The organism is Gelidibacter maritimus (assembly GCF_014062315.1).
Lineage (GTDB): Bacteria > Bacteroidota > Bacteroidia > Flavobacteriales > Flavobacteriaceae > Gelidibacter > Gelidibacter maritimus.
Genome location: NZ_JACGLT010000025.1, coordinates 1 through 45,469 on the forward strand (window position 1 = coordinate 1; position 45,469 = coordinate 45,469).

Genomic DNA, 45,469 nt, shown 5'->3' on the forward strand with positions numbered 1-45,469 from the left:
TAGTGTGCCAAGAATCAACCACGGCAATAAAAGGTTGAATGCTGTAAATAAGATGATGGTAGGTCCATCAGAGTCGTTGTATAGGCGATGGCTCTAAACCACCTAAAGGTGCTGCAATTAACAGTTGTGGTGCTGAGCGTTTAGGAGAATCTAGTCCAAAGAGATTAGCAGGTACGAATAAAGGAGTTGAACGAAAGTGAACCATCGAAGAGGTGTCGAGAAGTTGCTATCCCCAGTCAAAAGCTACGAAGTATGATACGGAGTGAAAAGTAATGTTAGCAATAACATTAATTACAGAGGAAACCTATTTATTTTCTGTAAGGCTGGCGTCATTCAGATGGCAAGAACTTTATTCAGGCTTATTTACGGAACTTGGGAAACTGCATACAAATGGCAAGGGAAATGCACAATAAGAACAACTTAGAGGCAGAATACCGAAGTTGTATGCAGAGACAGATTAACCCGTAGTAGTGATGAAGTTTCTGTAATGGAAATGGAGCAAAGGGGTTAAGTTGTACAGTTGCATTTTACAAATCAACTTACAAAAGTGAGGATGAATTTATGGAATGAAACAAAATCAATACCGATAAGCCGCCAAATGGTTTGGGAGGCCTATCAAAAAGTGCGTTCCAACAAAGGGAGTGCTGGAGTGGATGCGATAGATATGCAAGAATTTGATGCCGATCGCAGAAGACACCTTTACAAACTTTGGAATCGTATGGCATCAGGGAGTTATTTTCCACCACCTGTCAAAGAAGTAGAGATATCCAAGAAAGACGGTTCTATCCGTAAATTAGGCATACCTACCATTAGCGACAGAGTTGGCCAAATGGTGGTCAAAATGTTTGTTGAACCAAGATTAGAGGCAGTATTCAGTCCCAATTCTTTCGGCTATCGACCAAAGAGAAATGCCCATCAGGCATTATCAAAGGTAAGAGAAAACTGTTGGAAACAAAACTGGGTCATTGACTTGGACATCAAAGGTTTCTTCGATAATATTGACCATAACAAACTGATGCTTGCCGTAGAGAAACACGTGCCCGAAAACTGGGTAAAACTCTATATCAAACGATGGCTGGAAGCACCCGTTATTACAATATCTGGAAAACGAATCCAAAAGCAAGGAAAAGGAACGCCACAGGGCGGAGTGATCAGCCCTTTACTGGCAAACCTCTTTCTACATTATGCTTTTGACAAATGGTTGGAACGGACAGATAAAAATGTAGTCTTCACACGTTATGCCGATGACGTGATACTACACTGTAATACAAAAGCCCACGCAGAAAAAGTACTTAATCTAGTGCATCAAAGAATGGCTTCGGTAGGATTGGAATTACATCCACAAAAGACAAAAATTGTCTATTGCCGAGACTACAGAAGAAAAGAAAAATACCCAACAATCAAATTTGATTTCCTGGGATATTCTTTTCAGCCCAGGACTGCCTTCTCTAAGAAAAAGAGGAAGCTGTTTTTAGGGTATGATTGTGCCATAAGTATTGGTTCAAGAAAACGAATCGCTGACAAGCTAGAAGAGCTCGGCGTAAACAAACTTACTTTTAAAAGCATCGTAGGAGTAGCCCAATATCTTAATCCAATAATCAGGGGATGGGTGCGGTACTATGGTAAATTTAAGATGTATGAACTTACAAAAGTCTTTCGGTTACTCAGTAAAAGATTGGTTTGGTGGGCAAGGAAAAGGTATAAGCGATATAAAACCAGTATTTCGAAAGGGTACCAATGGTTAGCAGAGGTTAGGAAACAATATCCAACACTGTTTTATCATTGGAACTTCAATCAAATAAATTGTATTGCTTAGATTTGTACAACAAGAGCCGTGTGAGGGGAGACTTTCAAGCACGGTTCTGTGAGAGGCTTAGGGTGAAACTCCCTTTGCCTACTCGATGCCCTGACCGTTGTGCATTTGAGCAACGAACATAAAAAAAAGGTTACCTATTTAAGATAACCTTTACAAAAATGAATGATATATAAAGTTTACAACCTAATTGATTGTAGTTCTTGACCTAATATATGTAATTCTTTTTCAATCTTTTTTGCTCTTTCTTCTGAAATATAAATATCCTTTTTTGTAGAATATTGTCTTAGCAAACTTGGACTGATTCCAATTCTGTTAGCAAATGCAGATTTATTAATAACTTTAAGTTTATTGAATAACTCTGACAATTCAAGTTGATATTCTAAATTGATACCTTCTGACATCAATTTCAAGATTTTTTTATCATCAATATCTTGAGCTGTTTCAAGATATAATTCTAATGCCTCTTGTAAATTTTCTTTCAATGTGATTAAATCTTTACCATCAGCAGTTACTACACCTGGAATATTTTGAGTTGTACCCCAATAAATCCCATCAGTAGTTCTTTCTACTTTGACCTTGATTCCCATTTCTTCTTTTTTAATTACTGTCAACGTGTTTGTGTACGGTTTGTGTGCATAAGAGCACACATTTTGATTTTCTTTTAGAAAACCTGAAATTATGAATATTTTAAATTCTTTGATACAAGTAGAGCTTACTTTACTTCAGCCCTGCTTGTCTTAAAATTGAACTTATTGTTCCTTTCGGAATATCCTTTTTAGGGTGAGGAACAACTACTATTCCATCTTTTGTTAGATGGGTAAAAACGTGGTGAGAACCTCTTGTTCTATTCAATTCCCAACCATCTTTTTTTAGCATCTTTATCAAAGATTTACTATCCATACTTCATAAATCATTCATTTTTTGTTACTGTAAATATATAACATTTTTGCAATATATAACATTTTTACAATATATAACGTTTTTGCAATGTGTTTTTTAAAATAAAACGAATTTACTTATATTTCTAAACAAAAACTATTGGTAAGCCGTGTATAATTTATTGCTATTACTCTGCCTGCTGGCGTGAGCGTCCCGCTCGTGCTCACAAATACTATCGGACACTATTGCCCATAGAATAGATTAAATATACGTAGTTCTATTTATAGGAAAGTTTAGGGAAAGGTGGTAGATTGGAGATTGCAAATTTATAATGATACAATTATTTAATTATAGCTGGTCCAATTGGCACATTGGGGGCAGATGTGAGCACTATTGGTGCTGTTATTTATAAGTTGTGTAATGCACAAAAAATTCAGCTTCAAATTAAATTGGTTTCCTAATTAGGAAACATTTATCTTTGTATAAAGATTGGATTGGATGAACAAGAAATTTAAGGTTGAGTTACTTGAAGAAGTAAATGAGTTTTTAGACGCACTGAACGAAAAAGCTCGTGATAAAATCATTTATAATCTGCGAAAAGCACAGATTGTTAATGATAATGAACTTTTCAAGAAACTGAACGATAACGTTTGGGAATTCCGAACTCTTCACAATAAAACCAAATATCGACTTTTCGCATTTTGGGACAAAACAGACAAAACCCAAACAGTTGTTATATCGACCCACGGAATTGAAAAGAAAACTGTAAAAGACACCGAAAAAGGAAATTGAGAAGACCGAACGGATAATGAAACAATATTTTGAAGCTAAAAAATAAAATTATGAAAAATAACGGAATGAAAACTTATAGCTTGGACGAAGTGACCGACAAGTACATCGGAAAAGAAGGTACGCCAAAAAGAGATGCGTTTGAGAACGAACTCCGACTTGACCTAATCGGACACGCAATCAAACAAGCAAGAAAGGAAAGGAATTTGACTCAAGCACAACTTGGAGAATTGGTAGGTGTTCAAAAAGCACAGATTTCGAAAATCGAAAACAATTTGACTGACGCCCGATTTGATACAATATTAAAGGTTTTTAAAGCATTAAATGCCAAGATTAATTTCAACGTGGAACTGCTAAATCAAAATATGAACTTGACATAAATCGTAAAAGCACTACACACAACACGAGTATAAACGCAATAGCGGAGTTAGTGTTTATCCAATAGTGGTTTTATAAATTTGAAGTTCATTATAAACCGAAAAGTCAATGCTTAAATCCCGCTACTCCGCTTATACCATACGGTTGGCAATAATACCCAAGCACACGAAAAAAATAAAAATGAAACGAATACACTTTGGAAATTTAAATAAAAAAGGTCGTTTGATTTTATTACCTCTAATTTTAATTGGGTTATTTCTAATAATTAATGGAGCCTTTGATTTTATTGAATTTACAAACCCAAAAATGAATAAATATTTGAACGCAATCGGATATCTATTAGTTTTCGGATTTAGTACGCAAATGTTCTGGTATCAGAATTATGTTCAATGGAATAAAAGAGGAATCTTAATCAGAATAAAATCGTTCTTTGGGAAAAACATAAAATTTAAAGAGATAAAATCAACTGAATTGAATGACAAAAAATTGATAATAACAGAAACGTATGGAAATAAAATTGAGATTGATTTAAGTCATATAATAGAATCTGACATTGAAAAATTAATCAATATAATAAACAAAAATACTATTGCCGTATATAATTAATGGCTGGTTTTGGCTTACTTACAAAAATCCTCGCGGATTTTCTATTCGGTTTTTATTTGCCAAATTAGGTGCTTAAAACACGCCACTAATTATATACAAAAACCTTGTGGTTAATGTTGATCCGTCCTTTCTTGATAACCTTGTTGACTACCAATAATTCTTTCTTCCAGGCACATTAAGATAATGACAATTTTAATTTTACGTGATTTGAAAGAGTGTTTAACCAAGATCAATTGGTAATAATGGCGTTTGAGTCTTGCGTAGGGCGGCACTCATGGGCACGGATCGTAACTATCCTTGTGCTTATATTACCACTAGAGGAACTAAGATTTATAAATGTGTTTAATAGCAAGACAAGGCCTCCTTACAGATTGAATGGTATGCTTAAGCTCAATCTTTGGCGGATACATAATAAGCATGCTCCACACACCAGATGATACCTATCTTTAAAAATCAACCTTGACATGATTTTCCTATGGAAAGGATTGCGTCCCTCGACAATTAAAAATGGCTCACTTTAGAAGGGAACTTTATGTTTTCTCCAATAAAACAATCTTATAAAAACACACTACTAATACTTTCTAAAGAACTATTCCAAACGCCAATAAGGAGGTTTAATATTAAACGGGTGAAGCTCCTATGCGAACCTGCGTTGAATGTCAATATGAAAAAAAATTTGGTCATTTAAAAGAGTATTTAGATATTTGTCTAAATAACTAAATTAAATGAATTCCCTTTTTAAAGCTCTTAATGACGAAACTCGTCGAAAAATTGTCGAGTTATTAAAAAAGAAAGATATGAATGCTGGAGAAATTGCAGAACAATTCAATATTTCCAAACCAAGTATTTCACATCATCTTGATATTTTGAAAAGAGCAGATTTAATAACTAGCGAGAAAAAAGGACAATTTGTAGAATATTCATTAAACACAAGCATATTAGAAGATTTAATAAACTGGATACTCACCTTAAAAAAATAAACCAATGACACTAAAAAAGGAATTACCACTAATTGGAATTGTACTATTACCATTTTTATATTTGGCATATATCTGGAATCAATTACCTGAAAAGGTTCCTATGCATTGGAATATTAAAGGAGAAGTAGATAGATATGGAGAAAAGATTGAATTAATTATCATTCCGATTTTATTACCTCTACTTGTATACATTATTTTTCTAGTGGTTCCAAAAATCGACCCAAAAAACAAATTGAATAACATGGGAAATAAACTTCAAACTATAAAGTTCATACTAACCACTTTTATGTCAATTTTAGCATTATTTATTCTTTACACAGCCAAAAATGAAACATATGCTAATCCGAATTACATCGTATTGCTAGTTGGGGTTTTATACATCATCTTTGGAAATTATTTTAAAACAATTAAAGCAAATTATTTTATCGGTATTAGAACGCCTTGGACTCTGGAAAATGAAACAGTTTGGAAAAAAACTCACCAATTAGGTGGAAAACTATGGTTTGCAGGAGGAATAATTGTGGTAATATCAAGTCTAATTTTAGCGAAGGGAATGAATTTTACTATATTTTTAACAATCACAGGAATAATAATCATAATACCAATAATTTATTCATACCTAATATTCAAAAATGAAAGTAGAACAGCATAGAACAATGTTTAAAAAAAACAGCGCAAGAAAGCACTAAACTCAATGTTGTAGGCGTATTTGCGGGTTCCTTATATCTTTTTATTTGGCCTTTCAGAAATAATATAGAACAAAATGCAAAAGATTTGGCTTTTGGATAATCCGAAAGATCATAACTTATTTAGAGACCTTCTCTGTACTAAACGTTGTAGAGCATTTGAAACAAAAACCATACGATTATGAATATCTATTTAAGCAAAAGTTCGGCGTTTGTCAAAATCGCTACGATTGGCACTTTGATTTTGTTAGCTTTAATTCCTATATCTCTTTTTATAACTGACAGTAATTACGGAGTAATTGGTGGTCTTTTATTGACAATTCTGATTGTTGGAACTGCTATTTATTTTTATGCAAACTCATTGGATAGAATCATTGTTGATAACGATTATTTAATATTAAAAAAGAACTTTGGTCAAATAAAAATTCCAAAAAATGAGATCAATGGAATTGCTAAACTGAACTATTCAAACTTGACAATGACTTATGGAAGCAAAGGAGTTTTTGGATTCGTAGGAAGTACGATGGATAATTCATACAGTTTGGTAAAGGACAGAAAAAATATGGTCAAAATACTGACCGAAAATAAAAAATACATTATAAGTACTGATCAACCTGATAAATTAATATCCGAAATAAAAGAGCTTTACGCTTTGTAAAAATAATTGCTGGTTATCTTCTACTTAAGAGCATCTTTGCGGTTTCGTCTATATTTTACCACCTAATTTTAGTGTTAGGCTCAGATACGTTAGTAACAGTCAGGTTAGATATTCCAACTGCGTCGCTCGAGAAAAACAATCGCTCACTTCAGAAAGAATCTTATATTTCTCCAATAAAACAAACTTATAAAAACCCACTATTCATAGCCCTAAGCATTTCACAAACTCCAATAAAATTGTAAATTTATATCCTAATGGCGTTCTAACACCGATCCACATAGTGTATAACCGCAACAAAAACCCGAACAATTAATGGAAATGGTATTTAAAGAAGAACAAAAATTCACACAATGGTGGTTATGGCTGATTTTAATTGGCATCGGTATTTTACCGATTATTGGTATTTATAATCAATTAATCGTGGGAGATGGTTTTGGAAACGACCCAATGTCTGACTTCATATTTATAGTTTTTTGCTTGCTTATTTTTGGTTTAATAGCAGTGTTTTGGTTTATGCGACTTAAAACAGAAATTGATCAGAACGAAATCCGAATGACTTTCATCCCTTTTCTTAAAAAACGAGTAAATTGGAAAGACATAAAAAATGCTGAAATCGTGAATTATGGATTTGTTGGAGGTTGGGGTATACGACTTGGAACAAAATATGGAACCGTATATAACACGAAAGGAAATAAAGGGTTGGCGATAGAGCTTCTGAATGGAAAAAAGTTTCTAATTGGAACTCAGAAAGAAACTGAACTGAATAAAATATTGGACAAGAAAGCTACTTGGCAACAAACACGTAAATAAGCTCTGACTTAAACTGACCTTATGTATAGATACTATAAGATATTATAAGGCCAACTTTTATTTAGAGAGGTTCTTGCCAAAAAAACCACAGCTTATATACCTAAATGCGATAGTAAACAGTTGATAAACATCAAAAACCAGTACTAAATCAATTCTTTTTTGGATTTTTAGATCAAAAATCAACAAAGTACGATGCGAATTTATAAATATTGTAAATCGTAAAATTCATTGAAAATTAATGGAAGTTGCTTAAAACCTGGAAAAACAGTAAAAAAAAAGGGCTGTCTGAAATACAGAACTGACAAGCAGTTTGGACCTAATAGACTTTTCAGAACACACCTCATCCAGATATCAGATGTCAAAAAATATCAAACAAATACTAAGAATAATTTTTATAATTGCAAGCATTGGGTCTTTATGGTTTGTACCGTGGATTTTAGTAAAAGCTTGGATCTTACCATTGCCAGACACGGTACAAGAGCAAGTAGATGAAGCTTTAAATTATGGGTTTGAAGGCATGATTGTTTATGTGGATGCACCCGATAAGCCGGCAGCGCTTTATTCCGGTGGTTGGAAAGATCGTAAAAACAAAATACCTGCCGACCCGAAATCGTTATTCAAAATTGCAAGTATTAGCAAACTCTATACTGCAGTTGCCATTACTAAATTAGCCAAAGCACATCGTTTGTCGTTAGATGATACACTCGCAGATTACTTTCCAGAACTTATAAACAGAATAGAAAATGCCGAAAATATCACCTTAAAAATGATGGTGCAGCACAGAAGTGGTATTCCAAACTATACAGATAGTCCCGCTTTTTGGGAAGATGAACAAAAAAATGCAAAGCATGCCCTTGACTTTGCCCTAGATTTACCTGCCAGTTTCAAACCGGATAAGGGCTATGGATATTCAAACACGAATTATCTATTGCTTCGCAAGATCATTGATCAAGTGTTAGGCTATAGCCATCATGATTATATCAAGGAGAAAATTTTGATACCACTTGATCTTAACCATACTTATTTTTCACTTTCAGAGGTCAACTTAGACGATGTTATGAGCGGTTACTATGTTGGTGATACAGAAGATTATAAAACTCATGAAAATGGCATGTTGGCAACAGCGGAAGATGTTGGTGTATTCTTGCGTGCCTTAAACGATGGTTCAGTATTTGAAGAAGGGGAGCAGGAGCTTTATCCCTACGAGTATAACCACGGCGGTCTCGTTCCTGGTTATCAGAGTCTCGCAGAATACCATCAGGATATCGACACCGTGGTGGTACAATTTATTAATACAACCGATTTTAATGGCTATGAGTGGAATTTATCGGAAATAATCATTAACCGTATCGTGAAAATTATAAAAAGAAATTCAGATTGACTTACTGGAGCGCATATTGTGCGCGTACTTACCAATACTATCAGTCACCGCAATCCAATAAATAGTAGATCTGCTTATTGGAAAGGTTTGGGAAAGTTGGTAGATTGAAGGGTGAAAATTTATAATGATACAATTATATAATCAAAGCTACTCCAATTGGCAAATTGCGGGAGATATGAGCATTATTGGTGCTGCTATATGTAAAACTGCCCACAACTAAGAAAAAATCCTTAAAAAATTAATATGATTAGAACGAGTTTGACTTTATTATTACTTCTTACAGTAAATTTAATTTTTAGCCAAGAAAAAAATTGTGACTGCATCAGTGAACTTGATGATATGTCCAAACTGATTGAAAACTCCAAAAGTTATAAAACACAAATTAAGAAGAGAGGTAAAGAATCTGATTTAGAAACATGGAAAGAAGACATAAAAAGAGAAATAGAAAATGACGATTTGAGTGACTTTTTTTGTGTGGGCTATTTGCAAAAATTCATTTCATTTGTCAACGACAGACATAATCAAGTTTATGTCGTCCCCGATAAAATATCTTTAAATGTCCCTACCTATCCAAAAGCAATCGATACTACCCTAAAAAGTAAGGATAAAGTTTCAGGTATTTATTATGCTGGAAGCGATAAAATTTTAATACAAAAAGAAAATGACAGTATTTGGTTCGGAATCACCTTAAAATCCGATTCACAGGAATGGACAGAAGGTAAAATAAGAATGAAAATCAAAAAAACAACTAAGGAATTATTTGAGATTTTCGAATATTTCCAAAATGGACTATTGCTTTATCAAAAGAATATTGAAATCTTAGACGGCAGAATTCACTCTACCTTTTGGAATAAAGAAAACAAATACTTTTTCAACAAAAATCATCAAGATAACTTCACATATCGATCAATAAATCCGGAGTTTGATTATGTCGGCATCAAGACCTTAAGTAGAACCAATACCCTGATTGAAGAAGCCAATGAGTTTTACGGAAATACTTTAAACAAACTAACTAAAGAAAACCTTATAATAGATCTACGGAATAATGGTGGCGGTGCAGAAAATCAAGCAAAACCATTAATCAAATCATTAAAAAAGAATAAAGCTATAAAAAGAATTTATGTTTTGATTAATTTTAAAACGGCAAGCGCTGCTGAATTAACTACGTTAGCATTAAAAAAGGATAAAAGAACTATTTTAGTAGGGGAAAACTCAAGTGGAATGCTCGCATACGGGTACGGAAATCGATCTTTTTCTACAAATACAAATTGTTCAAAATATAAGGTAGTTTTATCAACTAAGAAAGATAAGAACGAATACAGCCAGTATGAGTACATCGGAATACCACCAGATATAAAATTGAACAACTCAGCGGACTGGATTGATAAAGTAATACAGATTCAATAAGTAGACTAATAATTGTGAGCAACATCATATAAGCGCAATGCGAGATTTATTTCTGAATTGAACATGGTGTTAAGCATTAAAATTTTGGATAAAATCAAAATAACATCTTCGGAAACCCGCACTTCGCTTATCCTTACAGAGAACACATTGTCATGAAAAACCTCCTATTCATTTTATTCATTGGCTTAACCGCTTTAGGTTGCTCAACGGATGATAATGCATCAAACGCTGTTACTGTTATATACCATCAGACCTATTGTAGTGACCCGTGGGAGGCTGTAGAAGATAACAGTGAATTAGCTGCCATAATAACCAACTTTTTTGCGTCAGAAAATATTGTCATCTCCCATCTGAAGATTGATGCTAAAGGAACAGCACAGGACTGTTTGGGGTGTGGGTGTCTTACTGGCAAGCGTGTTATTTTAAAAGTGCATAAATATGATTTAGATGCTATAAAAGCATTTAGATTTGAAGAATATGATAAACCTTATTAATCAATTGCAACGGTATTGATAATAACATGCCGAACTGAGATGATTATTTGAACATACCACCTCAATATAGGTCGATTTTAAAAATGGAAACTTCTATATTCCAGCAGATGAAGAAATGCCACTTTCCTATAAAATCTCCAGAAACGGTACCGAACAATTTAAAATAGTTGATCCCCAACCATTTATTAGGATGACTTTAATAAAACAGCTCATATATAAATTGAATGGATTGACGTGTGTACTTCTCGGCTTAAATATGATGAAACGAAAATGGAATTGAGCGATATAAAACCACTATAAAGAACACTTAGGCTTTTAAAATGAAATGGCAAAGCTTAAAAAAATTGCTTTTATTCCCACCAGTGCGGTTTAATATCCCGAGGCTTACCTCGATAGAAAAAACAATTCCTTATGCATACCTTGCTGGATAGCCCCATAGGTTTTTGATTTTAAAATAACGTTTAATGTCCGCGATTTGGAGGAAGTGATGACAGGAAAGATGTGTCAAGAACACCCATTATGCAATACGCCTCACTTAAGGACCCTACAAAATGAGTATGCAATAGCATATTTTCAAAGTTTTAAAGCTGATTAAACTAAAATTGTTCGACTCCCTAAAAAACAAAACCCTCATAAAGAGGGTTTGCTTTTACAATATTTAATCAGATTCTCAAGTTCTTAGAACGGTAATGGACGCTCGCCCAATTGCACGGTTACCCATTTTAGTTGGGTCATATCCTCAATGGAGTATTGCCCATTTTCTTTCCCATGACCACTACCTTTAAAACCTCCAAATGGCGCATTAGGGTCGTCATCAAAAGAGTTATCGTTAATATGTACGGAACCAGCTTCAATTCTTAGCGAAAAATCAAATGCCTTCTGCAAATCGTTGGTTATAATTCCAGACGATAATCCGTAATACGTGTCGTTAGATAATTTAACGGCATCTTCGTAATCCTTGGCACGGTAAACAGATACTAATGGCGCAAAAGTTTCATCGTCTGACACCAACATGTCTGTAGTTACATCGGTAAGTACAGATGGGCTCCACATTTGGTTCTCCACATGTCCACCGACGTGCAATTTCGCTCCTTTTTCTACTGCGTCATCAATATGTTTCTCAATCGTTTTTATGGCATTTTTAGAAATAAGTGGTCCTACTGCAGTATCTTTTTCATTAGGATCGCCTACTTTAATGGTTTTGACGTGTTCTATAAACGCTTCAATAAAGTCGTCATAAATAGGCGCTTCCACAATAATTCTTGAGTTGGCCATACATACCTGGCTTTGGTTGAAGAAGATACCAAATGCAGCCGAACGTACAGCATAATCGAGGTCGGCATCTTTAAGAATTACCAATGGGCTTTTTCCTCCAAGCTCTGGAACAAAACGCTTTTGGAATTTACCAGCAAGGGCTTGCAATTTATTACCCACTTTGGCTGATCCGGTAAAGGTGATCAGTTTTGTACGTGGATCTGAAAAAAGCGTATCTCCCAAGTCTTCATCAGCAGTAGGAATCACACTGAGTACCCCTTTAGGCAACCCAGCTTCATGGAATATTTCTGCAAAGAGCAAGGCAATAATAGGGGTGTAAGGGGAAGGTTTTAAAATAAAGCTATTTCCGGCCGCAATAGCAGGTGCCAGTTTTTTACTGTTTAGCAACAGGGGCGCATTAAACGGACCGATACCTACCACGACACCTAAGGGCATTCTGTAGGTAAATGAAATTCGGTTTGGTTCTTCAGCTGGCATGGTTTCTCCACGGATTTGTCGTGTTTGTCCAGCGGCAATTCTAAAAGTACTTATAATATAATCGACTTCATACATGGCTTTTCCGAACACATTTCCGCCTTCGTCAATCAAGGCTTTAGCCAACTCAGTGCGTCGTCTTTCAGCAATATCAGCAGCTTTTAAAAGGATGGCTTCACGCTCTTTAGCAGTTGTTTTGCCCCAATCCTTTTGAGCTTTTTCAGCACTTTCCAATGCGGTTTGTAGGTTTGCAGGACTCGCTAAACGTACCTTAGCTAAAACTTTGTTGTTATAGGGGTTGATGGTGTCAATAACCTTCTGATCGTCCGTTTCTAAAAACTCTCCATTAATATAAGGAGCATAGACTTTTTTGTAGTCGAACTTTAATTCCATTCGTTATAGATTTTTATTGATTATTATAATTTGTTCTGACTTCCTAACATACAAGTTTTTAAGAACGATTGAAAACTATGCTTTATAAGGTTCTGTTAATTAACAACTCGGGCATGATAGTACTAAAGTCTTGTTAAAAACCAAGCGCGAGATTTATGGATGTTTATAGGATTTAAAAGAACATTCGCATCAAAGCCTTAGTCTTTGACTATATGGGTAAATGACAGGATCAAAGCTTCATAAGTGGGGAGTGGAAAAGCTTTACTCATCCTAATTCCTTAGAAAGAAATGATACCTTCATGCATGGTATCGGAAAGCCCTGATAGCATCATGTAATTATAAACTTTTCTATCTTTATGCTTCACTAAACGATTATTTTAAACAAGCACCTTTTTATGTTCTCGACACTTCGCAATTACCTCAACCAAAAATCATCACTTTCAGATAAAGAAATTGCGCATATTCTAAGTCATTTTGTTGAGAAAAATGCCAAGCGTAAAGAGATTCTAATAGACTGTAATGCGGTCAGCAACCATTTTTATTTTATTGTCGAAGGTGCTGTTAGAATATTTTCCATTAATTCTGAAGGGGTAGAGCTGTCACGTTTTTTCGCTTTTGAAAACATCTTTTGTACAGCTTTGCCCAGTTTTATAGATCAGCAACCTACCAACGAATATTTACAAGCCATTGAACCTTCGCGATTATTGGTCATCACCAGAAAAGACTTTTACAAATTGGTTGATGAGTATCACGATTTTGAACGCATTTATAGAAAGATCCTCGAATTCAGCTTTATAAACAATCAATTCAGAATATATAGTTATCAAGGCTATACAGCATTAGAACGGGTCCGGTTACTTATAAAAATGCAACCTCAATTTTTGCTACGTGTATCTAATAAACTGGCTGCGTCTTATCTAGGAATGTCACCCTCAACCTTGAGCAGAACAAAGCTTAAACTTTAAAACGTTGACCTATATCAATGTTTTTTAACAATTGCTATATGATATTTGCACTAATAATAAATAACTAAGAAATATGTCAACTATGAAAACTATTAGTGTTGTATTTTATTTCGCATTATTCAGTCTCGTAAGCGTTTGTGCACAAAAAACTAATAATACATTGGAAATGGAACTTATCAAAGCCGCCAAAAATAATGATACTACTAAACTTCGACACTTAATAAAACAAGGTGTTGCCATTGATGCCAAGGATGCTCATCAACGCACTGCTTTAATGGTGGCAACTTATGAGAATCACGTCCATGCAGCCAAACTGCTAATTAAGGCCGGTGCTGATGTCAATGCACAAGATGATCGTTTGGAAAGTCCATTCCTTCATGCCGGAGCTAGAGGACATTTAGAAATTCTTAAAGCCTGTCTCGCCACTGGTAAGGTTGACCATATGTTATTGAATCGCTATGGTGGTACAGCCTTGATTCCTGCCTGTGAAAGGGGCTATACCGAAGTTGTGAAGGAATTACTGAAAATTGAAGACTATCCTATAGACCATATCAATAATTTGACCTGGACGGCACTAATGGAAGCCATTGTTTTGGGTAACGGTGGTAAAACGCATACACATATTGTTCAACTATTGATGAATGCTGGCTGTGATGTCAACATTCCAGACAAGAATGGAATTAGTCCGCTTCAGCATGCAAAAAAAAGTGGGTATAAGGAGATTGTTGCTATTTTAGAAAAAGCTGGTGCCAAATAAAAATATAAAAACCAATGAAAATACTATATTTAATTATAATAAGTAGTATGCTATTAACAGCCTGCAAAAAGGAAGGAGACTCTCTTAAGTTTGATATCCTTATAAAGGATGTTCATATTGTCAATACTAACACAGGAGCTCTTATTGAAAATCAAAGCATAGGGATCAATGCCGACACCATTGCGAAAATAGCTGCCATGGATCAATCAATAAATTGGACGGCAGGTAAGACGGTTATTGCTAAGGATAAATATGTAATTCCCGGTTTATGGGATATGCACATGCATTTTGGGGCGGACTCCCTAATCAGCGAAAATAAAAATATGTTGCCTCTCTATTTGGCAAATGGTGTGACTACTATAAGAGATTGCGCCGCTGATATTAGTCCCAGTGTCCTGAAATGGCGCCGACAAATCGAAAAAGGAGAACTAATAGGACCAAGCATTTTTACCTCAGGACCGAAAATAGAAGGTAAAAACTCAATCTGGCCGGGTGATATAGAAATTGAAAACGAGGAGGAATTGAGTTCTGCTTTGGATTCCTTAGATGAGCTTCAGGTAGATTTTGTGAAAATAACGGACAATGCCCTGTCGCCTGAACTGTTCCTGAAAAGTGTTCAAAAAGCAACCCAGCGAGGTTATAAAACTTCGGGCCACATCCCTTTTGCATTACCAATTAATGACGTATCAAAGGCTGGTCTGACCACCATAGAGCATATGGGATATATGTTGAAAGCAGGCGCAGCCAATGAATTGGAGATTATTGAAAAACATAAAAATGGGGAGATAGATTATAGAACTGCAAATGCTCTAATGAATCAAAGTTTTGATGAAGCAACGGCTTTAAATAAATATAAGCAATTGGCTGAAAATGGAACAGCCATTGTACCCACTTTAATTGGCAATAGAATAATTTCCTATTGGGATGAAGATGATCATAGTGATGACCCAGAGCTGCAATATATTGGACCAGGTATTATAAAAACGTACCAAGGACGAGTCAATAGAGCGAAAGCGGCATCGGCAGAAGCTATAGAAGCACGGCACGAAAACTACAAAAATCTGGTAACTTTAATCCCAATAATCAATGCATCTGGTATGATGATTATTGCCGGAACCGATGCAGGTTTTTTAAATTCTTATATTTATCCAGGCTTTGCTTTGCACGACGAGCTTGAGATTTATCAAAAAGCTGGTCTAACCCCTTTAGAAGTGCTTCAAACTTCGGTTGTCAATGGACCTAAATACTTTGGACTTACGGATAAATACGGAAGTGTCACCGAAGGAAAAATAGCCGATTTATTGATCCTGAACAGCAATCCTCTGGAAGATATCAAGGCCACAAAAACTATTGACTATCTGATAAAGAAAACAAAGGTTTATGATAGATCGCAATTGGATGCAATGCTATTAGAGGTGAAAAACATCTATAATTGAACACTGGCCTTTCGGTATTTATAAAGCGACGACCAATAAATTTTTAAGGTATAAATTAAATATAAAAATTATGAAATTACTCACATTAACATTAGGACTGATATTAACAAGTGCAGTTGTATTTGGACAATCTCACAGTCAACAGATTAAGCTAACAAATAAAACACAAACTATGATGTCTCAAAACAGTACAAACTCGGATCCCGTATATACAGCAACAGACTTAAAGTTTTTACAACGATGCCTGATGCTCGCAGAGGAAGCTTTGGATGCAGGCGATCAGCCATTCGGATCTATTCTAGTCAATGCCGATAATGAAATTATAGCAGAAGCTAGAAATCGCATCAACGAAAAAAATGTATTGGCGCATCCAGAAATTGAACTTGCCGTATGGGCGATGGAGAATTTAAGTCTTGAAGAACGACGTGAGGCAATTATGTATACCACAGGAGAACATTGTCCGATGTGTGCCGGAGCTCACGGTTGGGCAGAGATTGGTTCTCTCTATTTTTTGCATTCCGCAGAACAATTGGGAACATGGTTAAGTGACATGGGGGTAGGGCCAGCACCTATTGAATTTGTTCCTGCTAAGGACATCATGAAAAATGCGGTTATAAAAGGACCGGGACAAGGCGAAATGCTAAAGAAAATCAAGGAGCTGCACCAACGTTATTATCAAGATTAAACTTGCTAATGACTATTTAATCTTAGTTTGTTCTATAAATAATCTATTAAATAAGTCCCCGAAGGCACGAGCATTCCGCTCGTGCCTTTTTTAATATTTTTCTATCACACTTAGTTTGTGGCAATTACATTCTTATGAGTACATCACAAATGGATCACTTTGACAAATTTTTATAATCGAGGAGATTGTACCAAAATTGTCTCACCTATAATAAAGGAGCTTAAACGGAATTTTAAAGGACTTAGATTATTTTAAAGGATTACTTTTTTTAATTATTTAATTTTGGAAAGCACAATTTACTATATGAAAATACGCGTAGACCCCAAAGACTTATAATCTATAATAAATGCAAACATGAAATATATCATCGTTATAATCGCTCTCTTTATATCATATCACCTTTCTGCCCAAAGTGAAGTATATAACAACACTTTTGTTCGAATTTATAATTTAGAAAGTAAAAAAATAAATAAAGGCAAGTTAGAGTCAGTATCCACAACGCCTATGAAATTGTTTTTAAAGAAGACATGGTGACAATTCTTTTAAATGAAATAGGAAAAATTAAAACTAAACGTTCGGACGGTCATAATATTGGAACAGGGGCTTTAACGGGCTTATTATTTGGAGATGATGACGAAGGCCTCCTTTCTTTTTCAGCTACTGATAAAGCATTGTTCGGTTTAATTAGTGGAGGTGCGCTTGATGCAATAGTTGGTGGAATTACTGCTCTATTCTAAAAATCAGACCTTTTCATCATTGATGCAGATGAAATAAAATTGAAAAATTTTAAAGATAAAATGAACAGAACGAATTAAATAATTCCTAAAAAGGCTTATGTTCAATTGGTAGATGGCATTTTGCCGCCGAGAGTGTCCAATACGCCTGTTACTAAACCAATCAAGAGTTGTAAACTCATGAGACATTTCGATAGCTTCTTTGAACAAATTCTCAACTTTAGAACCGCAGATAACACGTCATGTGAATAAAAAATCTTGTATCTTTAGCGTTCCTAATGAAGCTAAAATCCCATACGATTTATGAAATATTTTATGTCCTGCCTACTTGTCGTTCTATTATTTGGATGCAACGAGGTCAATTCTAAAGACGAAAGAGCGGTGCGTAAATTTGTGGAACAATGGAACGACTCTCATACAGAACTAAAGTCGGCTTACTTAGCGCGTGACTATATGGATGTGGTCAATTACTACGGAAAACAACTCAGCCGAGTCCAAGTTCAGCGCGACAAAAATTTGTTGTTTGAACAATTTCCAGACTACAGACAAAACATTCTAAACGACGAGATTGATATCACAAAAGAGGCGGGTAAATACTTGGTAACCTTCATTAAACACGTTAGTTATGACGGTATTGAGGCAGATTACGAATCGTATCTTACGGTAACCATGAAAAACGGTGTGTTCAGAATCTTACGTGAAGGTGTTGCAGAACATTCCGACAATCTTGATGCGCCTATCTTTCCAAAGGCTCGTGAAAACATACGCATTCTGAGCAATAGAAGACAACTGTTTGGCGATTTTGATGGTGATGGCCTCTCAGACTATGCCACGGTCATCTCTCCTGAAGTGACTTCAACTGTAGATGGAACGGTAGAATGTGCTGATGGATGCCATAGCGTCATTGTTTTTAATAACAAAAACTTGGAAGATATTGTCATCGAAGGGGCGTACCAATCGCAGTTAGAAAATCTTAAAGATCTGAATAGCGACGGTGCCGATGAAATTGGCTTTTGGGACATTAAACCCACATCTAAGACCCTCTATGTTTTTGATGCCACCAATGGTAAAATGCTCACCGAACCTATTGTAATCAACACTACCGTCCATAAAAACCTTAAGCTGATTGACGTTTTCAAAAAATCAGGACGCAATAAAATCACTGTTACGCGCAGTGCTGAGGTTGATGGAAAATGGATTTTAGAAACGGAAGTGGTTGTGTTGGATTAATTGGATACTTAAACCTGATGGATTTGGAACGGCAGGATACGAGCGGAAGCTCGCACCAACAGGGTTCATTTTCACACAGAAACGTGGCAATATAGTTACAATCTTTTCTACAAACCCGATTGTAGCTTAGCAGATGTCACAGACTTTCAATCAATAGAAAGCCCGTACTTACAATACAAAAAACTACCACATTATTAGCTATTAACTTCCCGTTTGAGTCCAATAAATAAGATGGTAGACACCAAGAGCAAGCCGAGATACCAAGAGTTCGCAATCAAATCAAAATAGGAGATCTGGCCCTGTGCAAAACTTAAGATCATTAACACTTGCGCGCCATAAGGTAGCAGTCCCTGTGTGATACAAGCGAAAATATCTAAAATTGAGGCGGTTTGTTTATTCTCCAAACGATACTGGTCGTTAATGTTTCTTGCAATAGATCCTGATATAATGATGGCCACGGTGTTATTGGCAATGGCAACATTGATGCTTGATACCAGCGCGCCAATGCCGAATTGGGCGGTCTTCTTACTTCTAATCAAGGCTTTTATCTTGGTCAAAATATAGTCTATCCCACCATTGTAAGCAACCAACGCAGCCAAACCTCCTGTCAATAAGGAAAGCAGAAAAATCTCGGTCATGTCCGTAAAACCCACATAGATAAGTTGCGTGAACTCAATGAGGGAGAAATCGGCATAGAACAGCCCTAAAACCCCTGCAGAAATGATACCCAGCACCAAGGTGACAAAAACATCAAGTCCGATGACAGATAATATAATAACGATAAGATATGGTGCTATTTTTAGTACGGAATAGCTATAATCGACCGTTTCTTCAACATGGGCGTCTAAACGCAAGCCTTCAAAAACAAGGATGGCACTAGTTATAAGTGCTGCCGGGACGGCTATTTTGATATTGGCTTTAAACTTATCGCTCATTTTAACCCCCATAGTCTGTGTTGCCGCAATGGTCGTATCTGAAATAATGGAAAGGTTATCTCCAAACATAGCACCACTCAATAAGGCGCCACAGAGAATGGCCAGAGAGAAACTGCCCGTATCTGCAAATCCAACCACAATAGGTGCCAAAGCAACTATTGATCCAACGGAGGTACCTGTTGACACCGATAAAAAAGCGGCAATCACAAAGATGCCAACATAAATGTATTGGTTATTGATCAGGTCCATTCCCAAATGCACAATGGCATCCACACTTCCGGTGGCATTCGTGACGGCGGCAAAAGCACCAGCAAGCAAATAAATCAAGCACATAGTGAGAATTTTTGGATCACCACAGCCTTCCAGCAAAGTTTTGATCTTAGTGTTTATAGGTTGTTTAAACAGAAGAAAGGCTACAATAATCCCTGCGATTACGGCAATAGGGGCGGGGAGTGCATAGAAATCCTCTTGAACAATACCAACACCCAGAAAGGTGAGGACAAATACGAAAAAGGGCAATAACGCCTTAAAGCTTGGCTTAATACTGGTCATAAGTCTGTTGTTGCAGAATCGAAATAAGAGAGTAACGGCAAATACTTAGAAAGGATAACGTTTTTTCCAAAGTATTTGGCTTATCGCTTTAGCACCTTGCTCGTTACTGCAGGTTGCTACCTCTTATTTGAGATTCTTGATAATTAAGTGTGCAAAAATAATGGTTTAGGAGAGGTAAACCTAAAGTTTTGAGACACGAATTTTACGGATTCTCACGAATCCATTCGTCTTCTGAAAACGGATTAAATAAGAACAATTCATTTCACGAATGTAGAAGGCTTGCAGTCTGCGTTTTTTAGACACGAATTGCACGGATTATCACAGATTCATGTTAACTAAATAATAACTGTTCATGTCACGAATCAGATTGGTTTATCATGATTTACATTTCAAACAAGCTCAATGTAGAAAGGAACGACTTTATTCGTTCTAACGTGATTCATTAATTCCCCTACTTTTAAAGGAGAAGTGGCTTCTACTTCAGAAAAGAAGCAGAAGACTCTCCTCGCCGTCGGGCAGGCGAGGTGGTTCGCACTTTGTTAAAATATGGTTCAAAAGCTTATAGGCTATTTGCCATTTTACTCCGATTCCCAAATACGTTTTTGAGCCGTTCCGAAAGCGCCCAATTGGTAAACCCCAATCGCTGCAGCCTGAAACTTTGTAGCTTTAAAATTATGTTGTGCCAAACTATCCAACAATGGAACCTTTGCCACGCCCAAGCTGATGTGTGGATTGTAATGCTCATAACTATGATCACTCACAAACTTGGGTACGTATGCCAAAGTAAAATCATCTATGGGTGTCCCATCTGAATTTTGTATATACGATTCTTGGGAACCGTCAGGAGTTATATAAGGTTCTAAAAGTGTGATGGTTTGTTCGTGAAGTGCCATTAGCGCCCGACTTCTTTTAATGCCAATGGACGCAAAACTCTCGTTCTTATCCTTGGCGTATTGCAGTTCATCAGCCCAAAGAATGTCGTTTTCTATGGTTTTATAGAGTCCAGTTAATGCTTGTTCAATTTTGGACAAATCACTTTCCTTAATATAACACTGCAATAAGGTGATGTGCGGAATGTGATGGTCGTCCAAAGTGATATTGTCAGAGTGTTTTTCCAATATCGCTTGGTTTAACTGAACGGACTGGTCGTAAATATCCTCAGGAAGTGTGAGCATCACTCCGATGGCGATTGTTTTTTCTTGCTTTGGAGCACAGGAACTGATTAGCGTGATGACTAGGCATATTATGATTAGGGAATATTTATTCATTTTTGACGGTATCAGTGAGTTTCAAGATTTAAAGGCTGGGAATTTAGTAAAGAATTTTGTGGTATGCTTGATTTGAGATGTGGAAATTTAATTTTTTCAGGGAGGCATGAACTATATTATTGCTGGTACGAGCGGGACGCTCGCGCCAGCCAGGTTTTAAATATGCAAAAAGGTTGTTATTTCCTACCCAAATCAATGCTTACAAATCTATCCTTCCACAACAACAGTTTGCTTCTTAGCCGTTTTATTTACCTTGAATTGCAATAATAACAGCATCGCAATAAAAGCAACTACCGTAATCCCCAATAATATTTTGGTCTCTGATGCGATGGATGCCAAATCACCACCATAAAAAGCAATTCTTCTAAAGCCACTCAAGAATTGGGTCACTGGAATGAATTGCGCCACACCCGTAATCCAACCAGGAATAGCTTCTGTTGGCCAGGTAAATCCGCTCAAAATAAATGCAGGCGTAGAGATAACCATCAGTAATTCGGTGGCTTTTAACTGGTTTGGAATGGCTACGGAAAACAACATCCCGATCATCATCGAGGCTAATGTCAACAATAGGGTCAATACCAACATTGGGAAATTGAAAATATCTGCAGTAATCTTAAAATACGGGAAGTACATAGCAATCACGAACCAAATAAATGGCAACATGATTAAGAATGGCGTTGCCTTTAAGAAAATCAAATATAAAGCCGATTTCTTTTTTGCGACAAGATTGGCAAAATAACCATCTTCAAAATCCCTCGAAAATGCTAAAGCCACCGCTAAAAAAATAATTTGTTGCATAATGGCTGCCAAGATGCCCGGGAGCATGAAGTTGACGTAGTTTCCGGCCGAATTATAGAGTTTGTTGAAGTTGATCTTAAAAGTCTCATAAGATGCTTTGGCCTGATCAGGGTGCATGCCCTGCTTTTTGAGTCCGTCGATTTCCATACCCGCATTTAAAGTCATCAAGACCGTATTGATATTATTGCTGGCCGTATTAGCGTTAAGAATGTTGGCCATATTGAGGTCCACCCGAATTTCAGGATGTCTTTTTTGCAAAACATCGCCTTCAAAACCGACAGGAAGCGTTACGACAGCAGCATATTGCTCAAGTGGCATTTCTTCTAATAAATTGCCTGGGGTTAAACGCACATCCTTGACCAATAGACCTTCGTTATCCACAAAAGCATCAATGATCATGTCGGTGGTAGGACTTTGGTCCTGGTCGACAATAACAATCGGTAAATCGAGGACTTTAGCCTGCTGATATACATAACCGAAAATAATACCGTAGCCTATGGGCGCAGCAAAAAAGATGGCCATCAGGACACCATTTGAGAAAATACGCTTAAATTCTACTTTTAGTAAGTTCGTAAAAGTCTTCATCAGTTATTGTTTTATAAGAATAGTGGCGTTGACATAAAATTGTTGATCGCCCGTGTCTGAAGTTGGTACCACTTTCAGTTCATAAATAGATTCTGATAATTCATATAGAGGTGATGTACTTGTGATATCCGCATATTGCGCCAGTTGTTTGATGGCGACGATTTTAGCGGGTGTTTCATCCTTGGTGTAAGGATTGACCAAAGTTAATTCCTTTCCTACTTTATAATCATAAATCCGCGATTCAGGAATGGTGAATCGGAAGTACATACCGTCGGTTTTGTAGCCGTTAAACAAGGCGTAACCTGGAGTCAGCAATTCGCCCTCCTCCAAACTAATGGTTTCAATTGACATGTCGGCAGGAGCAATAACATATTGCTCTTCAGAAGCAGATAAAACCTCTTCCTTTGCTCCCAAGGCTCTGTCCAATTGACCCTGAGCTTGTTCCAGCTGCTCGGAACGTGCCCCTTTTCTTATTTCGTCGCGTTTGGCTTCTAATGCAGCTACTTGCGCTTTTGCCATTTGGAGTTTCATTTTAACCTCATCAAACTGTTGTTGACTTACCAGCGAATCTTGATACATGTTTTGCAATCGGTTGTAGGATTCCTGAGCAAACTCCATTTGCGCTTTTCCTGAATTTAACTGTCCCTCAATCTGATTGAGCTGCTCAGTGGTAGCACCATTGTAAGCTAAATTAAGTTGACCTTGGGCAGCAGTAATGGCGCCTTCAGCCTGCATTAACTTGGCATTAACTTCAGGGATATTGACCAGGGCAAGGGTATCGCCCTTATTAACCCGATCTCCTTCTTTGACGTATATCTTGTCAATCCGACCCGCAATTTTACCACTTACTGAAATGGTTTCAAATTTCACTTTCCCTCGGTTGGGAGTGATCTGGTCGTTTTTACACGCGTTTAAAGTCAGGATTGCAAGACAGCTAATAAAAATGTGTGTATATGTTTTCATGGTTTGATATTGTGTTGGATTAATAAGTGAGTACGCCTTTGGCATGAAGCATTTCAGCAACAGCACGTCGTTCGTTAAAATAGGATTCCTGTAATTTGAAATTGGCTTTTTCAACATCGTTTAAGGCGTCAAGCACATCATTGATAGATGCTAAATTGTTTCGGTATTGCTTATCGACCATTTCATATGTATCATTGGCCAATTCAATTTCCTTTTCAACTATTTTGGTGTTTTGCAATGCCGACTGATACTTCAGTTCGGCTTTGGTGATACTCAATGCAATCATTTCTTCTACATCTTCAATTTGGTCTCTATAGCGTTCACTTTCTAAGCTCGCTTTTTTACTCTTTAAACGAGATTGGTTGCCATCAAAGACATTCCATTTAATGCCGGCACCAATAAACCATTTCGGATCCAATAACGATAAGTCGTCCTCAATAAATTCGTAATGTCCTTTTACCGCAACTTTCGGAATAAAATTGCTTTTTGCCATTTTAGCTTGGTAACGGGTTGCTTTTTCAGCTTCTTCCAAGGCTTTTACCTCGTTCCGTTTTTCTGTACTGGCTGCATCGGTATTAGCAAAGGCCTGTAATTCTGGTTCCAAAAGTTTTAAGTTGGCTTTGGATTCTCCCGTGAGTTGATGGAGCAATTCAATCAACATGATGTTATTATGATCAAATTCCAGTTGTTTGGCTGCCAATTGCTGTTGGGCAAGCTCTAATTTCTTTCGGCTGAGTGGCGTCGTCAAACCATTTTCAATGGCTTTATGAACATAAAAAATCTGCTCGTTTAAATACTTTTCAGAAGTAATCAATACCTTTTTTGATGCTTGAACAAGGGCCAATTTATCATAAGCCTCTATGATTTGTAGGGCGACTTTATCTCTTTCTGCAAGTCCGACATACTTTAAGGAGCTTTCTTTATGTTTACTCGCCTTAAGGGCATTACTGGCTTCAAATCCGCTAAACAACACCCAATCCAAATCCACGGACGATTTTAGAATGTTCTTGTTTTGAAGGTTTGGAACATCTTCTAGTGGGATATTATCGGGAAATGGCGAGTTGAACGGCAAACCAAAAGCATCTTTAATGACCAATTTTTGAGTGGCGATCAATAAGGTTTGGGTGTCATCATCAAAAGTAATGTCATCGTCCAATCGGACAAAGCTCCCATTAAAAGTGATTTTAGGTAAGAAAACAGATTTTGCCAATTGCTGATCTATCTGTGCTTGTTCGGCATCAATTCGGTTGGATTGTATTTGATGATTCTTGTTGAGCCCTTTATGGATCAAGTCCTGTAATACAGGGTCCAGTTGCTGTGCTGCGATGACCAACGGCAGTGCCAGTGTGAAGACCGTCAGAAACATCTTTAAGACGATTGTATTTTGGTTCATTGTTGATTGTTTTTATAAATATAAGGCAAAGTTGAGTGAATTTTAAGAAAATTCCTTTGACATAGGTCAAATAATGGGGGAGGGTTGAGGGGGGACTTGCCCGAACGTTCCTTTCCTTCCACGAATGAATACTGGAGAGGTACGGGCGGGTTAGGGATTAGTTGTTACACAGAGTTTCACGGAGACGACGCGGAGTTGCACAGAGTTATGAGGAGCATGTTATTATTTGATTGAAGTAGCGTTCTGCGTATATCTGCGTCATCTGTGGGAGATTAACAGTTCTTACACAGAGTTTCACGGAGACGACGCAGAGTTGCACAGAGTTATGAGGAGCGTGTTATTATTTGATTGAAGTAGCGTTCTGCGTATATCTACGTCATCTGCGGGAGATTAACAGTTCTTACACAGAGTTTCACGGAGACGACGCAGAGTTGCACAGAGTTATGAGGAGCGTGTTATTATTTGATTGAAGTAGCGTTCTGCGTATATCTGTGTCATCTGCGGGAGATTAACAGTTCTTACACAGAGTTTCACGGAGACGACGCGGAGTTGCACAGAGTTATAAAGCGCATGTTATTATTTGATTGAAGTAGCGTTCTGCGTATATCTGCGTCATCTGCGGGAGACTAACAGTTCTTACACAGAGTTTCACGGAGACAACGCGGAGTTGCACAGAGTTATAAAGCGCGTGTTATTATTTGATTGAAGTAGCGTTCTGCGTATATCTGCGTCATCTGCGGGAGATTAATAGTTGTTACACAGAGTTTCACGGAGTCAACGCGGAGTTGCACAGAGTTATGAGGAGCGTGTTATTATTTGATTAAAGTAGCGTTCTGCGTATATCTGCGTCATCTGCGGGAGATTAACAGTTCTTACACAGAGTTTCACGGAGTCAACGCGGAGTTGCACAGAGCTATGAAGCGCGTGTTATTATTTGATTGAAGTAGCGTTCTGCGTATATCTGCGTCATCTGCGGGAGATCAACAGTTGTTGCACAGAGATTCACGGAGACGACGCGGAGCTGCACAGAGTTATAAGGAGCGTGTTATTCTTTGATTGAAGTAGCGTTCTGCGTATATCTGCGTCATCTGCGGGAGATTACAGTTCTTACACAGAGTTTCATGGAGACAACGCGGAGTTGCACAGAGTTATGAATGGCGTGTTATAATTTGATTGAAGTAGCGTTCTGCGTATATCTGCGTTATCTGCGGGAGATTAACAGTTGTTACACAGAGTTTCACGGAGGCTACACGGAGGCGCACGGAGTTTTAAATGAAAGACACTTAATAATTAATTGAAACCGGTTTCCACATATATCTGCGCGACCTACCCGTCCGGCAGGTGGGTCTGTGGGAGATTAAAAAAATAATTCATCCTTTTCTAATCCTGCTCAATGTTTCTTGGGTCATCCCCAAATAAGAAGCGATATGTCCCAAGGGCACTTGATAGGCGATATCTGGAAATTCTGCCAGCATATAATCGTAGCGTTCTCTGGCGGTCTGGAATTGGATGGCGTTGAGCTTGTTGACCATCTTGGTGAGCATTTCGGTGGCAACCAGTCGGCCCATGGTTTCCATTTTGTGATATTTGGCAAACAACTGATCAATATCAGATTTAGAAATAGAGTAGAGCTCAGTGTCTTCCAAAACCTCTAAGTAATATAAACTTGGCGTTTGCTGAAAAAAGCTGTCCACACTGGACATGAATTTTCCAATTCCAAAAAACCATTGGGTAATTTCCTTGCCGCTTTCATTAAGGTAATAACTACGGCCCATACCTTTTTCAACAAAATATAAGGTTTTACAAATCTCACCTTGACGGACGAGCGTTTGATTTTTTAAAACTGTTTCTTTCTTGAAATGTGAAACGATATCTTTCAATTCCCCGTCTGTAAAGGGAACTATGCTACTTAAAAAGTCGGTAAAGTTCATATATGTAAAGGTAGGTCTGCTAAATATGTTACAAATTAAGTAAAATACGAAATAGAATAAGCAATCTAAATGATGAAATATCTGCGCACTCCGATGTCTCGTTAAATCAGATTTGAAATCCAGGTGCTTTAATAGCGACAGAATTATACTCTTCAGACTCAATTCCATAATAAAACCCTCGGATTCCGTCCGAACGGTACGGGCAGGCAAGCTCACGAAGTATAAAGAAGGAATTGTCTTATTGATGGAGACAAGCCTTGGGTTGTTAAAACCCACTGCTGGGAATAAACAATGCAATCCATCGCTTCTTCTAAAAACAAAAGCCTAATTTTGCTGTCTTTTTAATAGGAATATGCTTTAAGGATAAATGGGTGTTGAATTAAGAAAAGGCATTGGATTCTAAGATGAGTTGTAATCTTTTGCTGAGCAAATATTTATGGACACACAGGATAAAAATGGCTTAAATAAAACATCACGAACACTATTGCTCGTGGGCATTTTGTTCGTATCAATCAATTTAAGACCGGCGCTTTCAAGTATTGGTCCATTAATCGACATGATTCGTCAAGATGTTGGTCTTTCAGATTCGTTGCTGGGCTTGCTTACCACATTGCCTTTAATTGCATTTGGTTTTGTATCAACAATTACACCGCTGTTCACTAAGCGTTTCGGCATTGGAAAGACCATCTTAGGGGCTTTAGTTTTACTAACAGCTGGCATTACCATTCGTTCCATAGGCGGTATATTCGAATTATATTTGGGCACTATTTTATTGGGAATAGCCATTGCATTTGGAAATGTATTGATTCCTGCATTGATAAAAAGAAACTTTCATCACAAAGCTGGATTTGTTACCAGTCTGTATTCCGGTATTATGTCACTTGGCGCTGCCTTTGCAGCCGGATTAAGCGTTCCTTTGGCCGTTGCGCACAACTTAGGTTGGCGGGGCTCCTTGGCCGTATGGGCAGTATTAGCGGTCATGGCAATGATTATTTGGATCCCCAACCTCAAACGTATTAATCGGACACCGCCTCGTAGAAGTTTTAAAGAAGCCATGAAAAAATTAAGTGGTTCGGCGTTGGTCTGGAAAATGGCTCTCTATATGGGCCTGCAATCTTTGGCGTTTTATGTGATTTTAGCTTGGTTGCCCGCAATTCTTATTGACCGAGGTTATGATGATGTTTATGCAGGGTGGATGCTGTCATTATCACAAGCCACTGGAATAATCGGCGCTATTGTAATTCCTGTTTGGGCTGGTTCACGAAAAGATCAACGTTTGGTCATCGTGTCTTTAATTATTGTTGAGGTTATTGCATTGATTGGATTAATGATTCCAGGAATTGGGATGGTTGAGCTTTGGGTCGGTTTGATTGGAATGGTGCTTGGTGGTACATTTGGTTTGGCATTATTGCTAATCGTGTTAAGATCTAAAGATGCCGAAACCGCAGCTGAACTTTCAGGAATTGTTCAATCTATTGGTTATTTTATTGCCGCCACCGGGCCTTTTATTGTAGGGGTGATTTATGATCTTACGGAAATCTGGAACTATGCTTTGGTTTTGTTAGTGGTAATTGCCATCATCAAACTGGTTATGGGCATTGATGTTGGAAAAGACAAGAAGGTTTAGGGGTTAATATGCTATGGCATAAACCTATTTAGAATTATTGTTTTCATTGGATTGAGTACTATTGCACTTAGTTATATTGAGCAACTGATAGTTTAAGTGAATACCTCTAAACGACATGTATCTAATTAGTTACCAGGGGTTCTAAAGTCTCCCAAACTGTATTCGCCAATATCTTATGGCCCTCCACATTGGGATGGATGCCGTCGCTCTGATTTAAGGAAGCAATCCCACCAACATCCTTTAGAATAAATGGTATAAACTCCAAGTTGTTCTGTTCTGCCAAGTCGGCGTAGAGTTGACGAAACTCGGAGGTGTAGTCCTGACCCATATTGGGCGGCAATTCCATGCCTGCAAGAATGATGGTGGTTTGCGGACTTTTATCTTTTACCACATCAATGATGGCTTGCAAATTGGCGCGCGTTTCAGATAGGGCCACCCCACGCAATCCGTCGTTTGCGCCAAGTTCCAGAATGAACAGATCCACATTTTGCTTAATCACCCAATCAATTCGGCTTCTACCGCCTGCCGTAGTTTCGCCACTGACGCCCGAATTGATTACCGTATAATTCAAATCCAAGGAATCAATCTTTTGTTGTAACAGTGCTGGGTAGGCATCATTACTATCGTCCAATCCGTAGCCCGCGGTGATACTGTCACCAAAACACAGAATCGTTTTGTTTTTACTTTCGTTGATCACAAGGTTTTCGGTCTGTTCGGTACTACTTTGGGCCTCCGTTGTTTTTTCCGTTTTACCATCGCCACAGGATAATAGCAGTAATGGCAGAATAAAATAACAAAACTTTATGAGTTTGTGAGCGATTGCGGTTGGTAGAATTGAATGCATTTGTTTATTTTGAGCCTTGGACATAAGTCGCTATTTAAATTAAAATTTATATGCCAAAGATATTAAAGATTACCGGGTTGGAAAAGACATATACCAGTGGTAACAAACAATTAACGGTCTTGCACGACATCTCTTTTGAGGTGGAGAAGGGCCAAACCTTTTCTATTGTTGGTCCCTCCGGAAGTGGGAAGACCACCTTACTCGGCTTATGCGCGGGCTTGGATCAGCCCAATGCAGGGCGTGTGGAACTCTGTGGTCAGGATTTAAATGATTTAAACGAAGACCAACGCGCACAGTTGCGCAACAAGGAAGTCGGTTTTATTTTTCAGAATTTCCAATTGTTGCCAACACTTACGGCCCTCGAAAATGTGAGTGTACCCTTAGAATTGCAGGGCAATAAGGACGCGGTCAAAAAGAGTAAAGTGTTGTTGGAAAAAGTAGGTCTGGGCGATCGGGTGCACCATTATCCGTCGCAACTTTCTGGTGGCGAGCAGCAACGGGTGGCCTTAGCGCGAGCCTTTGCCAATGCACCCTCCATATTATTTGCCGATGAACCTACCGGTAATTTAGATGACGACACTGGTGAAAAGGTGATCAAGTTGCTATTCGATCTCAATAAAGAAAATGGCACCACCTTGGTTATCATTACCCACGATCTGGAATTAGCGAATCGCACCCAACAAATCTTACGTCTTAAAGGCGGAAAAATAGTAACCAATCAATTGACTCCCGTACTGTGAACGACTCTCCATTAAAAACCAACCTACAGACCTTTTGGCTTTTTAAAATGGCCTGGCGTGATGCCAAAGCCAGCAAAGTGCGTTTGTTCCTATTTATGGCGTCTATTATCCTGGGGATTGCAGCCGTGGTATCCATTCAATTGTTCAGTACGAATCTGAAAGACAATATACAAAGTCAATCCAAAGTCTTGATGGGTGCCGATTTTATTATCGATTCCAGACAGGAGCCCACAGCGCGTGCCCAAGCGATTATCGACTCGTTAAATCCTAAGGCTTCCGAAGTCAAGTTTGTATCCATGATTGCCTTTCCCAAGAATGGTGGCACCAAGTTGGTGCAGGTACGTGGCATGGAAGGCGGCTTTCCTTTTTACGGAAAAATAGAAACACAACCTGCCTCTGCTGCAGATACTTATCAAGAATCAGATGGTGCTTTGGTTGATGCTACATTGATGCTGCAATTTGATGTGCAGCCTGGCGATTCCATCAAAGTAGGCGAACTCACATTGCCTATTGCAGGTGCCTTAAATTCAATTCCGGGGAGCTCAGCCATTTCCACCTCCGTAGCCCCACCGGTCATCATTCCGTACCGTTTTGTTGAAGCCACCCAACTGTTGCAGTTTGGGAGCCGGAAGGAATACCAGTATTTCTACAAAACTTCAGATACTTTAGATTTAGTCCAACTCAAAGACCAATTGGAACCAAAACTCGAAGAGGAAAATGCCGACTTAAGCACCCATATCAGCAGCACTAAACGCTTGGGCCGACGTTATGACAATGTGGGCAAGTTCTTGAACTTGGCCGCGTTTATCGCTTTGTTATTGGGTTGTATTGGAATTGCGAGTTCCGTGCATATTTATATCAAAGAAAAGCTAAGGGCCATTGCGGTTCTTAAATGTATGGGTGCGTCCCGACTCCAAAGCTTCGTGATCTTCCTCATTCAAATTGCAGGGATTGGGATTGTTGGCGGCCTTATCGGATCGCTCATTGGCGTTGGGTTACAAGGTCTATTTCCGTATCTTTTAAAAGATTTTTTACCGTTTGCGTTGGACATTAGTATTTCGGCCCAACCAATTGTCATCGGCGTGTTTTTAGGTCTGTTTATGTCGGTGCTATTTGCGCTCTTACCTTTGTTGCGCACCTGGTACGTGTCGCCCTTGGAAGTGTTGCGCGTAGATGAGGAAGCCGTTCAAGAACCCATGAAAGTACGGGTGATTGTATTTATGGCCATTATGGTGTTTCTATTTTTGTTCTCGCTTTGGCTTATCCAAAATTGGCTCTATGCTTTGGCGTTTGTAGGCGCGACGCTCATCACCTTTGCGGTTTTGGCGGGAATTGCGGCGCTCTTTATCAAAACCATTAAACGGTTTTTCCCAAAGCGTTGGGGCTTTACGGCACGCCAAAGCTTGCTCAATCTATTCCGACCAAACAACCAAACCGTTGTCTTGGTAGTGGCTATAGGTTTGGGGACTTTTTTAATCAGCACGCTGTATTTTACCAAAGACATTTTACTAGCGAAAACAGAAGTAGGGCAGACCTCTGAAAACGCCAATATCATCATCCTGGATGTGCAAACAGAACAGCGTGAGGCCGTAGCCCAAAGCATTGTCACCAAAGATTTGCCCGTGGTCAATAATATTCCGATGGTCACCATGCGAATGCACAGTATTAAAGGCCGATTGGTGAACGATATCCGTCAGGACACCACAAACCAAGTTCGTAACTGGATTTTGAATCACGAATTTAGAACCACCTATCGCGATACGCTGACCGCTTCTGAAGAATTGCAGGAAGGCAATTGGATACCGAGATTACAACCAGATGAACCGGTGGTCATCTCCATTTCAGATAACCTCTCGGAAGATGCAAAGGTTACTGTAGGCGATACGATTGTATTCAATGTGCAAGGCGTGCTTATGGAAACCACCGTAGGTAGTATCCGTAAAGTGGATTGGGCGCAAATGCAGCTCAATTTTACCATTGTGTTTCCGGCAGGCGTGCTCGAGGATGCGCCACAATTCAACGTGTTGACTACCACGGTCAAGGACGAATCGAGTTCAGCAGCATTACAGCGCGATCTGGTGTCTAAATTCCCCAATTTGTCCATTATCGATTTACGACAAGTATTTACACTTGTAGAAGATATCTTGGATAAAGTCTCTTGGGTCATCAATTTTATGGCATTTTTCAGTATCCTTACTGGTATTATTGTCTTGATTGGCTCAGTAAGGACCAGTAAATATCAGCGAATCAAGGAAAGTGTCTTACTACGGACATTAGGGGCCAAAAACTCACAGATCTTACAAATCTCAGCCTTTGAATATGTGTTTTTGGGATTGTTGGGAAGTCTGGTCGGGATTTTATTGGCCTTGGTGAGCAGTTTGTGCTTGGCTTTCTTTGTATTTAAAGAACCTTTTGCGCCCTCGTTGATTCCTTTTGTGGTATTCCTTCCGGGGATCACATTGCTGGTTTTGGCCATTGGCTTGAGCAATATTCGTACCGTACTAAAAAGTTCGCCGTTGGAAGTGTTGCGAAGAGAGGTTTAGCCATTAAATAGGTATAGCATTCTTTCGGAAAATGAACAAAATTTATGAATCTATGTTTAATGGAAATGGAATGCTATTCTGTCAATGATCGTTTTCTATTTTGGGAGGTTAGATGTCGTTCCAATGGAACCCTATCCCATGTTTTCACCTATTTCTACAAAGATGAAGATTCTCTGGAGCTGGAAATAATCCCGTAGGGATGTTATCTTTGTAATAAAAAATCGCACAAATTAACAAGCCCCATAGGGGCGACATCAAAAGACAATCTATTAGGCTACCGTTTGAAAGGTTTGACCTGAACAGCATTCAGTTTTTAGATTCTATTATTGAAGGCGCTTCGCTATTAATTTCGTAAATTAGTAACTCATCATTTATAATAAAACAATGTTAAACATACTTTATCCATTATTGATCCAAATTCCATCAAGTACCCCAAATCCGGGCGATTCGAGTACTCTCGATTTCTCAAGTCCTTTTGAGGTCATTGTCTATATAATTGCCCCCATTTTATTGATCATCTTTTACTTTGCCTATAGAAAACAACAAAGGAAGGACAAGGACAATGAATAAAAATCCCAACCCAGTATATTTATAGGTCATCCAATAGCTCAGTAGATATCAAGAACCTATGCGCAGAGCAGGGTAGTGGGAGGTTAAGTCGTAATATACCTTGTTTAAAATCCGATCTATATTTCTTGAAATTTCACACTTGCTACAATCCTTAGCAAGGACTTGCTACATATATGAGTAGCTTTGTCTCATGAACTTTACAGAATACTATTCCCGGATTTTAGAGATCAATGGGCAACATCCCAATCTCAGTTTTGAACAGCATAAGAAAATGTTCAACATCATTGCTTTGGAAATGCGCATGGATGAATTGAACCGCATCGAATATGCACTCAAAGATCCCGATCTCCAACGAAAAATTTATCAACGAAGCCAATCGGTGCAATCGCAATTGGCAAAACTTACCGACTTATCGCACGCTGCCCAACTTTTGGAGCAGATGATTGAGGCGTCGCAGCGGGAGTGATATATTCGTTCAGAACAAAGAAAACCATCGACAAACCATTAATTAAGACGGTCCAAAAACAGAGCACTCTTAATACTTAATACTCGATACTTAATACTATTCAAACTTATGTCGTTTCTCTGCCGTGGACGACGCATTCAGTAGTTCATGGAACAGTTTGATCGAATTAAAATCGCGGGTGATCGCTTCAGATACCGCAAGGCCAGAAATACCGGTAGCCAAGAGGTCATTAACATCTGCTGTGGTGATGCCACCAACGGCAAGCACTGGAGTTTCAGTTTTTAGGACGTCCATAATGGCGGCATAGCCATTGAGACCTAAAACTGGAGGAGTATTTTCTTTGGTAGATGTAAATCGGAAGGGGCCCAAACTGATATAATCAACGTCTTTACCTATTAATGTTTCACAATCTTCCAATCGATATGCCGAGCCGCCAATCATTTGCCAAGTGTATAAATGCGTTCTGGCAATAGTAGGGCAGACGTCGGAGCTTCCTAAATGAACGCCATCGGCTTTAATGGTTTTGGCTATTTTATAGTGGTCGTTGATGATTAATCGGGTTTGAAAATGAGAGGCGATTACCCGAGCCTCCTGAGCCCATTTCAAATGTTTCTTTTCGGAGATATTCTTTAATCGCAATTGTACCAATTCAGCACCCGATGAACAGGCTTTTTGGATGTTTTCCAAATGCTCTTTTGGAGTATTGCCTTGAGAGATATAATGTAGTTTAGGGATGATCATTTCTCGGGTATTTGATTACATATTAATATATGCAAAATTAAGGTTTTACATGGATAAACCCTGTCGTATGTTGATTATAAAATATATATAATGACAAACCTACAAGTCAATAACCTAAATAGGAAGCGTATGAAAATTAGTTAATTATTCTTATAATAAATGATATATTTACTTTCCCAAATCAATAGTATGCCAAAAATAGTTATTCGATTATTTTTTTATTTAATACCATGTTTTATATATGCCCAATGTCCGGTTGGAGATGTTCGTTTAATTAATCAAAATGATGTTGATAATTATATATCAAGTTTTGGAACTTGTGAAGTTATCAATGGATCATTAATTATTATGGGAGATTCAGCAATTGATATCTCTGGAATCACAGCAATAAAGCGAATTGAAGGTTCTTTAATTATTGATTCTAAAATGACGAGTATTGCAAATTTCAGCAATTTAGAATTTGTTGGTGGTAATTTTAAAATTGACCATAATGATGTTATAGAGACTATTGAAGGCATCAATAAATTACATACTGTTAATGGTGATTTTTTAATAACACAAAATTACACAAGTTTAAAAACCATTACAGGATTTAATAGTTTAGAAAAAATTGGAGGTAATTTTCAAATATCTGAAAATCATTCTCTCGAAATGATAGCTGCCTTTGATAACCTGATAACTGTAGGTGGTTGGTTTCTGATAAGAAGAGCAGATAAAATGCAAAGATTAAATGGGTTTAATAAACTCATGAAAATTGGCGCCGGCCATGATGCTTCATCTATGACAGGAGCTCTCACTATTGTGGATAATCATGCTCTTATTGGAATAGATGGGTTCAACGCATTGATTGAAATGGGATTAGAAATGCAGGTTACGAATAATAGAAATTTACTTCGTGTGAAAGGATTTACCAATCTGCAAAAAGTAGGATCACTAATCTTCAGGGCAAACTCATTATTAGTTGAAATCCCAATATTTAACAGCCTGATGACCATCTCTGGGCGTTTAGAAATCAGTAATTCAAAGTTAGTCGATATAGTTGGATTTAATAATTTGCAATCGCTTGATTGGTATCTAAATTTTAGCCAAAATTCTGAGCTTGTCATAATAACAGGTTTTGCAAATCTTAATAAAATAAACGGCCAATTTAGTATCACAAGTAACCCTGTATTAAAAAGTCTCATTGGGTTCAAGAACTTAGTTGAAACTTCAGGAATTAACATAGCGTACAATGTATCTATCGAAAATTTGAAAGGTTTGGAGAATCTATTTACCGTGGGTGTTATTGGTGGAACTGGCGTTTCAATAAGGTGGAATGATTCTTTGTCAGACTGTACTGCGATTTGCAATTTGCTGTCCAACGGCACGGTATCTGGTGAAATCTATATTGCTAATAACCCTTCAGCATGTAGTAGTGAACAAGAGGTCAGGGCAGAATGTTCTCCAGCTGGAGGAGACGGACGCTTAGCTATTTGTCTGACTAGTAGTCCTGTTGATTTATTCGACAGTTTAACTGGAGCGCCAGATTTAGGAGGTGTATGGACACCCGTTTTATTGAGTGGTAATGGGCTCTTCAATCCATTGGTAGATCACGCTGGAGTTTATACATATACCATTACTACAGGAGTTGGGACTTCAGAATCTTCAGAGGTTACAGTTACAATTGATAATGTACCAAATGCAGGAGGAGACGAAAACTTAACTGTTTGTTCGAACATAACATCGGTTGATTTGTTTGAAAGCTTATTAGGTACTCCAGATAAAGGTGGCGTCTGGAAACCAAATTTGACGGACGGGAATGGACTATTCAATCCCGCTTTTGATGCTGCGGGTATTTATACTTATACAGTTACCAATTCATGTGGTACAGCTACCTCAAAAATAACTGTTGCAGTTGATGTATTTCCAGATGCTGGAGAAAACGGTAGTCTGGATATTTGTATCGCTGACAACTCTGTGGACTTGTTTAATAGGCTCATGGGCACTCCTGATATTGGAGGCATTTGGACACCCCAATTAGCAAGTGGAACAGGTGTGTTTGATCCATCTAAGGACAGGGCAGGGATTTACACCTATACTTTGTCGGGCGGAGTTTGTGGATCGGTCACCTCTGAAGTTTCAGTTGCTGTTAATACGCTGCCAAATGCAGGACAAAATGGAACACTTGATCTTTGTATGAATAGCAGTTCTGTGAATTTGTTTGATAGTTTAGGAGGTTCCCCTGACATGGGTGGCGTTTGGTCGCCAACGCTGTCAAGTGGCACAGGCGTATTTAATCCTTCAGTGGATGCTTCGGGAGTTTATTTCTACACGGTCACTAACGGTGTTTGTGGTACATCTGCAGCTAAAGTTAATGTTCTGGTTGATGCACTATCCAATGCGGGAGAAGACGGGCGTTTAGAGATTTGTAGGAATGGTAATTCCGTAGATTTATTCGCTATTTTGTCTGGAACTCCCGATACCGGAGGTGTGTGGAGTCCTTCATTATCAAGCGGAACAGGAGTTTTTGATCCTAAAATAGATACTGGAGGCGCGTACACTTACGCTGTGGCCAATGGTTGTGGCGTGGTCATATCAAAAGTTATGGTTGACGTCATTAATTTCACCCCCATAAGTGATTATGACATTAAAATTAAAGAATTTAGCGGGAATAATTCGCTGGAAATTATTGTGAATTCTAACGCAGACTATCAATATTCATTGGACGGGTTACAATATCAAAACAGCCCTATTTTTGATCATTTAAGTGGTGGTGATTACACCATTTATGTTCGAGAAATTAATGGCTGTGGAATTTTACAAGAAGCAGTAACCATTTTAGATTTTCCGAAATTCTTTACGCCCAACAATGATGGTTTCCATGATGTTTGGACATTAAAAGGAAGCACCACAAGAGTTTATGATCTTTATATCCATGATCGGTATGGTAAACTATTAAAGCAGATAAGAACTTCAGGAAAAGCTGATTGGGATGGCACTTATAGGGGTGAAAATTTACCATCAGATGACTATTGGTTTAAGGTTGTTTTTGAGGATGGCGTTGTTAAGAGCGGTCATTTTTCTTTAAAAAGATAATCTACATTTTACTAATTATGATTCATTAATAACCCAAAATTTGAAAGTTCCCGTCATTGTTTTGATAGAAATTTAAACGGTGAGTAATCTGAAGCGTAATTCATACAGGATTTTTTCATATATTTACATAATCGCTTAATAGTCAGTGATTAATTCTCCCCTTTTCAAAACATATTAATAGCAACTTTGTTTTTTACCCAGATTATTAGCGTAGCATAAGCTTATGCTCAAGCATCTAATAGGCCTACATAATAAACCCGCTGAAATCAAATATTATGAAAGTATTCAAAGCATATTGGTGGTTGCTTCTAATTTTAATTGTAGTTACTATCGTATTCATTTTAGGCTATAAGGGAGTGATGCCAGAATTACTTTGGACAGATAAGCCTTTGGATGTTTTAGGAGGATTATTTGCCAAACTTCTTATCGTGGGCGCCCTACTTGATCAGTTTATTGCCCTGTTTTTTCCGCCAGAACCTTCTACAGTAGAACTACGGCAAGCTGCGGAAATAAGGATGACCCATCTTAAGGAAGAACAAGAGATGGTCAAAAAGCAATTGTTTTACGCAAAACTAAATAAAGAGCAAGACCCAACCATTGATCTAATGAAAATCAATTCTAATTTATCTGAATCTATCAAATCCAAAGAAGTTGCCGCAAATGAAATTGAAAGAATCGATGGAGAACGTTCAAAACGCGTCAGGATGATTGCTTTTGGTGTTGGTCTTATTTTAGCTATCACAGGAATTACCACTCTTACCGATTTTATCATTATGCCAGAGGATTCAAATATGTTATTAAACCATAAAATATTATCCTATTACGATATTATTTTTACGGCCGCTATCCTGTCGGGAGGTACATCTGGTATTCATCAGCTATCAAAGGTCGTCAGAGATTCTTGGAGGAAAAGTTAAGCATTCCCTACATATTGAATCTTAGCAAAAGAAGTATCGAATTAAGACCTTCCCGCGGTCTATAATTCTGAACATAAACATTAATACATGCACTATGAAACCTATCAAATATATCTTATTGCTCCTGATTGTTTGTTTACTTACTTCTTGTTATACGGTTAGACTTCGGAATGTCAATGGCACGCCACAACCCGATCCATTTTCAGACCGAGATGACTACTACCGCGGGATGGCAGTTGTAGAATTGGACACGACGATTGGCATCAAATTGACCTCCAAAGATTTTACTTACCTCATTAAGGAAAAAGAAGCTTGTGAATCGGGAAAAATAAACATCATAGAGTATCGCAATACATTTGGAGGAATTTTACTTAACACCATCACTTTTGGTAGAAAGCGTAAAGTAAAAATCAAATATGTATGTGAAAAACCCTAAAATAGAGGATTATGGCAAATACAAAATCAAAGCTATTAACAGAGTGGGACACTTTACATAACAACGGGCCTTTTCCTTTAAAGTTATTGTATCAGACGAAATTGGAAGGCGAGCGCGTGATGCCGAAAAAGTTGGACCGTTATAATGATGTTGCCAAAGAAATTCAGAATCTCATCAGGGACAGTCATCAAGCTGGCGAGGGTTTCCGTGCCTACGGTTCGGCTTGGTCCATGAATAATATTGCCAGTCATAAGGACCGCATGCATTTTAATGGCTTTATGAATCTTTCAATGCCCATCCGTGCGAACGATTGTCATCCGCAAAACACCTACGATCCGACAAACCTGTTTTTATTTGAATGTGGCAACACCATTAAAGAGGTCTCTGAAACCTTGGCAGAAAATGGCAAATCGCTCAAAACAACCGGAGCGAGTAACGGACAGACGCTTGCCGGATGTGTATCGACTGGCGTTCATGGTTCTGCTCTCGATTCAGGATCCGTACAAGATTATGTGGTCGGGCTCAATTTGATCATAGGTCCAAATCCCAATGACAATGTCTATCTCGAACCGAAATCCAAACCCGCATTAAGTGATGCGTTCATTCAAACCTTAAACGCGCGAGTGATCAGGGATGACGACTTGTTTTACGCTGCTTTGGTCGGACTGGGAAGTTTTGGATTTATCCACGGGATCGTGGTAGAGGCAGAGCCGGTGTATCTTATCAAGCGTTATGTGAAAAAAATCAGCAAAAGCGTGGCTTTCGAGCTGGCCAATACCATGGATTTTAAAAACTCCAGTTTTACGATCCCAGGCGAAACCGACGCGCAGGGAAAGAGCAACCGGCCTTATCATTATAAAGTATTTATCAATCAATACAGTGATGAACCCGATTGTGTGGTAGAGATCATGTACAAGAAACCCTATAGAGAACCATATCCAGATCCCTTTCCGGTAATCAAAGAATCACTGTATCGCGATTTAATCCATCTCTTTGTAAAGCTTGCCGAGAATTTGCCCAAAAGCATTCCGTGGTTGGTGAAACGTTTGAAGGACACTATTCTGCCCACGGTCAATGAGGAAACGACGGGCATGCTGAAAGAAATCTTTTGGGATGCACCTTATCAAGGTCCAGCGTTTGCCTGTTCTTTTGGCATTCATCATCAAGATTCGGAAAAAGCAATGCAGCTTTTAGGAAAATTGACCCGCGATGAAGGGCCAATCCCGGGCATCTTTGCCCTGCGATTTGTAAAACAGACCAAGGCAACGCTTGGTTTTACAAAATTCCCGATAACCTGTATGATTGAGATTGATGGGGTGCTTTGGAAAAAAACAGCAAGTATTATGAGTTTAGAGGAGTATTCCAGACGAATGATACAGGTCTTAAAAGCAAATAATATTTCATTTACAATGCATTGGGGAAAAAGTGCCGATTGGGAGTTTCCAGGATTGGTCAATCATATGTTCTCTGGTAAAAAAGCGGAATGGATTGCGCAAAGACAAAAATTATTATCACCTGAAATGCAGGTGTTATTTTCGAATGCATTTTTAAAGACGGTGGGTTTGGACGCTACGGCGTGAATTCTTCCCATCTGTAGGTTTTAAAATCTCACGGTTCCTGATTTATATAAAAGCCGCAATTTACTTGTATATAATCATTTACGATGTTAAACACTCAGGTGTTAATAACTACATGATATTATATGAAATAGCGCCTTTTTGGCGCTATTACGTGTAAATTCCTATATAGTGTTCTATAATGTTCTGCGTTATGTGACTTGTGCTTTATTCACTAAATATTCATTTTAGGTTACTCAGCGTCAACGAAAATTATTCGAGATTCACGAGCTCTTATTTATTAAATAAGAGAGGAGCGAATAAACACTTTTATGCGAGCCTGTATCGAGCGGAGTCGAGATTACGTAGGAGAGAACCGTTATGAGTGTAGAACGGAGTTATTAATTAATTATAATTTTAAATTGCACTATTACATCATCAATTGATGAAACTTTTGTATATTTTTACGGCGAATAGTATGATAATATAAAATGGCAGCTGCAGAACAAATAAAAAGTCTAATTAAATCTTTTAGTGATGGAGATGATTCTCGATTCTATGCTACTGCAATGCAAATAGCTGCTGCAGAGGCAAGAAAGGGTCGTCAAGAAATAGCTGAAGAGCTAAAGAAGTTAATTAAAGATTCTAAAAAGTCTAAATTTGATGTTGGAAGTCTAAAAAACTTACCAGTAAATGCTGCTCAAAAAGAGTTAAATGATTTATTAGAATTTACAAGACCTAATGACAAATTGAAAGATATGGTCTTGAATGATAAACTAAAAAAAATCATAATCAGAATTTTAGATGAGCAAAAGCAAATTGAAAAATTAAGACAGCATAACTTATTTCCAAGAAAGAAATTACTTCTTACTGGACCACCTGGTTGTGGTAAAACAATGACTGCAAAGGTGTTATCAAATGAATTAGGAATACCTTTATTTGTTATTAGACTTGATGGTCTTATAAGTAGATATATGGGAGAATCAATTGCTAAACTTCGTTTAGTTTTTGATACAATGAATGAGTTTAGAGCTGTTTATTTATTTGATGAATTTGATAGTATAGGAACAACAAGAAATCACGGTAATGATGTAGGGGAAATAAAAAGAGTATTGAATAGTTTTCTTTTACAAATCGAAAAGGATGAGTCAAATAGCTTAATTATTGCTGCTACAAATATGCCAGAAAATCTTGACGAAGCACTTTTTAGAAGATTTGATGATATTATTAATTATCCACTACCTACAGAAAAACAAATTTATCAATTTTATAAAAGAGAATTAAACGAAAAGTTATCTGATTCAGGTAATATACTTCAAAATTTATCCAAAAAATCAATAGGACTTAATTTTTCCGACTTAAAACGTGTTTGTGAAGATTTCCTGAAAAATATTCTTATTTACGGAGAGGAAAATTCTAATTTAGAATTTATGACTGAAATAATAAATTCTAGAAAAAAGCCTTTCTAATAAATGTCAGATTTAAATCATATTCTTTTAAATGGATACACTTCTTCATTTCCATATAGTACACATGGAGGTGGAGGTTTCAATTTGAAACCTAGATCAAATAGGCAACAGCATGGAACTCATATACAACAATCATTTAATAATGCTGTTACCGAATTTTCAGAAGGAGATGCTGATTATGAATTTGTATATATTGAATTTGAATCAGCAGTTAATTTTGAACTAACATTTGATAGGTTTGAAGATGCTGGAGATAACATTAGATTAGCTTCATGTAAAGCCATATTTACTAACGATGTTGATGGACAGGAACAAGTTGTATATAAAATTGCAGTTTATTTAAACAAAAGAGCTGTTTCTAATTTTCTAACCAAGATTGAACAATATTTAACCGAAGACACCTCTGGTGGAAATCCACGTAATCAAAATTTAATTTCAAACATTGAAAACATTAGAGCAGCAACTCTAGAAAGTTTTTGGCAAGAACCTGAAATTGATTTCCCTTCAGTAGGTCAAGATGTTTGGTGGGAGGTTTGGTATAGTAATGTCGGCAGAGAAGAAGTTTTATCATCTATTAATTCTTTGAGCGATAGTGGACTTATAACAAACGAAAGAATATTAGAGTTTCCAGAAAATATTGTTGGTTTAATAAAAGGAACACCAGAACAATTGGCTAGAACTTTATTATACCAAAATAATTTAGCTGAATTAAGAAAACCTATTGAAACTTCGGATTTCTTTACAAATTTGGATAAAACTTGGGAGTATCCGTCCGAGCAACTACATTAGCTATTGGTCTTCATATTTCGTAGTGAATTCAATATCCTTGCCTTCTGCCCTTGCTTGAAGCACTATTTGTTGTATATGTTCTGGAAGGTTGTCCAAGGGCAATATCAGTCCATCGACCATTACCATGTTGTTAAAAGGGCTGTTCTCCTGCATGGCACCGGTAGAAAATTCAGGGCTATAATACCATAGATCGAACATATCCTTTATGATCCGGGCCTTGCTCGAGACCGTAGCCCCCTTGGTCCCGAAGTATTCGTTCATCTCTTTGGAACTTATATACGGCTCGAAGGATCTGTCGAACAAAAAATTTATCGACCCTATGGCATGGACCACAGCTGCCGCCCATATCTCTAATTTTCCCCTTGTGAACGGGACGTCTCTTTTTCTACCCATCTTTTTGATGAGTTTTTCACAGAGTACGAAGTATTCATCATTGAGTTTCTGCGCACAGAAGGCCCCCGTTATTTCCAATAATTGTTTTTCCTTTTCCTTTACCTGTTCTTTGGTCATATGCTGTTCTGTTTTTGGTATCCGGGCAGGAGTTCTTCGAGTTTTTGTATGCTATGATCTGGGATCCGCCCGAGGGTCTCCTTTAGCCATTCCCGGGGATTGACGCCCTGCATCTTGCAGCTACCGAAGAAAGAATAGAGCATGGCGGCATTTTGTGCCGCTTTATGTGATCCACAGAAAAGGAAGTTCTTTCTGCCTATGGCCATGGGGCGGATGGCATTTTCGATCAGGTTATTGTCAAGTTCGATGCGTCCATCCTCAAATATGGCCTCCAGTTTTGGGTATTGATTGATGAAGTAGGTCATCGCCTTGCCGATGGGACTTTGCGGCAGCACTCTGAATTGTTGCCCTTCGATCCACGTTTTGATCTGTACCAATAGCGGCTTGATCCTTATGTCTCGTTGTCTTTTTCGGGCTTCAAGATCATCTTGGGCCTCCTCTTTGATCTTACGTTCTTCCAAATAGATATCCCTAAAGATGGCCAATGCTTTTTCCGCTTGTTTTTTATCACTGTCCAGCGCGTCGTGGAACTTGCGCCTGGCATGTACCAGACATCCGGCAAGTGCGATCTTGGGGTCGGTACCTATTTTATCGTACACGGTATAGCCATCGCATTGCAGATACCCACTATAGCCCGCAAGCAATTCTTTGGGGCCGTGCTGTCCACGGCCTTTTCGGTAATTGAAAAGCACCAATTTTTGAACGGGATCGTGATAGACCCATTGATATCCCTGATGTGTACTGCCTTTTTTATCGGAATCCAACACCTTGATCGGACTCTCATCGGCCTGGATATAATCGGAGGCCAGTATTTTTTGTTTCAGTGTATTGTAGAGCGGTTCCAGCAGCTGGCAACAACTGGCCATCCAGTCGCTCATGGTGCTCTGTGCGGGTTCCCATCCAAAGTCCCGTTTGAACATTTGGATCTGCCGGTAGAACGGAAGGTGATCGATATATTTGCCCACCAGGATGTGTGCCAGTAAACAGGCCTCGGCTATCGATTTGTCGATGGGACGGGTAGGAAGTGCCGCGATCAGTACGCCCTCTCCATCCGCTTTGGCATACTTGGGCCGGATCGTCCTTCTTTTGATAAGGCTTGCGGGAGTGTATTCCAAGGTTTCGGTGACCTCTTCCCCGATCTTCTTCAGTCCCGTGGTATCCTCTTCGGGCTCGATGGTGATTTCCCTGACCGGCAGATGTTCGGGCAGTGCATTGCGCCCATTGTGTTTTTTCTTGTCCCTGGAATAGGTAATGGTCTCTTGCGGGGTCTCTTCTACGGTTTCTGGGGAATCATCCCCTGAAAAGAGCGATAACTGGTCGACCACAGCTTGGGATATGAAACTCTCGGATTTGAATCCACTTATGAGTTTGTAGAGCTGTGCCAGTTGATGTTCCAAGGAAACTATTCTGGCCGTGGAGGCCTTCTCCTTTTTTTGAAGGTCCCGGTTCTCGACAAGCAGCTCTTGATAGGTCATAGCAGGGCTAAGATAAAAATTGCCCTGTTAAAAAACAACCTAATATCACGTTTTTTTGTAACGTTTTCTCCTGGTTATATTGGTAATGGAGATCCCATCGATGAGCAGGACCAATTGAGCGTAATCCAGCCGTAGACTGCCGACTGATCCATCGTAATCGGGAAGTTCAAAAGTACCGGATTCCAGCCTTTTGTAGTACAGCATAAACCCTCCCGATTGCCAGTGCAACAACTTTGCCTTGTTGCGGACCTTGTTGATAAAGATATATACCGTACCGTCATCGGGGCTCTGGTCCAGATCGTTGATGACAAGTCCACTCAGGCTATCGAAGCTTTTTCGCATATCGGTGGGGAGGCTGTAGAGTTGGAACCGGTGCGAAGTACCAAGTGCGAACATCTATACTGGGATTTCGATCTCGATCCCGTTTTTGCAACGGATCAAAATGGTTCTGCC

At 38.2% G+C, this 45,469-nt stretch carries 44 protein-coding genes and 1 riboswitch; of the genes, 30 read left to right on the forward strand and 14 right to left on the reverse strand.

Features of this window, described 5'->3' with window-relative positions; translation table 11 throughout:
- Positions 1-272: 272 nt before the first annotated feature.
- Both H3Z82_RS18535 and ltrA read left to right on the forward strand, forming a co-directional pair.
- Positions 273-413 carry a hypothetical protein gene (locus tag H3Z82_RS18535; protein WP_182202246.1) on the forward strand — a complete coding sequence of 47 codons (141 nt, stop codon included), beginning with the start codon at positions 273-275 and terminating at the stop codon, positions 411-413.
- Positions 414-553: 140 nt separating this feature from the next.
- Positions 554-1,816, forward strand: a complete 1,263-nt coding sequence (gene ltrA / locus H3Z82_RS18540) for a group II intron reverse transcriptase/maturase (RefSeq protein WP_182202247.1) — start codon at positions 554-556, stop codon at positions 1,814-1,816.
- Positions 1,817-1,992: 176 nt separating this feature from the next.
- Here the strand turns inward: ltrA and H3Z82_RS18545 are convergent, their stop codons facing one another.
- Entirely contained in the window at positions 1,993-2,403 is a 411-nt protein-coding gene (locus tag H3Z82_RS18545) for a type II toxin-antitoxin system HicB family antitoxin (RefSeq protein ID WP_182206986.1), read from the reverse strand.
- 130 nt (positions 2,404-2,533) lie between these two features.
- Positions 2,534-2,716, reverse strand: coding sequence for a type II toxin-antitoxin system HicA family toxin (locus H3Z82_RS18550; RefSeq protein WP_182206987.1), 183 nt, complete (start codon positions 2,714-2,716; stop codon positions 2,534-2,536).
- Positions 2,717-3,193: 477 nt separating this feature from the next.
- Here H3Z82_RS18550 and H3Z82_RS18555 point away from each other — a divergent pair, with 477 nt between their 5' ends.
- From H3Z82_RS18555 to H3Z82_RS18600, 10 genes are all read left to right on the forward strand, one after another.
- Positions 3,194-3,487 (forward strand): type II toxin-antitoxin system RelE/ParE family toxin, encoded by a 294-nt coding sequence (locus H3Z82_RS18555; RefSeq protein WP_394368122.1) that lies wholly within the window; start codon positions 3,194-3,196, stop codon positions 3,485-3,487.
- 65 nt (positions 3,488-3,552) lie between these two features.
- The gene (locus tag H3Z82_RS18560) at positions 3,553-3,864 is read left to right on the forward strand and encodes a helix-turn-helix domain-containing protein (RefSeq protein ID WP_182207020.1); all 312 of its coding nucleotides are present in this window, start codon (positions 3,553-3,555) and stop codon (positions 3,862-3,864) included.
- Positions 3,865-4,042: 178 nt separating this feature from the next.
- Positions 4,043-4,468, forward strand: a complete 426-nt coding sequence (locus H3Z82_RS18565) for a hypothetical protein (protein ID WP_182206988.1) — start codon at positions 4,043-4,045, stop codon at positions 4,466-4,468.
- Between the two features lie 725 nt (positions 4,469-5,193).
- Positions 5,194-5,448: an autorepressor SdpR family transcription factor gene (locus H3Z82_RS18570; protein WP_182206989.1), complete on the forward strand. Its 255-nt coding sequence runs from the start codon at positions 5,194-5,196 to the stop codon at positions 5,446-5,448.
- A 4-nt stretch (positions 5,449-5,452) separates the two neighbouring features.
- Positions 5,453-6,100, forward strand: a complete 648-nt coding sequence (locus H3Z82_RS18575; RefSeq protein WP_182206990.1) for an SdpI family protein — start codon at positions 5,453-5,455, stop codon at positions 6,098-6,100.
- A gap of 215 nt (positions 6,101-6,315) precedes the next feature.
- Positions 6,316-6,792, forward strand: coding sequence for a PH domain-containing protein (locus H3Z82_RS18580; RefSeq protein ID WP_182206991.1), 477 nt, complete (start codon positions 6,316-6,318; stop codon positions 6,790-6,792).
- A 312-nt stretch (positions 6,793-7,104) separates the two neighbouring features.
- The gene (locus tag H3Z82_RS18585; RefSeq protein ID WP_235982495.1) at positions 7,105-7,602 is read left to right on the forward strand and encodes a hypothetical protein; all 498 of its coding nucleotides are present in this window, start codon (positions 7,105-7,107) and stop codon (positions 7,600-7,602) included.
- A 355-nt stretch (positions 7,603-7,957) separates the two neighbouring features.
- Positions 7,958-8,983 (forward strand): serine hydrolase domain-containing protein, encoded by a 1,026-nt coding sequence (locus H3Z82_RS18590; protein WP_182206992.1) that lies wholly within the window; start codon positions 7,958-7,960, stop codon positions 8,981-8,983.
- Between the two features lie 243 nt (positions 8,984-9,226).
- A complete protein-coding gene (locus tag H3Z82_RS18595) occupies positions 9,227-10,390 on the forward strand; it encodes a S41 family peptidase (RefSeq protein ID WP_182206993.1) in 1,164 nt (387 codons plus the stop codon).
- Between the two features lie 152 nt (positions 10,391-10,542).
- On the forward strand, positions 10,543-10,884 hold the full coding sequence (locus H3Z82_RS18600) for a hypothetical protein (RefSeq protein ID WP_182206994.1): 342 nt from the start codon (positions 10,543-10,545) through the stop codon (positions 10,882-10,884).
- 678 nt (positions 10,885-11,562) lie between these two features.
- Here the strand turns inward: H3Z82_RS18600 and H3Z82_RS18605 are convergent.
- Positions 11,563-13,026, reverse strand: a complete 1,464-nt coding sequence (locus H3Z82_RS18605; RefSeq protein ID WP_182206995.1) for an aldehyde dehydrogenase family protein — start codon at positions 13,024-13,026, stop codon at positions 11,563-11,565.
- 395 nt (positions 13,027-13,421) lie between these two features.
- Here H3Z82_RS18605 and H3Z82_RS18610 point away from each other — a divergent pair, with 395 nt between their 5' ends.
- From H3Z82_RS18610 to H3Z82_RS18635, 6 genes are all read left to right on the forward strand, one after another.
- Positions 13,422-13,991: a Crp/Fnr family transcriptional regulator gene (locus tag H3Z82_RS18610; RefSeq protein WP_182206996.1), complete on the forward strand. Its 570-nt coding sequence runs from the start codon at positions 13,422-13,424 to the stop codon at positions 13,989-13,991.
- Positions 13,992-14,073: 82 nt separating this feature from the next.
- Positions 14,074-14,748: an ankyrin repeat domain-containing protein gene (locus H3Z82_RS18615; protein ID WP_182206997.1), complete on the forward strand. Its 675-nt coding sequence runs from the start codon at positions 14,074-14,076 to the stop codon at positions 14,746-14,748.
- Between the two features lie 14 nt (positions 14,749-14,762).
- Positions 14,763-16,184, forward strand: a complete 1,422-nt coding sequence (locus tag H3Z82_RS18620; RefSeq protein WP_182206998.1) for an amidohydrolase family protein — start codon at positions 14,763-14,765, stop codon at positions 16,182-16,184.
- Between the two features lie 172 nt (positions 16,185-16,356).
- Positions 16,357-16,869 (forward strand): nucleoside deaminase, encoded by a 513-nt coding sequence (locus tag H3Z82_RS18625; RefSeq protein WP_235982496.1) that lies wholly within the window; start codon positions 16,357-16,359, stop codon positions 16,867-16,869.
- Positions 16,870-17,396: 527 nt separating this feature from the next.
- Positions 17,397-17,606: a hypothetical protein gene (locus tag H3Z82_RS18630; RefSeq protein ID WP_182207000.1), complete on the forward strand. Its 210-nt coding sequence runs from the start codon at positions 17,397-17,399 to the stop codon at positions 17,604-17,606.
- A 300-nt stretch (positions 17,607-17,906) separates the two neighbouring features.
- Positions 17,907-18,833 carry a hypothetical protein gene (locus tag H3Z82_RS18635; protein ID WP_182207001.1) on the forward strand — a complete coding sequence of 309 codons (927 nt, stop codon included), beginning with the start codon at positions 17,907-17,909 and terminating at the stop codon, positions 18,831-18,833.
- A gap of 194 nt (positions 18,834-19,027) precedes the next feature.
- Here the strand turns inward: H3Z82_RS18635 and H3Z82_RS18640 are convergent, their stop codons facing one another.
- The 6 genes from H3Z82_RS18640 to H3Z82_RS18665 form a co-directional block, all read right to left on the reverse strand.
- Entirely contained in the window at positions 19,028-20,320 is a 1,293-nt protein-coding gene (locus H3Z82_RS18640) for a Na+/H+ antiporter NhaC family protein (protein ID WP_182207002.1), read from the reverse strand.
- A 50-nt stretch (positions 20,321-20,370) separates the two neighbouring features.
- Positions 20,371-20,468, reverse strand: a riboswitch (SAM-I-IV-variant riboswitch).
- Positions 20,469-20,898: 430 nt separating this feature from the next.
- Complete coding sequence (locus H3Z82_RS18645; RefSeq protein WP_182207003.1) at positions 20,899-21,588, reverse strand: hypothetical protein; 690 nt, start codon at positions 21,586-21,588, stop codon at positions 20,899-20,901.
- Between the two features lie 207 nt (positions 21,589-21,795).
- The gene (locus H3Z82_RS18650; protein ID WP_182207004.1) at positions 21,796-22,971 is read right to left on the reverse strand and encodes an ABC transporter permease; all 1,176 of its coding nucleotides are present in this window, start codon (positions 22,969-22,971) and stop codon (positions 21,796-21,798) included.
- 3 nt (positions 22,972-22,974) lie between these two features.
- Positions 22,975-23,934 carry an HlyD family secretion protein gene (locus tag H3Z82_RS18655; protein ID WP_182207005.1) on the reverse strand — a complete coding sequence of 320 codons (960 nt, stop codon included), beginning with the start codon at positions 23,932-23,934 and terminating at the stop codon, positions 22,975-22,977.
- Between the two features lie 19 nt (positions 23,935-23,953).
- A complete protein-coding gene (locus H3Z82_RS18660) occupies positions 23,954-25,327 on the reverse strand; it encodes a TolC family protein (RefSeq protein WP_182207006.1) in 1,374 nt (457 codons plus the stop codon).
- A gap of 1,370 nt (positions 25,328-26,697) precedes the next feature.
- The gene (locus H3Z82_RS18665; RefSeq protein ID WP_182207007.1) at positions 26,698-27,258 is read right to left on the reverse strand and encodes a Crp/Fnr family transcriptional regulator; all 561 of its coding nucleotides are present in this window, start codon (positions 27,256-27,258) and stop codon (positions 26,698-26,700) included.
- Positions 27,259-27,694: 436 nt separating this feature from the next.
- Between H3Z82_RS18665 and H3Z82_RS18670 the strand changes: the two genes are divergently transcribed.
- Positions 27,695-28,885 carry a CynX/NimT family MFS transporter gene (locus H3Z82_RS18670; protein WP_182207008.1) on the forward strand — a complete coding sequence of 397 codons (1,191 nt, stop codon included), beginning with the start codon at positions 27,695-27,697 and terminating at the stop codon, positions 28,883-28,885.
- Between the two features lie 121 nt (positions 28,886-29,006).
- Here the strand turns inward: H3Z82_RS18670 and H3Z82_RS18675 are convergent, their stop codons facing one another.
- A complete protein-coding gene (locus H3Z82_RS18675; protein WP_182207009.1) occupies positions 29,007-29,753 on the reverse strand; it encodes an arylesterase in 747 nt (248 codons plus the stop codon).
- Positions 29,754-29,779: 26 nt separating this feature from the next.
- Here H3Z82_RS18675 and H3Z82_RS18680 point away from each other — a divergent pair, with 26 nt between their 5' ends.
- From H3Z82_RS18680 to H3Z82_RS18695, 4 genes are all read left to right on the forward strand, one after another.
- Complete coding sequence (locus tag H3Z82_RS18680; RefSeq protein ID WP_182207010.1) at positions 29,780-30,469, forward strand: ABC transporter ATP-binding protein; 690 nt, start codon at positions 29,780-29,782, stop codon at positions 30,467-30,469.
- 47 nt (positions 30,470-30,516) lie between these two features.
- Positions 30,517-33,012, forward strand: a complete 2,496-nt coding sequence (locus tag H3Z82_RS18685) for an ABC transporter permease (protein ID WP_182207022.1) — start codon at positions 30,517-30,519, stop codon at positions 33,010-33,012.
- A 384-nt stretch (positions 33,013-33,396) separates the two neighbouring features.
- Complete coding sequence (locus H3Z82_RS18690) at positions 33,397-33,582, forward strand: adenylosuccinate synthetase (protein ID WP_182207011.1); 186 nt, start codon at positions 33,397-33,399, stop codon at positions 33,580-33,582.
- A gap of 190 nt (positions 33,583-33,772) precedes the next feature.
- Positions 33,773-34,048 (forward strand): hypothetical protein, encoded by a 276-nt coding sequence (locus H3Z82_RS18695; protein WP_182207012.1) that lies wholly within the window; start codon positions 33,773-33,775, stop codon positions 34,046-34,048.
- Between the two features lie 96 nt (positions 34,049-34,144).
- On the opposite strand, the gene H3Z82_RS18700 is transcribed toward H3Z82_RS18695, so the two are convergent.
- Positions 34,145-34,789: a thiamine phosphate synthase gene (locus H3Z82_RS18700; protein WP_182207013.1), complete on the reverse strand. Its 645-nt coding sequence runs from the start codon at positions 34,787-34,789 to the stop codon at positions 34,145-34,147.
- A 189-nt stretch (positions 34,790-34,978) separates the two neighbouring features.
- Here H3Z82_RS18700 and H3Z82_RS18705 point away from each other — a divergent pair, with 189 nt between their 5' ends.
- The 6 genes from H3Z82_RS18705 (at position 34,979) to H3Z82_RS18730 (ending at position 43,031) form a co-directional block, all read left to right on the forward strand.
- Entirely contained in the window at positions 34,979-37,864 is a 2,886-nt protein-coding gene (locus H3Z82_RS18705) for a T9SS type B sorting domain-containing protein (RefSeq protein ID WP_182207014.1), read from the forward strand.
- A 275-nt stretch (positions 37,865-38,139) separates the two neighbouring features.
- On the forward strand, positions 38,140-38,781 hold the full coding sequence (locus tag H3Z82_RS18710; protein WP_182207015.1) for a hypothetical protein: 642 nt from the start codon (positions 38,140-38,142) through the stop codon (positions 38,779-38,781).
- Positions 38,782-38,875: 94 nt separating this feature from the next.
- Entirely contained in the window at positions 38,876-39,217 is a 342-nt protein-coding gene (locus H3Z82_RS18715) for a hypothetical protein (protein WP_182207016.1), read from the forward strand.
- A gap of 11 nt (positions 39,218-39,228) precedes the next feature.
- Positions 39,229-40,797 carry an FAD-linked oxidase gene (locus H3Z82_RS18720; RefSeq protein WP_182207017.1) on the forward strand — a complete coding sequence of 523 codons (1,569 nt, stop codon included), beginning with the start codon at positions 39,229-39,231 and terminating at the stop codon, positions 40,795-40,797.
- A 467-nt stretch (positions 40,798-41,264) separates the two neighbouring features.
- Positions 41,265-42,242, forward strand: a complete 978-nt coding sequence (locus tag H3Z82_RS18725) for an AAA family ATPase (RefSeq protein ID WP_182207018.1) — start codon at positions 41,265-41,267, stop codon at positions 42,240-42,242.
- Positions 42,243-42,245: 3 nt separating this feature from the next.
- Entirely contained in the window at positions 42,246-43,031 is a 786-nt protein-coding gene (locus H3Z82_RS18730) for a hypothetical protein (RefSeq protein ID WP_182207019.1), read from the forward strand.
- Here the strand turns inward: H3Z82_RS18730 and H3Z82_RS18735 are convergent, their stop codons facing one another.
- From H3Z82_RS18735 to tnpB, 3 genes are read right to left on the reverse strand one after another with little or no spacing between them, the layout of a single operon-like run.
- Positions 43,032-43,541 (reverse strand): DUF6398 domain-containing protein, encoded by a 510-nt coding sequence (locus tag H3Z82_RS18735; protein ID WP_182205374.1) that lies wholly within the window; start codon positions 43,539-43,541, stop codon positions 43,032-43,034.
- On the reverse strand, positions 43,538-45,016 hold the full coding sequence (gene tnpC / locus H3Z82_RS18740; protein WP_182205184.1) for an IS66 family transposase: 1,479 nt from the start codon (positions 45,014-45,016) through the stop codon (positions 43,538-43,540). The genes H3Z82_RS18735 and tnpC overlap by 4 nt, the downstream gene beginning before the upstream one ends.
- A 45-nt stretch (positions 45,017-45,061) precedes the next feature.
- Complete coding sequence (gene tnpB / locus H3Z82_RS19855) at positions 45,062-45,337, reverse strand: IS66 family insertion sequence element accessory protein TnpB (protein WP_394368104.1); 276 nt, start codon at positions 45,335-45,337, stop codon at positions 45,062-45,064.
- On the opposite strand from tnpB, the gene H3Z82_RS19675 reads away from it, so the two are divergent.
- Positions 45,233-45,469, forward strand: a 237-nt coding sequence (locus H3Z82_RS19675) for a hypothetical protein (RefSeq protein WP_235982424.1), incomplete at its 3' end; no start/stop codon positions are given. The genes tnpB and H3Z82_RS19675 overlap by 105 nt on opposite strands.

Excerpts from the sequence above, each read along its gene's own strand:
- H3Z82_RS18720 (WP_182207017.1), top strand. The coding sequence starts at position 39,229 with ATGGCAAATACAAAATCAAAGCTATTAACAGAGTGGGACACTTTACAT.
- H3Z82_RS18565 (WP_182206988.1), top strand. The coding sequence starts at position 4,043 with ATGAAACGAATACACTTTGGAAATTTAAATAAAAAAGGTCGTTTGATT.
- H3Z82_RS18695 (WP_182207012.1), top strand. The coding sequence starts at position 33,773 with ATGAACTTTACAGAATACTATTCCCGGATTTTAGAGATCAATGGGCAA.
- H3Z82_RS18575 (WP_182206990.1), top strand. The coding sequence starts at position 5,453 with ATGACACTAAAAAAGGAATTACCACTAATTGGAATTGTACTATTACCA.
- H3Z82_RS18580 (WP_182206991.1), top strand. The coding sequence starts at position 6,316 with ATGAATATCTATTTAAGCAAAAGTTCGGCGTTTGTCAAAATCGCTACG.
- H3Z82_RS18690 (WP_182207011.1), top strand. The coding sequence starts at position 33,397 with ATGTTAAACATACTTTATCCATTATTGATCCAAATTCCATCAAGTACC.
- H3Z82_RS18590 (WP_182206992.1), top strand. The coding sequence starts at position 7,958 with ATGTCAAAAAATATCAAACAAATACTAAGAATAATTTTTATAATTGCA.
- H3Z82_RS18650 (WP_182207004.1), bottom strand. The coding sequence starts at position 22,971 with ATGAAGACTTTTACGAACTTACTAAAAGTAGAATTTAAGCGTATTTTC.
- H3Z82_RS18660 (WP_182207006.1), bottom strand. The coding sequence starts at position 25,327 with ATGAACCAAAATACAATCGTCTTAAAGATGTTTCTGACGGTCTTCACA.
- H3Z82_RS18640 (WP_182207002.1), bottom strand. The coding sequence starts at position 20,320 with ATGACCAGTATTAAGCCAAGCTTTAAGGCGTTATTGCCCTTTTTCGTA.
- H3Z82_RS18645 (WP_182207003.1), bottom strand. The coding sequence starts at position 21,588 with ATGAATAAATATTCCCTAATCATAATATGCCTAGTCATCACGCTAATC.
- H3Z82_RS18555 (WP_394368122.1), top strand. The coding sequence starts at position 3,194 with ATGAACAAGAAATTTAAGGTTGAGTTACTTGAAGAAGTAAATGAGTTT.
- tnpC (WP_182205184.1), bottom strand. The coding sequence starts at position 45,016 with ATGACCTATCAAGAGCTGCTTGTCGAGAACCGGGACCTTCAAAAAAAG.
- H3Z82_RS18710 (WP_182207015.1), top strand. The coding sequence starts at position 38,140 with ATGAAAGTATTCAAAGCATATTGGTGGTTGCTTCTAATTTTAATTGTA.
- H3Z82_RS18620 (WP_182206998.1), top strand. The coding sequence starts at position 14,763 with ATGAAAATACTATATTTAATTATAATAAGTAGTATGCTATTAACAGCC.
- H3Z82_RS18730 (WP_182207019.1), top strand. The coding sequence starts at position 42,246 with ATGTCAGATTTAAATCATATTCTTTTAAATGGATACACTTCTTCATTT.
- H3Z82_RS18665 (WP_182207007.1), bottom strand. The coding sequence starts at position 27,258 with ATGAACTTTACCGACTTTTTAAGTAGCATAGTTCCCTTTACAGACGGG.
- H3Z82_RS18705 (WP_182207014.1), top strand. The coding sequence starts at position 34,979 with ATGCCAAAAATAGTTATTCGATTATTTTTTTATTTAATACCATGTTTT.
- H3Z82_RS18700 (WP_182207013.1), bottom strand. The coding sequence starts at position 34,789 with ATGATCATCCCTAAACTACATTATATCTCTCAAGGCAATACTCCAAAA.
- H3Z82_RS18595 (WP_182206993.1), top strand. The coding sequence starts at position 9,227 with ATGATTAGAACGAGTTTGACTTTATTATTACTTCTTACAGTAAATTTA.
- H3Z82_RS18545 (WP_182206986.1), bottom strand. The coding sequence starts at position 2,403 with ATGGGAATCAAGGTCAAAGTAGAAAGAACTACTGATGGGATTTATTGG.
- H3Z82_RS18670 (WP_182207008.1), top strand. The coding sequence starts at position 27,695 with ATGGACACACAGGATAAAAATGGCTTAAATAAAACATCACGAACACTA.
- H3Z82_RS18550 (WP_182206987.1), bottom strand. The coding sequence starts at position 2,716 with ATGGATAGTAAATCTTTGATAAAGATGCTAAAAAAAGATGGTTGGGAA.
- H3Z82_RS18610 (WP_182206996.1), top strand. The coding sequence starts at position 13,422 with ATGTTCTCGACACTTCGCAATTACCTCAACCAAAAATCATCACTTTCA.
- H3Z82_RS18615 (WP_182206997.1), top strand. The coding sequence starts at position 14,074 with ATGAAAACTATTAGTGTTGTATTTTATTTCGCATTATTCAGTCTCGTA.
- H3Z82_RS18630 (WP_182207000.1), top strand. The coding sequence starts at position 17,397 with ATGGTGACAATTCTTTTAAATGAAATAGGAAAAATTAAAACTAAACGT.
- H3Z82_RS18655 (WP_182207005.1), bottom strand. The coding sequence starts at position 23,934 with ATGAAAACATATACACACATTTTTATTAGCTGTCTTGCAATCCTGACT.
- H3Z82_RS18585 (WP_235982495.1), top strand. The coding sequence starts at position 7,105 with ATGGAAATGGTATTTAAAGAAGAACAAAAATTCACACAATGGTGGTTA.
- H3Z82_RS18535 (WP_182202246.1), top strand. The coding sequence starts at position 273 with ATGTTAGCAATAACATTAATTACAGAGGAAACCTATTTATTTTCTGTA.
- H3Z82_RS18560 (WP_182207020.1), top strand. The coding sequence starts at position 3,553 with ATGAAAACTTATAGCTTGGACGAAGTGACCGACAAGTACATCGGAAAA.
- H3Z82_RS18725 (WP_182207018.1), top strand. The coding sequence starts at position 41,265 with ATGGCAGCTGCAGAACAAATAAAAAGTCTAATTAAATCTTTTAGTGAT.
- H3Z82_RS18625 (WP_235982496.1), top strand. The coding sequence starts at position 16,357 with ATGATGTCTCAAAACAGTACAAACTCGGATCCCGTATATACAGCAACA.
- H3Z82_RS18675 (WP_182207009.1), bottom strand. The coding sequence starts at position 29,753 with ATGTCCAAGGCTCAAAATAAACAAATGCATTCAATTCTACCAACCGCA.
- H3Z82_RS18635 (WP_182207001.1), top strand. The coding sequence starts at position 17,907 with ATGAAATATTTTATGTCCTGCCTACTTGTCGTTCTATTATTTGGATGC.
- H3Z82_RS18715 (WP_182207016.1), top strand. The coding sequence starts at position 38,876 with ATGAAACCTATCAAATATATCTTATTGCTCCTGATTGTTTGTTTACTT.
- H3Z82_RS18600 (WP_182206994.1), top strand. The coding sequence starts at position 10,543 with ATGAAAAACCTCCTATTCATTTTATTCATTGGCTTAACCGCTTTAGGT.
- H3Z82_RS18735 (WP_182205374.1), bottom strand. The coding sequence starts at position 43,541 with ATGACCAAAGAACAGGTAAAGGAAAAGGAAAAACAATTATTGGAAATA.
- H3Z82_RS18605 (WP_182206995.1), bottom strand. The coding sequence starts at position 13,026 with ATGGAATTAAAGTTCGACTACAAAAAAGTCTATGCTCCTTATATTAAT.
- H3Z82_RS18570 (WP_182206989.1), top strand. The coding sequence starts at position 5,194 with ATGAATTCCCTTTTTAAAGCTCTTAATGACGAAACTCGTCGAAAAATT.
- H3Z82_RS18685 (WP_182207022.1), top strand. The coding sequence starts at position 30,517 with ATGGCCTGGCGTGATGCCAAAGCCAGCAAAGTGCGTTTGTTCCTATTT.
- ltrA (WP_182202247.1), top strand. The coding sequence starts at position 554 with ATGAATTTATGGAATGAAACAAAATCAATACCGATAAGCCGCCAAATG.
- H3Z82_RS18680 (WP_182207010.1), top strand. The coding sequence starts at position 29,780 with ATGCCAAAGATATTAAAGATTACCGGGTTGGAAAAGACATATACCAGT.